Consider the following 56837-nt stretch of genomic DNA (forward strand, 5'->3'; position numbering starts at 1 on the left):
CTGGGCCAGCTTGGCCATATCCGGCATGTCCAGCAATTCTTCCCTGATATTGGGCAAGTCGGGGATGGCCATTACGCACCTGCCTTCCTGGCGGTTTCCGCGAAGTCTCCGGGCGGCACGGTCCCGCCGACCGTGGCATTGGCCGGCGGCGCCGGGTACAGCCAGCAAAACAGGACGGATGCGGCAGCGGCGCCGACCAGTTGCGCCACGATGAAGCCAGGCGCATCGCCTGGCCGGATGCCGGCAAAGGTGTCGGTGGCGGCGCGCGCCAGCGTGACGGCCGGATTGGCGAACGACGTCGACGACGTGAACCAGTACGCGGCCACGATGTAGGCTGCCACGGCGAACGGCGTCACGGCCGGACGGCTGCGCGATGTGCCGATGATGACAGCGATCAGGCCGAACGTGGCCACGCATTCGCTCCACCACTGGGCAGCACCGGTGCGCACGTGCTGCGATGCGAAGAACAGCGGCTCGCCGAACATGCCATGCGCGGCGGCCACGCCGGCAAAGGCGCCGATCACTTGTACCGCGATATACGGCAGCACTTCGCGGCCCGGCACATTGCCCTGCCACGCTTCCGACAACGTCACGACCGGGTTGAAATGCGCGCCCGAGATGGTGCCAAACATCAAAATCAATGCGATCAACCCCGCGCCGGTGGCAATCGCGTTGGCCAGCAGCGCGATGGCGACATTGCCGCCCGCCAGCCGCTCGGCCATGATGCCGGAACCGACCACGACGGCCAGCAGCAGCGCCGTGCCCAGGCCTTCGGAGACGATGCGTCGCGCCAAGGTCATGCCAGGCCTCCGATGCGGTCCAGTTCCGCCTTCATGCGGGCGCGGTCGTTTTTCAGCTCATCCAGCGGCAGCGCCAGGAACGCTTCGATACGGTTGCGCAGGATACGGTAAGCCGTCATGAAGGCCGCATCGATTTCCTCGTCGGTGCCGGTGGCATGGGCCGGGTCTTCCACGCCCCAGTGTGCACGCAGAACCGGGCCCAGGTAAGCGGGGCAGGTTTCGCCGGCGGCATTGCCGCAGACGCTGATGACGATGTCCGGCGTCGCCGGCAAGTTCTCCCACGATTTGCTGTAGTAGCCTGCCGTGGCAATGCCTTCGCGCTGCAGCAGCGCGATCGAACGGGGGTGCACATAGCCGGCCGGCTTGCTGCCGGCGCTGATGGCGCGCCAGCCGTCCGGCGCCAGGTGGTTGAAGGTGGCTTCGGCCAGGATCGAGCGGCACGAATTGCCGGTGCAGAGCATCAATACGTTCATGAGGTTTTCCTTGGTATGGGTGGTGATCAGGCGCAGCCCTGGCCGGACGGTGCGCAGGCCGTTGGCACGGCGCACGGGACGCCGCCGCAGCAGTTGTCGGTAAGAAAAGCAAGCACGCCATTCATCGTGTCGAAATTGGCGCTGTAGATGATGAAGCGGCCATCCTGCCGGGCAGTGATCAGGCCGGCATGGGTGAGTTCCTTCAGGTGGAACGACAGCGACGACGGCGCCACGTCGAGCTGCTCGGCGATCTTGCTGGCCGCCAGCCCTCCCGGCCCGGTCTGCACCAGCAGGCGGAACGTGGCCAGGCGCGATTCCTGCGCGAGCGCGGCCAGCGCGGCGATGACTTGTTTGGTTTCCATGATCAGGGGCTTCAAGTTGGCGTAGGCTAGATATTACGACATTTCGAATAATATCGAAATATATTGACAGGACGATGACAGAGGTTTTAAGCTTCATTCGTTAAGTGACGAATACATACCATGACCAGCTGCTGCACTGTGGGAACCGGCGACAACGCCGTCGAAGTGAACGCCGAAGAAATTGCCATGCTGTGCAAGGCGCTCGCACATCCGGCCCGCGTGCAACTGCTGAAGTACCTGGCCGCCTATGGCGCCTGCTACTTCGGCAATCTCGCAGACGTGTTGCCGCTGGCGCCGTCGACGATTTCGCAGCACGTCACGATACTGAAGCAGGCCGGGCTGATCCTGGGCTCGTCGGACGAGCAGCGCGTCTGCTATTGCGTGAATCCGGAACGCATCGCCCAGCTGAAAGCCCTGGTAGCCGCCTTGTAGGAAAAAATTTTTGCCCATCAATTCGTAATTCGACGAATAACAAACAGGAGAACGATATGACTGCCGCACCCGTACTGTCCATCCGTCCCGCCACGTCCGCCGACTGGAACGCGATTGCCGCCTTGCTGGCGGCGGCAAACCTGCCGCTCGATGGCGCGCAAGAGCACCTGGCGCATTTCATCGTGGGCGAGCACGATGGCCGCATCGTCGCGGTTGCCGGATTGGAGGTATACGGCGACGCCGCGCTGCTGCGCTCCGTGGTGGTCGACAGCGCGCTGCGCGGGCATGGCTATGGCGACCAATTGCAGGCGACGCTTGCGCAGCGCGCGGCGGCGCAAGGCATCCACCGCCTGATCCTGCTGACCACCACGGCGGCCGCATTCTTTGCGAAGCGGGGCTTCCGCACCATGACGCGCAGTGACGCGCCTTCCGCCATGCAGGCGTCGCGTGAATTCCAGGGAGCGTGCCCCGCATCGGCGACCGTGATGCAGAAAGACTTGCTGCCGGTCGCCGTGCTGGGCGCGGGCCCGGTGGGACTGGCGGCCGCCGCGCATTTGATCGAACGCGGCATGACACCCTTGATCTTCGAAGCGGGGAATACGATCGCCGCCAACCTGGCCAGCTACAGCCACGTGCGCCTGTTCTCGCCGTGGCAATACAACGTCGACCGGGCCGCCAAAGCGCTGCTGGAGCAAGCCGGCTGGCAGCCACCGCCAGCGGATGCGTTACCGACCGCCGGCGAACTGGTGCAGCAATATCTGCAACCGCTGGCCGCCCTGCCGGCCATGGCCGCCGCCCTGAAACTGCGTCACCGCGTAACGGCCATCACCCGCCAGGGCACGGACAAGGTCAAGACCCGTGGCCGCGGCCATGCGCCATTCGTGATCCGCGCCATGACGCCGGACGGTGAACGCGCCTTCCTGGCCAGCGCCGTGATCGACGCCACCGGCACGTGGAACCAGCCCAATCCGCTGGGCGCGGACGGCTTGCCCGCGCTGGGCGAGCAAGCGGCCCGCGAACAGGTCATCTACGGTATGCCGGACGTGCTGGGCGCGGCCCGGGCCCGTTACGCCGGCCGCCACGTGCTGGTCGTGGGCGCCGGCCATTCCGCCGCCGGGACGTTGCTGGCGCTGGCGCAACTGGCGGCGCAAGCGCCGCAAACCCGCATCGCATGGGCCATTCGCGGTACCGGTTTCGAACGCATCTTTGGCGGCGGCGCCAATGACGGCCTGCAGGCGCGGGGCGAACTGGGCACCCGCCTGAAAGCGCTGAAGGAATCCGGCCGGCTGGAACTGCACACGGGCTTGCGCATCCAGGCGATCGAGCCGCACCAGGGCAAGCTGCGCATTATCGGCCAGGCAGGCAGCGCAGCCATCGACGGCATCGATGAAATCATCGCCGCCACCGGCGCCCGCCCGGACCTGTCGCTGGCGCGCGAACTGCGCGTGCGGCACGACCCGTGGCTGGAAAGCACGGATGCGCTGGCGCCGCTGATCGACCCGAACGAACACAGTTGCGGCACGGTGCGCCCGCACGGCCACGCGGAGCTGGCGCACCCGGAACCGCGCTATTACGCGGTGGGCGCCAAGAGCTACGGCCGCGCGCCGAACTTCCTGATGACCACCGGCTACGAGCAGGTGCGCTCGGTAGTGGCGGCGCTGGCGGGCGATGTCGCGGCGGCCGACGACGTGCAGCTGGCATTGCCGGAGACCGGCGTCTGCAATACCCGTTTTGTGACGGGCGAACCGGCGGGAGCATCGTGCGGTATCAAACCAGCCACCGCAGTGGCATCCGGCTGCTGCGGCGGCCCCGCTCCCGCTGAAACGGACGCCTGTTGCGCGCTGGACGTCGCCGCCAAAGCCGAAGGACAGGCCGGCTGCGGCTGCGCGTAACACGGAACCGGGAAAGGATGCCATGCAACACGTCATTTCACGGTGGTTTTTCCCGGGGGCGCTGCTGGCCAGCTGCGTATCGTTTGTCGCGGCGCGCGCCACCGGCGGCAACCTTGAACTGGCGGTGGCGATTCCCGCTGCCGTCACGCTGGTCCTGGCCATGGTGCTGGAACGCGTGGCGCCATTCCGCCCGGAGTGGAACCGCGACGACAGCGATACCGGCACGGACTGGTTCAGCATGGCGGCACTGCTGGCGGTAATCGACCCGGTGCTGAAATGGGCCGGACCGATGCTGGTCATCGTCATGTATGGCCGCCTGGATGTGGCAAATAACCTGTTCCCGGCCGGCCTGCCGTTCGTACTGCAAGTGGCGGTTGCCGCCCTGATCGCGGAGTTCGGCTATTACTGGGCGCACCGGCTGCACCACAGCCGGCCGGCGTTATGGTGGCTGCATGCGCTGCACCACGGCAGCGGCCGTCTGTACACGGTGAACAATTTCCGCCTGCATCCGCTCAATTACGCCGTCAACTATGCATGCGGCATGCTGCCGCTGCTGGCGATCGGCACGCCCGCCGACGTGTTGTACGGCTACCTGGCGCTGACCTACCCGGTGCTGATGCTGCAGCACGCCAACCTGCCACTGCGCAGCGGCTGGCTGAATTACGTCTTCAGTACCAATGAAGTACATCGCTGGCACCATTCGGCGGTAAGCGGCGAAGGTGACACCAACTTCGGGCGGTCACTGGTGTTCTGGGACATCATATTCGGCACTTTCCGCTACCAGCCGCAGGGCGCCAACCTGCCGCACGCCATCGGCCTATATGCCGGCAGCGCATACCCGGCCCGCGCTCCGTACTGGCGCCAGGTACTGTCCATGTTCTTGCCGGGCTGCTGCAAAGCCGCCGTATAAAGGGTGACACCATGTCCAATGCACGTCGCCTGATCGGCATCCTCGCATGCACACAAATTGCATCCTGGGGCTCAGTGTATTACGCGTTCAGCATCGTCGCCCCGGCAATTGCGCGCGACCTCGCTCTCGGCAATGAACTGGTTTATGGCGCCTTCTCATGGAGCCTGCTGGTGGCCGGCGTGGCGTCCGCGCCGGCCGGCATGCTGCTTGACCGGTTCGGTGGTCGGCCGGTGATGTCAGCCGGGTCCGTCGTGTGCGGCGCCGGGCTGCTCTGGCTGAGCAGTTGTGGCAGTGTGGTCTCTTACTATGGCGCCTGGACCATGCTTGGACTGGCGATGACGCTGACCTTGTACGAAGCGGCATTTGCCACCATCAACCGGCAATTGACGACAGGCGGACGCCAGGCCATTTCGACCGTGACGCTGTTCGGCGGCTTCGCCAGCACGATCTTCTGGCCGCTGACCTGGTACCTGAGCACGGCTGCCGGATGGCGCGGCGCCTACCTGTGGTTTGGCGTCATCCAGCTGGCTATCTGCCTGCCGCTGCACTTGCTGCTGGGCCCCAACGCACGGGCGACGGCCGCCGGCGATCGCAGCGGCGGTCGCAGTCACACGCTGGGCGAAGCACTGCGTCATGGCGCATTCTGGAAGCTGGCGATGGCCTTTGCCGCCAACACCTTCACTTTCGCTGCGCTGTCCGTTCACCTGCTGCCTTTGTTAACGGAGTACGGGCACCCGGAAAAATTCGCCGTGCTGCTTTTGACGCTGATCGGTCCCATGCAAGTGGCCGGGCGCGTGCTGGAGCGCACAGTCGCCCGCGACGTGGCGCCGCAGACGATAGGGAAACTGGTTTTTACCGCGCTGCCCGCATCGCTGCTGGCCTTGATGCTGTTCGGCGAACACGGCTGGGCCGCGGCGCTGTTCTGTTGCCTGTATGGGCTGAGCAACGGCGTCCTGACGATCGTGCGCGGCACGATACCGCAAGAACTGTTCGGACGTGAAAACTATGGCGCCATTTCCGGTGCGATGGCCGGGCCTTCGCTGGTATCGAAGGCGGCCGGCCCGCTGGCGGCAGCCATGCTCATGCAGTCGGCGCCAACGCCATCCGCGCTGGTGTTGCTGTTGCTGGGCTGCGCGTTGATGTCGCTGGCATTTTACTTTGCCGCCATCAAAGTTCAATTCAATACCGCGGCCTGCTAGTTCAGGCCGCAGCCAGTTGCTGCCGCACCGGCAACGTCACCCGGAACGTACTGCCCTCCCCCAGTGCCGTCCGGACCTCGATCCGTCCCTGGTGCCGCTGCACGATACCGTAGGACAGCGACAACCCCAGCCCGGTCCCTTTGCCGATGGCCTTGGTGGTAAAAAACGGATCGAAGATGCGGGGCAACACGTCGGCGGGGATGCCGCAGCCGGCATCCTCCACCTCAAACCAGGCTTCGCCATCGGCCGCGCCGGTGCGGACCACGATGCGGCCACGTCCCGGGCCCGCCGCGTGCACGGCATTGACCAGCAAGTTCATCACCACCTGGTTCAGTTGCGATGGCACGCATTCCACCAGCGGCAAGTCGCCATACTCGCGCACCAGGTCGGCCGACTTGCGGATATCGCTGGCAATGATATTCATGGTCGATTCGATACCACGATGCAGGTCGGCCCATTCCCATTTTTGCTCCGTGTCGGCGCGCGAAAAATCCTTCAGCGATTGCACGATCTTGCCGACCCGCTCCATGCCTTCCCTGGATTCCGCGATCAGCACCGGGATGTCTTCACGCAGGAAGGCCAGTTTCGATTGTTCCCGCGTGCAGCGGATCAACGTGGCGGCCGATTCCGCCATCCCCGGTTCCGCCGATTCGTAGACGCTCAGGATATCGAATACGCTTTGCAGGTATTCTTCCAGCATGCCGAAGTTGGACGACAAGAAACCCAACGGGTTATTGATTTCATGCGCCACCCCGGCCGCCAGTTGGCCGATGGACGCCAGCTTTTCCGTCTGCACCATGCGGCTTTCCAGCTGTTTTCGTTCCTCCATTTCTGCTTGCAGCCGCAAGTTGGCTTGCGACAGTTCTTCCGTGCGGGAACGCACCGCGGCCTCCAGCGTCTCCATTTTCCACGCCGCCTGGCGCATCAGGTTCCATTTGTCCACCAACGTATTGGCCATCTGCCGCACTTCGATGGCGTCGAACGGCTTTTTCAGCACCAGCAGGCGCTCATGGCCATCGAGCCGGTCCAGCACTTCTTCCCACGAATAATCCGAATACGCGGTGCACAGCACGACTTGCAGCGCGCTGTCGGTCTGCCACAGCCGCTCGATGGTCTGCACGCCATCCCACCCAGGCGGCATGCGCATGTCGACAAAGGCAACCGCATACGGGCGTTGCGCCTCGGCCGCCGCGCCTGCCATGGCGACACCCTGCGCGCCCTGCAGCGCGCAATCCAGTTCAAATCCGGAAACCTGCATGCGCGGCTCCGTGCCGAACAGGCGCGACTCCAGCTGGTCCAGCCTGTCCTGCGCCGCTTGCGGCGCCAGGATCTTGCGGAAGTCGTCATGGATCGACACCATGTCATCGATGAGCAAAATACGGCGGTTATGCGGCGAGTGCATGGCGTTCCTCCTGCCGGGTTGGTAATTCCAGGGTAAATGTCGCACCGCGTCCTGCGCCGTCGCTGTGGACGCGCAAACCGCCGCCCATTTCGCGCGCCGCCAGGATACAGCTGTGCAAGCCGAATCCATGGCCATCCTTGTGGGTGGTGAATCCGTGCGAAAAGATGCGCGCCAGGTTTTCCGGCAAAATGCCCTCGCCGTTGTCGACTACGTCGATACGCAGCATCTCCCCATCAACGGCGCGCAAGCGTAGCACGATGCGGGGCGTGCGTTCCGGCACCCTCTCCGTGGCGCGCCGCGCATTGCTGATCAGGTTGACGAGGATTTGCAGCACGCGATGGCGGTCCATCGATACCGGCGGCAACGCGGCAACATCCTGGATGATGGTGATGCCATGCCGCGCCAGCGACACGGCGCTCATGCTGACCGCCTGCTCGAGCACCTCATCCACCGAACACTGTTCGAACATGCAAGCCGAACCGGCATGCGCCTGCTGGGCGGCTACGATTTCCTTCACATGGTCCACGCAGCCATTCAATTGGGCCACTTCGGCCGTCATGGTTTCCCGCTCGGTGCGCAGCACCAGCGCCAGCCCCTCCAGATAACCGGGCAGGCAGCGCCCCCGCTCGTCGTCATCCAGGAATCGTCCCAGCCCGTCTCCATGTTCGCGCATCAGCGCCACCGCCATATCGAGGCCGCCGCCGCGCGACGCCTTGATTTGCTGCTGCAGCAGCGTGGCGGAAACACTCACGCTGTTGAGCACGTTGCCGACGTTATGCAACACATTGGTGGCGATCTCCGCCTTGCCGGCTTCGCGCGCCGCCGCCACCAGTTGCGACTGCGCCTCTTCCAGTTGCTGCGTGCGCTCGCTCACCCGGCGTTCCAGCGTATCGTTGGCCTGCTGCAGGCGGGCGTTGTAGCGGTTGATGATGGCATGGCTGCGTAACAGGCAACCCGCCGCATACAACAGCAAACCGCTCAATGCCACGGACAATGCCAGCAGGTAGATGCGGTGTTGCCGCACCCGGCCCGACGCACGCTGCAATTCGCTGGCGAGCACGGCGTTGATCTGGTCAACCCGCAAGTCTGTCGGCGCAGCGGTGATGTCGGCCAGCAGCCGGTCCACCGCCTTATGCTCGCGCAGCACGATACGCACGTGCGTGTCAAAATTTTCCGCCAGTGCCCGCACGGCCTGGCCCACATCGCTGCGGATTTTTGTCAAATCGGCCAGGCGCAGCTCGAGTTCTTCCAGGTCTTTGTTCTCCCCGAGATCGATATATTCCAGTGTTTCCAGCGATACTTCGCGCATGTCGAGCGCGGCGCGTGCAACGTCCGCTTGCCGCGCGCCGGCATGCTGCACATGCGCTTCCGCTTCATCCGTCATCGCGATCATATATCTCAGTGAATTGCGGAATACCGCATTGCGCGACTTGAATGATTCCACCAGCGCGGCCTTGCCGTCCAGCTCGCGCCGATAGGCATCGACGGCAGGCGCCAGCGCGGCATTGCCCGGGCGCGCGTGCAGCAACGATGGCAAACGGGCCATGTCTTCCAACGGGAGCACCAGCGCATCATAGCCATGCAAAAGGCCCAGCCGCACCTTCATCACATCCAGTTCCCATTGCGCGTCGAGCTGGCGGATTTTCTGCAATTGCGCCACATCTTCGAAATACGCCGGTTCATCGTAATCCGGCGCCTGCAGCAGCACATACACCAGCGCGGCCGCCAGCGCCGCCGCCACGCACACGCCTACTTGCCAGTGGCGGCTCATGGCTGCACCGCCGGTTCCGCATTCAATGTCGCAAGGAATGCGGCTATCAGTTTCCTGTCTTCGCTGGTGCTCTCGCGGCCCAGCTGGTATCGGAACATGGCGTCGATGGCCTGTTCCAGCGTCGCGGCGGAGCCATCATGGAAATAGGGGGCGGTGCGCGCGACGTTGCGCAAGCCCGGCACCTTGAACACTTGTTCGTCCTGCGGGTTGCCGGTGACGAGGAAGCGCCCCAGCCCCGCACCCTGCGCGGAGGGCGCGGGCATGACTGCACCATATTTCTGGAACATGTTGCCTCCCACGTTGACACCCTGGTGACAAGACACGCAGCCATACTGCTTGAAGCGCGCGTAGCCGGCTTTTTCGGCAGCCGTGATGGCGCCGTTATCGCCTTGCAGGTAACGGTCAAACCGCGCTCCCGGCGTCACCAGCGTGCGCTCATAGGTGGCCAGCGCGTTTTCAATATTGGCGCGCGTCACACCATCGCGGTATGCCGCGTTGAAGGCGCGCCGGTAACCGCTGTCGTCCAGCACCTTGCGCACCACGACCGGCCACGACGAGCCCATTTCCACCGGATTTTCCACCACCATGCCGATCTGCTGTTCCAGCGTTGACGCCGCGCCATTCCAGAACTGGCGGAAATTCAGCGCCGCATTGAGTACCGTGGGCGTATTGAGGGCGGTCAGGCGGCCATTGAAACCCAGTGACCGGGCGCGGCCGTCGACACCACCCGCCTGGAGATTGTGGCAACTGGCGCACGACACCACGCCGTTGGCCGACAAGCGCGGGTCGGAGAACAGGCGGCGCCCCAGCGCCACCCGCGCCGGGTCCTGCGGGGCGGCCGCCGGCACCGGGTGGATGGGTTCGTTCTGTAGTGCGTTGCCGGCGAATGCCGGTACGGCCAGCGCAATCACTGGCGCCAGCATGGCGGCGGAGGACTGGCTGCGGGAAGCCATCGCGCATTCCCTTGTTATGCGTATGCGGGCTTGCCCACGGCCGGCGCCAGGCCATGGCGCTGCCAGTAATCGCGGAACGCGTCGCGGATATTGTCCCGCAGCACCTGGTTGCTCCACGGCTTGGTGTAAAAGCGGTACAGCGAACCGCGGTTGATCGATTCCATGATGGTGGCCAGGTCCGTGTAGCCGGACAGGATGATGCGGAACGTATCGGGGTACATATCCTTGACCCGGTCGAGGATTTCCGTGCCGCTCATGCCATCCATGCGCTGGTCGCACATCACCAGCTGGACCGGATGCTGTGCCAGCAGGCTGAAAGCGTCCGCCGCGCATTGCGCCGTGAGAATGCGATAACCGTCCGGACGCAGCAGGCGCTGCAGCGCCGACAAGACATGGGGCTCGTCGTCGATGATCAGCAGCGTGCGCTGCGGTACGCCCGGCGCGGCCTCCGCGGCCATGGCGGACTGGTTGCCGAGCAGGGCGGCGCACTGCGCGGCCGGCAGCGGACGGCTGAAATAATAGCCCTGGATCTGGTCGCAGCGGCGCCGTCCCAGGTACGCCAGCTGTTCGGCGGTTTCCACGCCTTCCGCCACCACGTCCAGCCCCAGGCTGTGCGCCATCGCGATAATCGCGTCCACCAGCGCCGCATCGCCCGGGTTGCGCGTGACTTCGCGGATGAAGGCGATATCGATTTTCAGCGTATCGACCGGCAAGCGCTTCAGGTACGCCAGGCTGGAATAGCCGGTGCCAAAGTCGTCGATGGCCACCTGCACGCCCAGCCGCCGCAAGGCCGCCAGCATGTCGGCGGCGCGCTCGGTATCGGCCATGACCGCACTTTCCGTGACTTCCAGGCTCAGCATGGCGGGCGGGATGTCATGGGCCAGCAGCGCTTGCCGGACGATGTCTTCCAGGTTGCCTTCGGCGAACTGACGGCTGGCGACATTGACGGCAATATGGAATGGCTGGCCAGCCGCCTCTTTCCATAAGGCCGCCTGGCGGCATGCTTCATCGATCACCCACGCGCCCACCGCGACGATCAGCCCGGTTTCCTCCAGCACGGGGATAAATTCTCCCGGCGACACCAGGCCACAGCCCGGGCGGTTCCAGCGCAACAACGCTTCCACGCCTGCCACACGGCCGCTGCCGATATCCAGCTTGGGCTGGTAATACAGTTCAAACTCGCGCTGGCTATGCGCCTTGCGCAGCGCGTTTTCAAACTCGAAGCGCTGCTGCACCTTGGTATTCATGCTCTCGGTGAACCAGCGGCAGGAATTCACACCCGCCATGCGGGCCTGGTGCAGCGCCACGCCGGCGTGGCGCACCAGGGTGGCGGCGTCGCCGGCATCGCCCGGATGCAGCGCTATGCCAACGCTGGCCGTCAGGCACACTTCGCCGCCATCGACGGCAAACGGCTCGGCGCACGCGGTACGGATTTTCTCCGCCACCGCCATGGCCGTGGCCGGCGTGTCGAGCGCCGACACCAGCAGCGCGAATTCGTCATTGCCGATGCGCGCCAGCGATCCGGCCGCCGGCGCGCATTGCTGCAGGCGCCGCGCGGCCTGGCGCAGCACTTCATCGCCGGCAGCCTGCCCCAGCGTGTCATTGACCCTTGAAAAGCCGTCCAGGTCGGCCAGCAGCACGGCGCTCAGGTGTAATACACCTTGCCGTTGTTCCGCCGCCAGCGTGTGCTCCAGCGCGCGCTGGAACAGCGTGCGGTTCGGCAGGCCGGTCAGCGCATCATAGTTCTCCACGCGCTGGCCGTGATGGCACGAGCCTTTATACAGCAGCCGCACCTCCAGCATATTGCGGATCCGGCTCAGCACTTCCGAATGATCGAACGGCTTGGCGACAAAATCACGCGCGCCTTCCGCCAGTGCGCGCAGCTTGTATTCCGGCGCCGCCGTCAGCGCGAGGATGGGAAGATAGGTATCCGCATCGATCTGCTTCAAGTGCTCCATGACCGCAAAACCATCCATGAACGGCATGTTTATATCCAGCAGGATCAGGTCATAGTCATGGGCACGGTGCATGGCGCAGACTTCGCGCGGATCCATGGTGGACGTGACATCCGTATAGCCAGCCATCTGCAGCATGGCGGCCAGCACCGCCACGTTGAATGGATGGTCGTCGACGATCAGGATTTTCGCTCCTGATAATTCAGCTTGACTGATCATGGTATTCCTCCCGCTGTTTCGAATGTGCCCAGCTAGTGCATGCCATGGTGACCGCGTCCAGCAATGCCTTGCTGTCCATGGGTTTGCGCAGGTAAGCCGCCGGCCGCAGCCGCAGCGCACGTGCATAATCTTCCGGATTGTGGCGGCCGGTCACGAAGACCACGCCGGTGCGGGGCGATACTTGCGCCAGCCGTTCCTGCACGTCGAAGCCGGACATGGCCGGCATGTGCACGTCCAGCACTGCGCAGCAAGGCGCGCCGCCCGCCAGGGCGTCGATCAACGATGCGCCGCTGGCAAATGCCTGCGCGGGAATGCCGACCGAACGCAGCAGCCGGACCAGCGCGCGGCGGATCGCCGCTTCGTCATCCACTACCGCCACCCAGGGAAAATTGGTATCCATGGGTACCAAGATAGCCCTGCCGTGGCTGCTTGAATATTGGACCTTGTGCTTACGGAAACGGTTCGGCGGGAGGATTGCGCAAGCGGTCGACCATCCGCACCAGCGCGGATACGGACTTCGCTTGCATTTTTGCCATGACACGGGCACGGTGCACTTTGACGGTTTTCTCCACCGTCCCCAGTTCGGCGGCAATTTGCTTGTTCAGCCAACCTTCCGCCACCAGGTCCATCACTTCACGCTCGCGCGGCGTCAGCGATTCCAGCCGCTGGCGCAGGTCGTCGCGCTCCGCGCTGTCGGCCAGGCTGCGCCGGTTGCGTTCGAAGGCGGCAGCCACGGCCGCCAGCAGGCGCTCGCCATCGACCGGCTTGGTGAGGAAATCCGCCGCGCCCAGTTTCATCGCCTGCACGCCGGTGGCGATATCGCCCTGCCCCGTCAGGAAGATCACCGGCAGGTGGCTGTCACGCTGCGCCAGTTCCTGCTGCAGCGCCATGCCGCCCATTTCCGGCATGGCCAGGTCCAGCACCAGGCAGCCGGGCGTGCCGGCGTCGCCGCTATCGAGAAATTCCCTGGCCGACGTATAACCCTGCACGGTGTAGCCGGCGGATGCCAGCAACCGGCCCAGGGCTTTGAGAATGGCCGGCTGGTCGTCGACGAGGAACACGCGGGGCGTCATGGCTGCTGCGTCTCCTGTAACGGCAAGACCAGGTGGAACGTGGCGCCTTGTCCTGGATTGTTTTCCGCCCGCAGCTCGCCGCCGTGGGCCTTGACGATCGTGCGGCAAATCGACAATCCCAGCCCCATGCCGCGCGCCTTGGTGGTATAAAACGATTCGAAGATCCGTTCCAGCATGGCTTGCGGGACACCGCTGCCGCAATCGCTGACGGCAATGTCCGCGCGGCCCTCCTCGGCCAGCCCGGCGCGCACGGTGACGGTGCGCTCGCCCTGCGTGTCCGCCATGGCATCGCATGCATTCATCAACAAATTGACCAGCACTTGCTGCAACTGCACCGGGTCGGCGCTGACAGCCATGCCGGCCGGCGCCGGCTCCACGATCAGCTTGACGCCATGGTTGATCAAGTCGTTGCGCAGCAGGACTGTCACGCCGCTCACCAGTTCATTCAGTTCGACCGCCTGGCGCGGCATGTCGGCGTTGCTGAACAGCCGCCGCAAGCGCAAGATGATTTCCCCCGCGCGCTGGTCTTCGTCGATGATGTCTTGCAGGATATCGCGCACTTCGTCCAGGTCCGGCTGCGGCAGGCGCATGAAGCGCTGCGCCGCCTGTGCGTTACTGAGTATCGCCGTCAGCGGCTGGTTCAATTCGTGCGCCAGTGCGCCGGACAATTCCCCCAGCATCGCCACGCGCGACAAATGCATCACTTCCTTTTGCTTGTGCTGCGCCTCCAGCTCGGCCTGTTTGCGCTGCGTGATGTCGAACGACACGCCGCGTGCCAGCCTGGCCCTGCCATCGCTGCCGCACTCGATGCTTCCATGCGAACCAACCCAGCGCTGCGTACCGTCAGGCAATTGCACGCGGAATTCGGTCTGGTACCCGCCGCCTGCTTCCTGCGCTTCGTACAGCGTGCGCATCAGGGCGGCGCGGTCGTCCGCATGCACTCGCTCGAGGAACACGCTCATGGTCACCTCCTGCTCCGCTGTGAAGCCCATCAATTCGCGCCACACGTCCGACACCCAGATGCCGCCATGCACCAGGTCGCGCACCCAGATTCCCATGCGCGCGGCATTGACCGCCAGCGCCAGCCGCTGTTCGCTTTCCCGCATGCCAGCCTGCGCATCGCTCACCACGGCCGCCGCATCGTGCAGCGCCAGCGCCACTTCATTGGCTTCGCGTACTTCCAGTTGCGGCAGCGGCGCCATGCCGCCCCCCGCCACCTTGCGCGCCGGCTCCACCAGCGCATGCATCGAGCGCGCAATGCCGCCGCCGATGCGCCAGGCCAGCACGAGTCCCAGCGCCAACGCGGCAACGGTCCCAGCAATCAGCCACACCAGCGAACGATGGAAACCACGCGTCAATTCGTCCACCGGGATGCCGAGCGCCACCGACCAGCCGCTGGCGGATGAGCGGCTGTAGGCTGTCAGCACGGGAATGCCATCGAGCGTATTGGCCTCCAGCACACCCTCGGCCGACGTGCGCAGCCGCTGCAACAGCGCCGGCACCACTTCCTTGCCGACAAACCGTGTGTTGTCGTGGGTGCGCGCCGCGATATGGCCGGTACTGTCGATGATCGCCGCGCGCCATGTATTGGCCAGCTTTTGTTGGGCCAGTACGCCGTGCAGGCGTATCGGCGTCCAGGTGGCATTGAGCGACATGACGATCGCGCCGTCCCGCCGCACCGGTACGCCAACCGTATAGACATACTGGTTGGCAATCGGCCCCATGAACATATCGGAGACACCGGGTTTTCCCGTCTGCAGGATGCGCCGCAACAGCGGTGTGGCGCGCAGGCGCGGCAGCGGCGTGCCATATGGGCGACGCGTCGACAACAGCAACGCGCCGGACGGGTCCACCAGCACAATGCTGTCAGCATGAATCATGTCCAGGACATCGACGGCGCGTTCATGAAATCCCTTCAAGTCGCCGTCATGCAACTGGTGCGATGTCGCCAGCGCCTGCAAGGCGGACGCCGTGCTTTCAAAGCCATGGTCCACCACCGCCATGATGGCGCGCGCACGGCTGACTGTATTTTCCATCAGCACGGCCTGCTCACGTTCGTAAAAGTCGACGATCAGGAAGGCGGCGACAGAAGCCAGCGGCAGCACGCACCCAACCACCAGCACGGCCAGGCTGGCCCTGACACCGGGGATTTTCCTTCGCATCGCGCCGCACCTCCGTGCTGCTGGTCTTGAAACCGATTGTATAAAAATCAGGCAGCGTCGTGGTGGCTAAAAATAAGAAAAAAAGCCCGCGTGCCTTGTGGGCCGCGGGCTGAACATTCAAATGGGAGAGAGATGAACGGTAGCTCGCATCTTGCCAGCCGATTGTTACGCGACGATGACGCGGCACGTCAACTGCGTAGCGACGACGATTCCGCCTTCTCTTCGAAGTAATACCCCACCCCGTACATGGCGTGGATAAAGCCCCGGTCTGGCGCCAGCGATTTGAGCTTGCGGCGCAGGTTTTTCACATGGGTGTCGATGGCGCGGTCGCCGATGTCGCGCATTTCCGCGCTCATCGCATTGATCAGCGCTTCGCGCGTAAAGACGCGACGCGGCGCGGCGGCCATGGTGCGGAACAATCGCTCTTCGATGCGGGTAAACGGCACCGGCTGGCCGTCGAACAGCACGCGTTCATGGGCGCTGCCGATCACGAAGCCGGTATGCACCGGTTTGACTTTCAAGGCGGGATCGGCGCGCCGCAACAGCGCATGCACGCGGGCCACGATTTCACGGGGACTGAACGGCTTGCAAACGTAATCGTCCGCGCCGGAATTGAGGCCATTCAAGCGGTCTTCCTCCGACGACAGCGCCGTCAGCATCAGGATCGGCACAGTGCTGCTGTGGCGCACGGTGCGGCAAACGGCAATGCCATCCATGCCCGGCAACGTGACGTCGAGGATCACGACCGACGGTTCGTCATCGAGAATCATGCGCAGCGCTTCGCGTCCATCGGCAACGCGCTGCACGCCAAAGCCATCCCGAACCAGGTAATCCGACAGGACGCCGGCGATCTGGTCATCGTCTTCCGCGATCAGCACTCGGTAAGTCATGGCGCCTGTTCCTCCGGGGTGTACGGCAACTCGATCCGCACCAGTACGCCGCCCAGTGCGGAACCTGCAACGCCGATGGTGCCATGGTGCGCGTCGACGATTGCGCGGCATATCTTCATGCCCAATCCACTGCCATCGCTGCGGCGGCTGCGCGCCGATTCGGCGCGGAACAGCGGCTCGAACACTTGCGCCAGTTCGTCGCGCGACAGGCCCGGCGCACTGTCTTCAATCACGATGCGGACCCGGTCTTCCAGCGGTGTGGCCCGTAGCTCGACGCGTCCCGGCGCATCCGTATAGGCGATGCTGTTGGATAGCAAATTGATCAGCAATTGGTTGATGCGTGCGCTATCCCATATTGCCGTGGTTTGTTGCGCATCGCAATGGACTTCGAGTTGCAAGCCCTTCTTACGGGCTTCATTGGCGAAATAAGGCGACAGGTCGGCCAGCAATTGACGGTAATCGAGCGGCGCGAACCGGCACCGTAGCGGGCGCAGGTAGCTCATTGCCAGCTCATGCAAATCGTCCACCAGCCGCGTCAGCCGGTCACACGTGCGGTGCAGCGATTCCACGTGCGCCATGTCGATCGGGTGCACGCCATCGAGCATGGCTTCGATTTCGCCCACCAGGCCCGCCAGCGGCGTGCGCAATTCGTGGCTGATTTCCGCGATCCAGTGGCGCCGCGCCCCTTCCAGGCGGGCCAGCGATTCCGCCATCGCATTGACGCTGACCGTCAGCGGCTGCATGGCGGTATCTTCCGGCAGCGCCAGCCGCGCCGTGAATTCGCCGCCCGCCACGCGCTGCGTGACGGCGCCCACTTCCGCGATGAACGCGGCGCGCCGCTCCATGGCGGCCAGCGCATTGGTGCGGTTGACCATTTCCGCTTCCAGGAACGCGTTGCGCTCGGCCAGCGCCCGCTCGTGGTCCCGCTCCAGCTTGCGCTGGCGGTCTTGCATGCGGCGCACGTGGTCATGCTGCGCCACGGCCAGCAACAGCAATTCCGCGAAATAAATGCCCTGGAAATTCACGAAGCCGTCATACGCATACAGCCCGAGGCGGATGCCGGCCAGTCCCACGGCCACCGGCACGGTACTGCACAATTGCGCAAAGAAGAACCAGCGTGCATGGACCATGCCCATGCGCCATGCATGCCATGCCGCCACCGCGGTAATGGACGTCATCGCCATCAGCACCAGCGTCAGTTGCGTGACGGGCGTGAATACGCCGCACAGGCGCAGCGCGATGCCGACGCATGCGGCGGCAATGATGGCCACGAAAATGCGGTCGAAACGGGGCATGCGCGCGCGGGTTTGCAGGAACTGGCGCGCGAACAGGATCAGGAAGATCGTCTGCACCAGCATCAGCATGTGCAGCAGGTTGTTGAACAAATCCGGATCGTCGAATTGCAGGAAGCGCGCGAAGTGGCCGTTGAAGCCGATCCAGGTGGCGATGGTGGCCAGCGCATACAGGCCGTAAGTGGAAAAGCGCCGGTCGCGCGCCACCGCGGCGCCCACCATCGATGAAAACGCCAGCGCCAGCGGCACGCCATACAGGATACCCAGCTGGTTTTCACTGCGCGCCATGTTGGAGACAAACGATGCCAGCGTATCGAGCCGGAACACCATCTGCATTTCCGCCTTATTAATGTTGCTGAGACGGACATACACTTCGGCGCTCTCGCCCGGCGCGGACGTGAATTTAAAGCTGGGCAAATGGGCCGGCAACTGGCGCTCGGCCACCCGGGTGCGGTCGCCCGCCAGTTCGTGCATGCGCACCTGCCCCGTCAGCACCCACGCTTCCACGTAATCCGTAAACGGCAGGCGGTGTTGCAACACCCAGACGATGGGCCGCGGTTCGGGATTGGTCAGCGTAAAGCGCACCCAGTAGGCGGACGCGGTAAAGCCCCTGGTGAAGTTGTCCGGCGTGAGTTCCGTATAACGCTGCGCGGGCAGCGCGCGCGCCTGGTCCAGCGTCATCTGGCCGGACGGATCTTCCACATATTCGAGCTTTCCCTCTAAACGCAGCGGAAAGCCGTCCGGCAATTCCATCACGGTGCGCGTGGCCATGGCGCCGGACGACGCGCCCAGGGCTAGCCAGAGGAAGAACAGGCGGAACAGCCACGAAACGGACGGGGAGCTTGTCATCTTGCGCGCCCTCTAGTTTGCATTATTGAAACAGAAATTGTAACGCAGACATACAACACTCTACACATTCTGGACTGAATGTTCACAATTTCTCCACAACTGTTTTGTATTCTCACCCACCTGCCTGAACGTCACGCCCCAACCCCGCGTGCGGCTGGCTCATAACCACAACAACGCTTTGGGATGACACGACATGCTACAAGCTTCAAAGGCGCCAGCCCCACAATTGCTGGCCAAACTCGTACTGGGCGCCGTCGCGGCCTTGATCCTGCCAATGCAGGGCGCCAGTGCGGGATCCGGCAACTCGCTGGCCGCAAACAACCGCTCGACCTACCAGGAACAGGTGGATTTGCACAACACGGAAGGCTATACGGAATCGGCGCGCCTGTGCACCCTGCGTGCGGCCGGCAGCGGCGAAATCACCGCCATGCTGGTGCGCGCCGGTGACCGCGTGAAAGCGGGCCAGGTACTGGCGCGCGTGGGCCACGCGGACATCACCGCACCGTATGACGGCATGGTATCGGCGGTGCTGGCGAAAGTCGGCGAATCGGCTTCGTCGGGCCGCCACTTGCTGACGGTGTTCGACCCGACCCGCATGCGCGTGGTGGCATCGATCCCCCGCTCCAAACTGCGCGACGTGAAAGTGGACGAACCGGTGGAAATCGAAGTCCCGTCGATCAACCAGCGCATGACGGCACAAAAAGTCATCGTGATCTCGCAGACGGAACGCCCGATGCAGATGGCCAAAGTGTACCTGGAACTGAACGCCACCACGGGCCTGCAACCGGGCCAACTGGCGCGGGCGAATTTCGCGCCGGGCAAGCAGTAAGCCGGCAATCCGCACCGCGGCGGGCGCGGGGGCTTGCGGTACAATCGCCCTTTCGCCCGCTCGTTTCTCCCTCTTATGGAATGCCGCTCCAACTGCGGCGCCTGCTGCACGGCGCCGTCCATCACTTCTCCGATTCCCGGTATGCCAAACGGCAAACCCGCCGGTGTCCGCTGCATCCAGCTGGCCGATGACAACCGCTGCCTGATTTTCGGCAAGCCGGAGCGCCCCGCGTTTTGCGGCGGCTTGCAGCCGTCCGCCGACATGTGCGGCGACAGCCGCGAGTATGCGATTGCCTGGCTGGGCGAGCTGGAGCTGGCGACCCGTCCGCAGTGATGGCGGCGCACGTCGACCCCGGCTTGCTGGCCCGCTGGCTGACAGCACGCTCGGTGGCGCGCGGCTTGCCGCCGCAGGTTGCCGGCCATGGCGGCCTGCGCGCCAATACGTGACGGGACTGCCCACTGAACGCTGCCGCCATGTCTTTGCCGGCCCGGTTCCGGGCATCCGCGCCCTGGCGCCGACGGTGGACGATCCCCTCACGGTCATCAAGATGTGCGGCGCCGGCGGGGCCTGGGTAAAGCGTTGATGGCGACGGAGGATGGCCGGGCTTTGTATCTGGCGCTGGGGTGGACTGTATTGTCGCCGTATGCGACGGTGGGGTTGCAAACCAGCAACCTGTCTGTGCGGTGATTGTCGTGCTTATTCTCCGCAAAATTTGCGGAGAATAGCCAGATGTTGCAATTTATGCACTAGCGTACTGCCGCCACAGCGCCTCAAATTCCTGCGCACTGATTTCCGCACCGTGGCGCCGGGTATCCGCATTGATCTGCGGCAGTTCCGGCACCGGCGCAGGATCGAGTTCCGTGCTGCCGAAAGCAAAGTCGCTTTCCGCGAACCCCACGCCGCGTGTGCGGAAGAATTCCAGCTTGCGCACTTCATAACGCTGCGCATCGAGTTCCGACACAATGCGCACCGGCAGTGCGTCGTCCGTGTGCAGCCACAACACGTCGACGTAGATCACTTTTTCGCTTTCACCGCCAGCGGCCGCACGTACTCCAGCAAACTCACCAGCACCTTGCCCGGTTCTTCCCACGGCATCATGTGCGCCGAGTGTTCGAACATCACCGTGCGTTTATAGGGCGCCTTGACCTTGTCCATCCACTCCACCGTCGGCATGGCCGGCGTGGTGTAATCGTGGCGGCCCAGGAACATCACGACGGGGATCGGGAACTTGCGCACGCCCTTGAAATCCACCGCAACGAATTCCGGCAGGATTTTGCCCAACGTGTACAGGTTGCCTTCATCGATGGCTTTCACATCGGCCTTGTCGTACTCCGGCGACAGCAGCGGCCCGTCGAAGTAGTACAGCGACGTATCGCGGTATGCCGTCATGCCGCCATAGTACTGGGGCCATTTGCGCGCCGTGATGATGCGTTCGCGCGTGATCGGCTGGTCGCCGGGATACGGGGCGATGGACGCCAGTTCCTGCAATGCTTCCTGGTTGCCTTTTTCCCGCGCCTGTTTCACGGCATAGTCATAGAGGATGCGCTCATTGTCGCGCACGTTGATGACCTGTCCCACGCCGACATAGGCGTAAAACAAGTCCGGCCGTTTCAGCGCGGCCTGCATGCCGACGATGGTGCCCCAGCTGTGGCCCAGCAAGATCACCTTGTCCTTGTTGTAGCGCTTGCGCACATGTTCCGCCACTTCGATGGCGTCGTCGACGTAGCGGGGAATGTGGATGGTGTCCGCTATCGATGCCGGATCGGTTTCGCGGAACGTCTTGCCGGCGCCGCGCTGGTCCCAGTGCACGACGGTGAAGTATTCCTCGATGGGGCGCTGGAATTGCCACAAGGTCGGCATCGCGGTGGCCGCGGGGCCGCCGTGCACGAACAGGATGACCGGATTGTTTTTATCCTGGCCGCGCACGTTGAGCCACTGGTCGATGCCGCCGATGCGCGTCTTGTACGACTCCTGGATACCGCCCGGCGCCAGGATGCGGCCCAGGTCCGCCACCACGGCGCGCTCCTTGCAGCCGGCATCGCCGGCGGCGCACTGCTGCGCGTGGGATGCGTGCGCCATCAAGACCATCGTTACCGCCACTGCCAGTTTCTTCATCCTGTGTCTCCGGTGCGATCGAAAAGGGAGCCAGTGTGACACGGACAATATTGCTGTGCAATTAACATGCGAATTGCTACCAGTGGTTGCCTATAATGAAGCCATCAATCAGGAGAACATGATGAGCACAGTGGAACGGGCGCTCGCCATCGCACGCGAAGCGCATCACGGACAAGTCGACAAGGCGGGCGCGCCTTACCTGGGGCACCCGGTGCGGGTCGCCCAGGCCTGCGTCTCGGCCGACGCGAAAATGGTCGCGCTGCTGCACGACGTGGTGGAAGATTGCGACGGCTGGAGTTTCGAGCGCCTGCGCGCGGAAGGGTTCAGCGAGACCGTCATTGCCGGCATCGAGTCCGTCACCAAGCGCGACGGCGAAGCGTATGACGATTTCGTGCGCCGCGCCGCCGGCAATGCGCTGGGGCGGGAAGTCAAACTGGCCGACCTGGCCGACAACATGGACTTGTCGCGCATCGCGCAGCCGACGCAAAAAGATATCGACCGCATCGCAAAATACCGCCGGGCGACCGCATTGCTGCAGTCGCCCGGCTGACAACGTTAATTAAAGCCCGCCACCGCGTGCGGGATATACGCTTCCTCCAGCAGGCGGATTTCTTCTTTGGTCAGCTTGACCTTCAGCGCCGCCACGGCATCGTCGATATGGCTGTTTTTCGCGGCGCCGATGATCGGCGCCGTCACCACCGGGTTTTGCAGCACCCAGGCCAGCGCCACCTGTGCGCGGGGAATGCCGCGCGCTTCGGCCACCTGCTTGACGCGCTCCGCCACCTGGCGGTCGGCCGCTTCCGTCGCCGTATACATTTCCCTGGCAATCAGGTCGGTGTCGGAACGGTGGCTGGTCACGTCCCAGTCGCGCGTCAGTCGGCCGCGCGCCATCGGGCTCCATGGAATCACGCCGATCTGTTCATCCGCGCACAGCGGCAGCATTTCCCGCTCTTCTTCGCGGTTGATCAGGTTCAGCTGGTTTTGCATGCTGACGAAACGGGTCCAGCCATTGCGCTCGGCCACATGGAGCGCCTTGGCGAACTGCCATGCATACATCGACGACGCGCCGATGTAGCGGGCCTTGCCGGCCTTGACGATGTCGTGCAGCGCTTCCAGCGTTTCCTCGATCGGCGTGTGGTAGTCCCAGCGGTGGATCTGGTACAGGTCCACGTAATCCGTGCCCAGGCGGCGCAGGCTGTTGTCGATTTCCGCCATCAGCGCCTTGCGCGACAGGCCGCGCTGGTTCGGGCCCTTGCCCTGCGGGAAAAACACCTTGGTGGCGATCACCACTTCATCGCGGCGCGCGAAATCGCGCAGCGCGCGGCCCGTGATTTCCTCGCTGGTGCCATCCGAATACGAATTCGACGTGTCAAAGAAATTGATGCCCGATTCCAGCGCATGGCGGATGACGGGGCGGCTCTTGTCTTCATCCAGCGTCCATTCGTGGCCGCCGCGGTCCGGCACGCCGAAGGTCATGCAGCCCAGTACCAGGCGGGATACTTTCAGGCCCGTACGGCCGAGGTTGACGTATTCCATCGCGATCTCCGAGTTATGGGAAAGTTAATATAACCTGCTTCCGCCACTGCAACTAGTTGCGTAGCGTGATAAGACTAACAACTGGCAGTTGTAAATCCCGCGCAATCCCCGGGCCAAAGCCCAACACGGCGTCCGGTCCGGCTGAGTAACAGGGTAGAATACCGACCTCTGGCGCACAGTACATCGGACGGTGCGCGCCACATGGTAAGCTTCGACTCCCCGCCGTTTCCTGATTGACAATAAACATGGATATCACACTCGCACTTCAGGCCTTCATCATGGGCCTGGTAGAAGGCTTTACCGAATTTCTGCCCATTTCCTCCACCGGCCACCTGATCCTGGCCGGCAGCCTGCTCAATTTTGTGGGCGAAAAAGTCAAAGTATTTGAAATCGTCATCCAGGCCGGCGCGATTGTCGCCGTCATGTGGGAATACCGCGTACGTATCGCCACCGTGTTGTCCGGCATGTTCAGCGACAGCCGCGCGCAGCGCTTCATTTTCAACCTGGTGATCGGCTTCCTGCCGGCCGCCATCCTCGGCTTCCTGTTCAACAAGGCCATCAAGGCCAAGCTGTTCGCACCCGTGCCGGTGGCGCTGGCGTTCATCGTTGGCGGCTTCGTGATCCTGTGGGTCGAGAAACGCGCCAAGGACAATCCGCACGCGGTACGCGTGCATTCGGTGGACGACATGAGCGCGCTGGACGCCTTCAAGGTCGGCTGCGCGCAGGCGCTGGCGCTGATCCCCGGCACCAGCCGTTCCGGCGCCACCATCATTGGCGGCATGATGTTCGGCCTGTCGCGCAAGGCGGCCACCGAATTCTCGTTCTTCCTGGCGATTCCGCTGCTGCTGATGGCGACCGCTTATTCGCTGTTCAAGGAACGCGCGCTGCTGTCGGCCGCCGATTTGCCGATGTTCGGCGTCGGCCTGCTGTCGGCCTTCATTTCCGCCTTTCTGTGCGTGCGCTGGTTGCTGCGCTATATCAGCTCGCACGACTTTACGATCTTTGCCTGGTACCGTATCGTGTTTGGTCTGGTTGTCATTGCCACCGCCTATTCGGGCATGGTTGTCTGGGCTGATTAATTAAGCTGTCAACAATGAACGATACCGCCGACCGCGCGCTTCACCTGCTGCAAACCGTCTTTGGCTACCCGGAATTCCGCGGTAACCAGGGCGACATCGTCGAACACGTCGGCAACGGCGGCGATGCGCTGGTGCTGATGCCCACGGGCGGCGGCAAATCGCTGTGCTACCAGATTCCCGCGCTGGTGCGCGACGGCGTCGGCGTCGTCGTCTCGCCGCTGATCGCGCTGATGCAGGACCAGGTCGACGCGCTGGAAGAAGTGGGCGTGCGCGCCGCCTTCCTGAACTCGACCCAGACTTTTGAAGAAACCAGCCGCATCGAGCGGCTGGTGCGCACCGGCCAGCTCGACCTCGTGTACGTGGCGCCGGAGCGCCTCATGACGCAGCGCTGCTTCGATTTGTTCCAGGATTCGAAGATCGCGCTGTTCGCGATCGACGAGGCGCACTGCGTCTCGCAATGGGGCCACGACTTCCGGCCCGAATACATCAAGCTGTCGGTACTGCACGAGCACTTCCCCGACGTGCCGCGCATTGCGCTCACGGCCACCGCCGACCAGCAAACCCGCGCGGAAATCGTGCACCGGCTGGCGCTCGACAATGCGCGCCAGTTCGTGTCGTCATTCGACCGCCCCAACATCCGCTACCAGATCGTCGAAAAGGCCAACGGCCGCAAGCAACTGCTGGACTACATCACGGCGGAACACCAGGGCGATTCCGGCATCGTGTATTGCCTGTCACGCAAGAAGGTGGAAGAAACCGCGGAATTCCTGGTCGAACACGGCATCAAGGCGCTGCCGTACCACGCCGGCATGGAGCATGCGAAGCGGGCCAACAACCAGGCCCGCTTCCTGCGCGAAGACAATATCGTCATGGTGGCCACCATCGCCTTCGGCATGGGGATCGACAAGCCGGACGTGCGCTTTGTCTGCCACCTGGACCTCCCGAAAAGCATCGAAGGCTATTACCAGGAAACCGGCCGCGCGGGCCGCGACGGCATGCCCGCCAGCGCGTGGATGGCTTACGGCTTGCAGGACGTGGTCTTGCAGCGCCGGATGATCGATGAATCCGAAGCGGATGAAAATTTCAAGCGCGTGCTGAGCATGAAGCTCGACGCCATGCTGGGCCTGTGCGAAACGCTCAGCTGCCGCCGCATGCGCCTGCTCGAATACTTTGGCGAGCCGGCCACGCCGTGCGGCAATTGCGACACGTGCCTGATTCCGCCCGTCTCGTTTGACGGCACCGTGCAGGTGCAAAAACTGTTGTCAGCGATCTACCGCGTCGACCAGCGCTTTGCCGCCGGCCACGTGGTCGATGTCTTGCGTGGCGTGGACAGCGAACGGGTGCAGACGTGGCACCACAACAAGCTGTCCGTGTTCGGCATCGGCGCCGACATTTCGGAACAGGAATGGCGCGCCATCCTGCGCCAGGTGATCGCGCTGGGCCTGGTGACAGTCGATCACGAACAATACAGTTCGCTGAAGCTGACGGATGCCGCGCGCCCCGTGCTGAAGGGCGAACACAAGGTGCGCCTGCGCCAGTACCAGAAGCCCGTGAAGCACAAGCGCACGTCGGCGTCGTCGGCGCGCGATTACGTGGAAACCGCGCTGTCGTCCGGCGAGCAGGCCATCTTTGAAAAATTGCGCTGGTGGCGCCAGGGCACGGCGCGCGAACACGGCGTGCCGGCGTACACGATCTTCCACGATGCGACCCTGCGAGAAATCGCGAAAATCCAGCCGTCCACATTGGGCGAACTGCGCGGCATCAGCGGCGTCGGCGAGAAAAAACTGGTGTCGTACGGCGACCAGATCATCGCCATCGTGGCAGAAATGGCCTGATCCCGGCGAATAAAGCAGCCCCGGGACCATCGATCTGGTGTCCCGGCGTCTGCGTAGGGCGGGTTCTACGAACCCGCCATGCATGCGTCAACGCGACGCGAGCACGGCGGCTTTGTAAAAGCCTCCCTACGGGTTATGCCGCGCCATACGAATCGGAATCAGGCCAGCGCCAGCCGGTATTTGCCCGGCGGCGCGCCCACCGCGGCCTTGAAGCGGTGGCTGAAATGGCTCAAGTCCGCATAGCCGCACAAATCCGCCACCTGTTGCAGCGGCATCGACGTTTCCTTCAGCAGCGCCCGGGCACGGTCCAGGCGGCGCTGCGCCACCCACGCTGACGGCGGCATGCCGAACGATACGCGGAACATGCGCGCCAGGTGGAATTCCGACAAACACGCGATGTGCGCCAGTTCACCGAGGGTGATGGGCCGCGCCAGGTTGGCGTCGATGTAATCGGCCAGCCGGCGCCGCACGGCGGGCGACAAGCCGCCCCGCAAGCGCGCGCCGGGATCCGTCATCGCCTGCGACTGCAGCAATTCCGACAACGCCGCATGGGTGACTTCATTGACGCGCAACAGCGCATCCGCGCCCTGCCACGGTGTCGCCACCAGTTGCTCGCACAGCGCCAGCAGGCGCGGATGTTCAAAGTACGTGCGGTCCGCCAGCGTCAGTTCACGCGGCTCACGGTCCAGTTCCAGCACGGCGCGGCTGGTGAAGTGTTCCGGCATGAAGTACACGTGCAACAGGCGCAGGTTCCCCCGCACCATCCACGACGATTCATGCCAGTCAGGCAATGTGCACAGCCGGTTCGGGCCGCCGTACAAGCCCGGCGTTCCATTGCGCTCGGTACGGTACCCGCCGCCCAGGTAACAGGAAAACGTGTGGTGGCCCGGCTGCGTATAAACGGTTTCCGCTTCGACCGTCTCGCGCTGCCAGATCGCCGCCGCCAGGCCATCGCCCAGCCATGCGAAGCGCTCCAGGGTCGCGTCCGTATTGCACATGGTGTTGAACACCGCGTGTGAAATCACGTCCGCACCCGGCGCGAAGGAAGCGGCAGCAGAGGGGGAAAAAGTGGCCATGCAGCCAGTCTAGCATCCGCCGGACGCGCTTGCCGACGACGGCGAAAAAGTGCGCAAGATCAGACAATCGGTCCCGTTCAGACCACATAACAGGCTGCATTTGCGCAATCCCAGACAACTCCAACCGCCCCGGTCCGGGCACGATGTCACCATCGAACCAAGGAGCTTCATCATGAACGCCTTTCTCTACCTGCTGACTGTCCTGATCTGGGGCACCACCTGGATAGCCATCAAATTCCAGCTGGGCGCCGTGCCGGCCCCCGTCTCCATCGCCTACCGCTTCTGGCTGGCCGCGGCCGTGCTGCTGATCGTCCTGAACCTGCTGCGCAAGCCCCTGTGGCCGCCGCGCGCCGCGTGGCGCTACTTGCTGGCGCAGGGCCTGGCGCTGTTTTGCTGCAATTTCCTGTGCTTTTATTACGCCAGCCAATGGGTGCCCAGCGGCCTGGTGGCCGTGGTGTTTTCCACCGCGCCCATCCTGAACGCATTGAATGGCCGCCTGTTCCTGGGCCGCGCCATCAAGTCGCAAGTGGTGGCGGGCGCGCTGCTGGGTTTATCCGGCATCGCACTGCTGTTCCTGCCGCAAATGCAGGGCCACTGGAATGACAGCGGCATGCTGGCCGGCCTGGCGCTGGCGCTCTTGGGCACCCTGTGCTTTTCTACGGGGAATTTGCTGTCGAGCCGCATGCAGGCGCTGGGCCTGACGCCGTGGATGACCAACAGCTGGGCCATGCTGATCGGCGCGTCCATCCTCACGTGCGGGTCGCTGGTGCTGGGCATGCCGTTCACGTTCGAGCCGACGCCCCGCTACGTGGGATCGCTGCTGTACCTGGCCATCCCCGGTTCCGTGATCGCGTTCACCGCCTACCTGTTGCTGGTGGGCCGCATCGGGCCGGACCGCGCGGCCTATTCCACAGTATTATTCCCCATCGTGGCGCTGACCGTGTCCACGGTATTCGAAGGCTACCACTGGAGCGCCGCCGCATTCGGCGGGCTGGCGCTGGTCCTGGCAGGCAACCTGCTGGCCTTCATGCCAGGCCTGCGCTGGCCCCTCAACAAACCCGCACTGGAATAAAGACATGCACATGACCGCCGGCAGGACTTTCGCCTTCATCGCTTCTCTCCTGCCGGCCGTGCTGTCGGCGGCGCCCGTCGCCGATACCGTGTACCGCAACGGCTATGTCTACACCATCGACGCCCAGGACAGCGTGCACCAGGCGCTGGCCGTGCGCGCCGGCCGCATTGCCTATGTCGGCGACGACGACGGCGTGCAGGAACTCATCGGCAGCCGCACCCGCGTGATCGACCTGCAGGGCCGCATGCTGATGCCGGGCCTGGTCGATGGCCACATGCATCCGCAATCGGGCGGCTCCCGGCTGCTCAATTGCAGCCTCGATTACCAGCGCCTGACGGTGCCGCAATTCCAGGCCCGCATCCAGGCTTGCCTGGACCAGGAAAAGGACGACCCGAAACGGTGGCTGATCGTCGTCAACTGGTTCCAGCAGGGGATGCAGCCGGAAAATGTGGACATGACCCGCGCCGCGCTCGATGCTTTGAAAACCACGCGCCCCATCGTCGTACGCTCATCGTTTGGCCACTCGGTCCTGCTCAACTCCAAAGGCATGCAGCTGGCCAAAGTCACGCGCGACGCCAAGGCGCCGCCCGGCGGCAAGATTGCACGCGATGCGCAGGGCGAACCCACCGGCATCCTGGAAGATGCTGCGCAGGACATGGCGATGGATTTGCTGCCGCCGTTGACGCCGAAAGAAAACCTCGCCGCCACCAGGGCCGCGCTGGACGCCATGCGGCGCCAGGGCGTCACCACCTTCCTCGATGCGTTTACCGATCCGGAAACCCTGACCGCGTACCGGCAAGTGCAGCGCGCCGGCAAACTGACGGCGCGCGCGCATTTCGCCGTGCTGATCGACCACGACAAGGACGCGCCGGGCAAACGGGTGGCGGCGGCCGTGAAGCTGGCCAGACAATTCGACCAGGGAGATATCCGCCCCGCGCCGTCGATGCAGGTGCGCCATGCCAAGCTGTTCATGGATGGCGTGATTTCCGCCCCGGCCTTCACGGGTACGATGCTGGAACCGTACTGGATCAACCGCGGCACGGCCGAACAGCCGGACTGGGGGCCGGGCAGCGACAAGGGGCCGGACAGTTACTTCAGCCCCGCGCTGCTGCGCGCCACACTGCATGCGCTGGCCAGGGCCAAACTCGATCCGCACATCCATACCGACGGCGACCGCGCCGTGCGCGACACGCTCGACGCGTTGCAGGACGTGCGTGCGACAAAGGCGGGCAAGGCGCTGCGTCCCGCGCTGGCGCACGGTGAAATCATCGATCCGGCCGACTATCCCCGTTTCGCCCAGCTCGACGCGACGCCCGTGCTGTCATTCCAGTGGGCCAAGCCGGCACCGGACACGGTGGGGGCGCTGAAGGATTACATGGGTCCGAAACGCTATGCGACGGTCGAACCGCAAGCGGTGTTGCAGGCGGCGGGCGCGCGGGTGGCGTTCGGCAGCGACTGGCCCGTCGATCCGCTGGACCAGTGGTTTGCGCTGAAAGTCGCCGTCACCCGCATGGCGGCGCCGGATGCAGGGGCGGAATATGCCGGCCGTTTGACGCAGCAGCCCGGCATGTCCGTGGCGGATGCCTTGCGCGCCATGACCATCAACGCCGCCTATACGCTGCGCATGGAAAAACAGGTTGGGTCGCTGGAAGTGGGCAAGCTGGCCGACATGATCGTGCTGGACCGGAACGTGTTCGACATTCCGGCCGACGAGCTGGCCAATGTGAAGGTGGAACAGACGGTGGTGGGAGGACGCACCGTCTGGCCGTAAGGCTTACTTCTTGGTGAACACCAGATCCCACACGCCGTGGCCCAGCTTCAGGCCGCGGTTTTCAAACTTGGTCAGCGGGCGATAGGCAGGTTGCGGCGCGTAGCCGTCCGCCGTGTTTTGCAAGCCTGGCTCAAGCCCCAGCACTTCCAGCATTTGCACGGCATAGTCTTCCCAGTCCGTCGCGCAATGGATGTAGCCGCCCGGCGCCAGCTTTTGCACCAGGTGCTTGACGAACGGCGCCTGGATCAGGCGGCGCTTGTTGTGGCGCGCCTTGTGCCACGGGTCCGGGAAGAAGATGTGTACGCCGGCCAGCGAATTATCGGCAATCATGAAGTTCAGCACTTCGACCGCGTCATGCTGGATGATGCGCAGGTTGGACAGGTTCTGTTCGCCGATCAGTTTCAGCAGGCTGCCCACGCCGGGCGTGTGCACTTCGACGCCGATGAAATCCTTGTCCGGCATGGCGGCGGCGATGTGCGCCGTGGTGCCGCCCATGCCAAAACCGATTTCCAGGATCACCGGCGCCTTGCGGCCGAATACCTGCTCGTAATCCAGCGGCGCTTTTTCATAATTGACAAGGAATTGCGGTCCCTGCTCTTCCAGCGCACGCGCCTGTCCGGTCGACAGGCGGCCGGCGCGCGTGACGAAACTGCGGATGCGGTGCTCGGTCGGGTCATACAGCATGCCGCGCACGGGGCTGGTGTTCGGCTTGTTATCAGGCGTATCAGAAGACATGGATGTGCATAAAAATCGGAGACAATCCACAATTATACGTCCGTTGCCACGTAGTTAGTCTCCCGCTCCGCCGGCCTGCGATAATAGCGGCCTCGTTATCACCACCGCACTCCCTATGATCGATGCACTGTTGCTGGCCGCGATGGCCCTGTCGCTGGCCGCCATGGCCTGGCTGCTGAAAGGCGGCTTCCGCCCGCCCGCGCCGCCGCCATCCGCGCTGAAAGATACGCGCACCTATACCCCGCCGGCGCCGCCTGAACCGGCTGCGCACTGGTCGGACAATGGCCGCATGCAGACGGAAGTCGTGGCCGAATCCCGCTATGCTGAAACCGTGCGCGAACTGGCCGGCCCGCATGGTGACGATGGCGCCGATACCCGCCTGCGGGCCGTGCTGATGGTCGATCACGCCAATCCCTATGACGACAAGCCGGTCGCCGTATTTATCGGCGGGCGCATGGTGGGCTACCTGGCGCCGAAGGATGCGCAGGGATTCCGCGAGCAGCAGGTACGCCAGGACATCGCGGGACAGGCCGTGTCGTGCGACGCCGCCATCCGCGGCGGCAAATCGTGGAACGGCAAGCGCCTGGCCTATGCCGTGTGGCTCGACATCGAGCCGCAGCGCTGATTATCGTTGCACTGGATTGTCATCCTGACCTTCAGTTCGTTCACGGCCCGCCGATAAGGACAGCAGGCGGGCCGATTCGTATAATGTCCAAATCCCCGTAAGCTGCATGGACGTGCCATGACGGCGCCGTTTTCATGGAGCGAGTATGACCACCGTCGCAATCAACTTTTCCCAGGCGACCATCGATGCACTGGCGGCGCAGCGCGCCGGCCTTCCCACCGCGCCCACCCTGGGCAAGGTGTTCGACCAGGTGATCCAGGCCGGCTACAAATTCTCCGCCGATCACTATTACTACAGCGATATCCTGCTGGAGGCGCCGGAAAGCTGGGTGACGTATCCGGACGGCGCCTACCAGTACCTGTATGGCGTGACGAAGACGGGCAGCACCGCCGGTACGATTACCGCCACCAAGCTGGAAGATTACGTACCGGACGCGTACAAGCTGGTCTACGAAGGCCAGGTCAAGTTCGGATTCACGAATACCCCCGGCAGCGGCATTGTGCTCAGCAACGACGGCGGCGCCATCAACCGCGTCACGCTGGAATCGCACCTGCCTGCCGATAATGCGCAATATGACAAGGTGTTCGGCAACACCACGATCGTGCTACAAGGCGCCCTGTCGAGCGACAATGCCGTCCAGTTCAACAGTACCGTCACCGCCGTCAACATCAGCGCGGAAAACGTGCTGGCGTCGACCGCCATCGCGGGAACGATCAACGTGTCAGGCAATACCGTCGATGTCGGCCTGGGCACGTCCAGCGCCACCCTGAGCGGCACCGTGACGTCGCTGAAGCAAACCTATGCCGACGGCAGCACCTTCACCATCAGCAGCCCGCTGGCTGCCGCCAGTGCGATGGCGCTGGACGACCGCATTCTGTCGGACAGCACGTATTTCACGGGCAACGACACCATCAGTGTCACCATGCCGGCAACCTTGTCCAGCGCCTATGCCGTCAACGGCGGCGACGGCGACGACCGTATCACCCTTACCGGCGGCGGCGGCATGCTGTCCGCCAATGGCGGCAATGGCAACGACACCATCGTGCTGGGCGACCATGGCCATACGGTGAAGGGTGGCGCGGGCATGGACAGCGCGGTATTCAGCGGCGCGCGGGCAACGTACAAGGTGACGGCCAGCACCACGGCCACCGGCGACAGCACCGTTGCCGCCATCGGCGGCGCGGCCGATACGCTGTCCGGCATCGAGCGCATCCAGTTTGACAACGCCAACGTGGCGCTGGACATCACCGGCAATGCCGGCCAGGCATACCGTCTGTACCAGGCCGCGTTCAACCGCACACCCGACCTGGGCGGCCTCGGTTACTGGATCAAGCAGATGGACAACGGCATGAGCATCCTGGACATGGCGGCCAACTTCACGCATGCGCCGGAATTCGCCACGCTGTATGGCGCCAATCCGTCGAACGCGGAACTGGTCAACAACTTCTACCACAATGCACTGCACCGCGACGCGGAACCGGCCGGCTTTGCCTACTGGCTCGATGTACTGGACCGCAAACTGGTGACGGCGGTGGAAATGCTGGCCATGTTCAGCGAAAGCGCGGAAAACCAGGCGTCCGTGCAGCCGGTGATCATCGCCGGCATCGCGTATACGCCCTATGGCTGATGCCGGCGACTGTGGCGTGGCCGCCATCCTGCCCCATTAACGCCTTGTAAAGAGTAACTTTACGATAGTAATATCAAAGCGAAAGATTTATTAATCCGGCGCAAGTAAGCAACGCGCTTTGGCCGGATGACCACTTCGTGCGCTCTGAAGGAGAATCTCATGGCTGGTAATGGGAATAGTCCAAAGTCTTGCAAGCGCACCGATCAGCGGACGGAAGCCATCGTCCAGCATGCGATCGCGCTGATGTCCGTCGCCGGCGTGCAGGAAGCGGCGCGCTACCTGAGGCGCTTCAACGTCGCGCCGGAAACCATACAACGGATCGTGGGGAATGGAAGGCGACGTTTGGTGCCGCTGCGGGGCGGCGCGCGCTGAAGAAAACTGGAGCGGGTGAAGGGAATCGAACCCTCGTATGAAGCTTGGGAAGCTGCCGTTCTACCATTGAACTACACCCGCATGCCACGCATTCTACGCGGCTTTGCACGCTGTTGACAAGATCACAAACCGGGTAGTGTGATGGGAAATGCGATGGCCGATTTCACCGGAGTGTGATGGCTATAACGCATCTTATGCCGTTTGAGTCAGTACATTTATCCGCATCGCGACATGCCAGCGACGAACGTCGAAATAATCCCTCCTAGCAATTAATATGTTCCGTTAGCAAGATACCTCTTGTCACGATGCCCTTGTTACCGCACAATGATTTTTTTGATAAAGGTCACGGGTACGGCATGCGTAATTCAATGAATGTTAATCTTTACAAAATCATAAAGCTGCCAGGTACGCCAGACTTAGAGGTCTTGCTGGGTCATATCATCGGACTGAACTTGGAAGATCGGATCAAGCGTATCGGAAACTCAGACATCAGGTTGGACCAAATCGCGCCTCCGGGGACTCCCGGAAATACATCATCTTTTTGGATGCTCGACTTCATCAAGATGCGCTTCGACCATGGTCCTGGCAAAGTAGGCCGCACAACTGCAATCGAAGGGTTTGACTTAGAAGACGATCAAGGATTTGGCGAAGAGACCGCCGCATTGTTTGATCCTGCGACAGGTTACCTTTGTGTTCAGTACAATCACCACGGCGTCCGCGCATCTGCTATGCAGGACTACTTCAACCAAATGTTGGTTAATCCGGACAATGTGACCGCATACGAGTTGCGTGTGAAGCTAGACTCTTCGGCAGACGTGAAACTGGCACAAAAGCAGTTTATCACTAAAATTTCATATAAGATCGCTCCCACAGATCTTAGCCCTGCTTTGCGAAATGCCAATGTTGGGTTGGCAAGCGCTCTTAGTATGAACGAACAACAAGGCGGAAACACGCTTGAAATGACGATTAGTGCTGCTCGCGGAGAGAATCTTCTTACAAAGGCGGCGCGCCCGTTGATTGAAGCATTGCGTAATATTCGCTCGAGTGATGTACAAAATCAAACTCATGCACTTACGCACTTTGAGGTTTCAGGAAGGGTAGATGAGTTTTCTCGAATGGATGCCATTGACATGCTATCCCCTAAGTTACAGGTAACTATCGGCGAGCTTTCCCTTGGAAGTGATCGCAGATATACGATGAACTCTCGCTGGATTGGACTTCAGCGGGCGATTCGAGGCTGGAACGCAGTTCTGACCTGACTATGAGATATGAACTTAAAGATTGAACGATACTATCCACATGTCATCGCACTCGGGTGTGGTTTCATATGGTATCGCCTTGGGCTGAAGCTTCCTGCAGACGAGAAAGAATTCTTGGCTGCTGCGCTAAGCTTAGGCGCCGTATTTACTGGATTTATCGCAACAGCACAGGCAATATTAATGGCATTGCCTAGCGATAGCGTGATGGCGCAAATGAGAACAGCTGGTTACATTCCAGATCTGGTTCGGTATATCTCATCGGCTCTAACAGGCGGTATTTTATTTTGCATGTCAGGATTAATCGGTTTCTTTTTGCTATCAGAATCCGCTTTGGTAAAATTATATTTTAGTACAATCTGGCTAGTAATTGCTGTTTTTAGCGTTCTCACATTCCACAGAGTGACTCATATCCTGCTCCGTATCATGCGGAGGGGTTAGTCCAATAATCGCCATAGCACTAGAAGTTAAACATTCTCATAATCATAGTTTTTTCAACAACTCTTGCATTCGTTTAGCGCGTTCAATAGCATTAGTGTAATTCTCAACAAGCATCTTCATTTGAAAACCTGTAGAAATTGGTTGCTTGTGAGAAGCCAAATGCAGGCCACTAAAAGCTGGAACTTTCTTTGTTATATAGATTGACATACCAAAGTCAAGACTCTTTGAGAAGCTTTCTTCATTAGCCAAAATCTCTTTGAGCCGTTCGTATTCAGAAAAATTTTTCTGCAATGATGAAATATATCTTTCAATCATTAAACCGTTGACAGTGTAGACCGTTGGCTTATACCGCTTATCAGGTCCTTCTATATAATACGTTATATTCCAATCATTTAAAGTAACTCTTAATATCCCGCCGCAAGGAAGTTCCTCAGTTAGTGCAAGCATAATTCCTCCATGAGATTGAGAGCACAATCTCAAAATCTCGTGCATTCACAAAGCCTTCCGCTCTGGACGCTATTAACAAGATCACAAACTGACTAGCGTGATGGGAAATGCCATGGCCGATTTCACCGAGGCTTGATAGCCATGCTAACTGCTTCGTTGGCTCGTTTACCAAGCTGCTATTTTTCATCTTCCCATTCAGAGACCTTTTGTCCTGTCCGAACTCCCATTGGAATGCTTGGACCACGATAGCCACTACGGACATTTCCAAGATGCATCGCTTGTCGCGGTGCAGGTCGTTCACCAGTTAGTTCAATACCATTTGCAGCAGCCTGCATACGTGCAAAACCACGTAACATCTTCTCCCTATAAGAGTACCAACCTGCGCGACCTTCTTCCTGCTGCAATACCGCACCATACTTGACGTCTTTTAATTTACGTACTTGTGTAGCAAATTTCGCCCGATCTATAGAAGCTCGGCCATCCCTACGCTTACCAATGATAACTTTATACGAGTCAAACATATCATTAAGTGAACGAAGCAAATCATCATGATCGGCAGTTGCCCAAACGACATCTTCAAACTCCTGTTCCCTGTGTAGAACGGCTTTCTCATACGGCCTTTTCAACTCAGGGGCTGTAGAGATAATGGCATCGGCAAGCCCTTGCCGAAAATGGTCAAAACCAATATCAACGACCATTTCGTCGGCGGAGTAAGCCGCCCACAATATCTTTTCCGTTACCAAATGAATATAGTACGGAAAACCATCACTCACCATCGCTATTTTCCAATTAACATCGTCATTCAATCCAACCCCACAGGATTCGACAGCCGACTTAACAATTTCTCGCCTTGCATCCCAGCCTAAACGCGGCAATTCAACTGCCTCTAGTTGACGATATGCCGATTGGTGAGCTCCGAGCAAATCGTCCAATGATTTTCCTATTCCCGTAAAAATAAATTTTAAATTTACCGCGCGATCCCCCAGCTGTTTTAGTAGAGCGGCAAACTTATTTCGCTCATCGGCATTACTAATAGCATCAAACTCATCAACGACTACAATGGGTTTTTCTGAATGCTTCGCAGCAACTTGCGTAAGTAGCTCAACAGCATCGCCAATTGATCGAATGGCAGATGCTATATCAATTCCGCTCTCTTCATGACCTTCACTATACTTTATCCCCCGCAATTCAACAGACAATGATTCAGTAATCTTGACATTCTCAGTTCTTGACCGATTAATCGCCTGACTGACTATGTTGGCAATAACCGTATTAAATGTATCGTTCGGGGAACCAGACACAAAAATTGGAGAAGCATCAGAACTTTGATATTGTATGGCCGCCGTCTGCCCTAAAGAGCTTTTTCCAACACCTCTATCACCAAATATAAAAACATGCCGACCAGGGGCGTAAAGACTCTTCTTGATTGTATCGAGCTCCTTATCACGGCCTTTTAGATGCTCTATGCTATGTATTGGCGTCGATGCCGACAAAATCTGCCCAAGTTTTACACCAAATTCATCTTCAGTATATCCTTCAATAGTCATATATTCACCTAATTTATTTTAAAAAACGATATGCTTTTCTGACTGCAAATATTTAACGATTAATTTCACATCTTCCCAGATAAACTAACGATCCTTGGCCTGCATTGCGAATTGCTTCAACTGATCATATATTTTTTGCTCATATACTCCAGGGGAAAATGGCACAGAATTAGAAGCGTACATTTTATTGTTAACATCTGATATATAAATTGTAGCCGGGGAAACATTCCCAAGAAATGTACTATACCGCTGACGATCTGCAGATGTCATTGCCTGTACCTCATCGGATTGCAATCGAACAATCTTATAAGAATGTGCAGGTAGTACCCCAAGATCCTGCGAGGATTCATAGCCACTAAGCTTCATTGGTAAGTCGAGATAATTCCCCCCTCCTAGGTTTGCACGGAGAATAGCCTGCGGTTTGATTGCAGTCGCACCTGCTCCTTGATTTCCGAGTGCGCACGTTACCACTAGCCGAGCTTTATTGGGCAACGTTTTTTCCTTATATTCAGCCCATTGCTTCTCTGCATTTGTCTTCTTTAGCAGACTGAGATCAATATATTTTCGTCTTTGTGCAATTTGATTTCGAATGCGAGCTACTCTTGCATCGATCTTTTGCTCGTCATTAAGAGGCTTTCGACTGATTGAATGATCTGGGGCTTCCTCCAATGCAACGATATTTGGAACAAAAATCGTTTCCTCTTCCATCTCAGCAAGAGAAGATGTTTTATCTCCTACAGGGCTGGAAATTATTCCTTCTAATTTTTTTAAAGAATTATCGAGATTCTCGCTATTCGTCTTTACTAAATTTGCGGCAATTTGCATTTGCCGATCAATCTCCTCTACAGGCATTGCTGAGGTAGATAAACCAGAAAATGGTAAAGGCGGTAGCCCTGGCCCTACAGTGATAAAATCCCTCACAGCAGTAAGTTCAGAAACACGCATCAAATCGATAGGTTCAGAACTAGCAGTGGTCACTGAAGTAATTTCCAATGTAACATCTGGTCTTTTTAAATCTACAAAGTTACCAGTAAACCCCACCGCCACAACTACTCCACCAACAAAAAATTTCCAAAATGGCGCAAGGTACTTTACCAAGAAGTCTTTAATAAGCTGAATTTTGGGGCTCATATTTCTTATATGTTAAAGTAATATTTCAGTTGCATTATAGCAATTTTTCATGGGATTCGGTGGAAGTTGGGCTCATATTTTGACTGCTAGCTCGGCAGTGATAATTGGATAGAATTGCAAAGATCTCGTACAATACAATTGCTATCAACCAAAAAAGGAACTTCATGTCCACCTATCAAGAATACGCCGCCAAGATCGCTGAGCTGCAGCAGCTTGCCGAAGCTGCCCGTAAGAACGAGATCGCCGATGCAAAAGCAAGGATCGCTGAAATCATGAATCAGTATGGCTTGACCTTGGCAGATCTGGCAGGTGCGACCAAGGTTAAAAGCGTTAAAGAACGCGTTGCCGTGGCAGCCAAGTACCGCAATGATGCAACTGGTGAGACCTGGACTGGTCGTGGCCGGTCACCGAAGTGGCTGGAAGGTAAAGACAAGGATCAGTTTCTGATCAAGTAAGAAAAACGGCGACGAGAAGTCGCCGTTTTTTTATGTACGGTGAAATCGGCATCATCATAATTTAAGATGCTTGAGTAAATCCATCAATTCACATCTTCATAAGGTAGCAATGGGAAAGAAATACGTAGATGCGGCAAAAAAAATCAAGACTGAGCTTTCACGTTATTCGAAAAACTCCATCCTGTGGCTTTCACTACAAGCACTAGAGGGAAGTGGGACTGATCCCATAAACCGGGCTAAAGCGATGCCCAATATATTATTTTTACTAGTGAAATGGTCAATGCAGACGCACGGCGCGCTGGGACGCGACATTACAAAAAAAGAGTTCAATGCAATTGCTAATGACATTTACCAGCTACAACCTCTTGCCGCTGTACTTGATGATACCAACCCTTTCACGCTCAAAATTCGTTCGCTACTAATGCAGCAGGTTGCCTGTCAGACCGATGACGTCTCGGACATGTTAGCATTGGCACGTCAGCGAATGTGGTTTTGCGACGATTCCACTGGGTATTACCGAGAAAAATTCCTCCTAGCCGCAGGCATTTCTCTGGATAATTTTTTTGCAATTGCTTTCTACTTCGTCAGTCTTGCGTTTGGTGAGAAGCCAGGGCAGTTGTGTAAGGTAAGCCAAGCCAATGTATTGATTCAGCTTACCCCATCGATATCCGTTGACGACCTAGCTTCATTCTTAAAACTAACCGCCACACGTTCTTCCAAATTGCCCGAGTTCTTCAGCACGTTCCGGGAGGATGAGTGTCCCACGTGGGAATATTTCTCAGAAACCCCATTTGTGACAAAACCTCTTATCCTAGAGGGGAAAAATGTCATAGTCAGCAACAGAAAAGTTCTGCTTCGCTCGATGGGGTCTTTTGTATCTAATTTTCTGAAAACGGCTTTTCGCGAAGATTTCAAGAAAAAATTTGGTGAAACAATGGAGCGTTATGTCGAGACGCTTTTGATACGTAATCAGGTCAATCATATCAACGAAGACAAGATTGCGGTGATTTATACGCGAGAAAAGAAGAAAGGTAAATTAGTCGATTTTCTTATTGAAGATGCAGGCAGGATTTTTCTAGACGCCAAAGCTATTGAACCCAACGACTACACCAGTACTTGCGTAGATCCCACTGCGCTACGTGAACGATTGACCTCAAGCTATATTAAGGCCATTTGGCAAGGCCAAGAATGCAGTCACAATCTTTCCGGGCTTGCCGACTTTCCTAAAAAATCAACCTTTATGCTTGTTGTAGTTCACCAAGATCATTTCATCTCAACTGGACAAAAAGTCGAGACTGAACTATTTCCAGAGCTGACCAAAGAAATAGTTGCGAAATACGGCGCTTTGCACATACCACTTCAACATATTTACTACGTTACAATACATGATTTGGAGTGCTTGTTGGCTTTCTGTCGAGTCAACGGAAAAGATATTTCTGAATTCCTGACGGACTCGGCACGGTTAGATGCAGATGCATTAACAGCAAAAATGGTTTTTCATATGCATCTTCCCAAACCCGATACTGGACACTACGATGACAGTTTGGCAGATCTTTCTGAAATTTATTTAGACCAGCTTTCTTCTGTGATTCAAGCTAATGCAAAATATTGGAACGGAAAAGTAGGTGAGTACTATGCGATATGGAACCATTTTAGTCAACTTATTTAAGCCTATGAGAAAGCTGGTTTGTTCCGAAAGGCGAATGCTGGCGACTATCTGCAGGCAAGCGGTTGTAAAAATGCAAGTTATTTTTATAACGATTTTAAAACGCCGAGAATCGATTTAATTTTTTCGGCGCGTCGATACATCTCTACTGCGCTCCACGCGTTAGAAGCGTTTCTAATCGATTTAAACGCGTGGAACGAAACGCGAACTAACGCCTTGCAGGAAATTATACAAGTCGTATCGCCTTGCACATCCGCCCGCTGTCCGGACATATCTCCTTCGTCGCGGCTAACTTGCCAGTCTCAACTAGCGCGTCAATCACATAGTTGTCCGCAAGCTTCGTGTCCTGCATTTTCGGGAAGCGCTTACGCAGCCACACATCGAGGGAATTGGGATTGGTGTGTTTTGCGAGCGTTTTGATGCGCTGGCCCTGAACCACATAGCTTTTGCCAGTCGCGCTGATGAAGTCAATCAGTTCTTGCTCGTCGAAGGCCATATCAGGGTACTTCAGCTTGATCATAGAATTCGTCCGCGTGTCGTGTTGCTACGAGTCAATATTGCGAACGATGATAGCAGAACAGCTAAGATGCTGAACTGCAACCAAGCTAATTTAGTTACCCGCAAACGCTATGTTTCTCACGTTTGCTCATCAAGCACACATCGAATGATCTTTTCTGCCAGTTGCCTGTTGGCTGGGGAGAGCTGAGCAAGCATCCCCGCGATACGTAGGACTGCGACATCAGGCTGTGCCGTAGAGGGAGCTTCGGTGTGCATGGCCCGGTTACGCAACGCGGCGGAATGAACTGTTACGGCTGGGCGCTCCTGTTCAGATTTCGTAGGCAGCGGTTTCTTCTTCGTCATGCGGGGCTTTCGTTCGTTGATGGTACTGCTACCCTCAATCCGAACGATGAGAACCTCAACGCACAGTGGCACGTTTTCGAAGGGGGCATTTCCCGTTTTAACCCGGCACTGTATCTGTGCACTTTCAGCACGCTAACTTTTCCGGTTTTTTGCGCTGTTTCCCCTGTATCTATCAGGGCTACTTCAAAACACGCAACAGCAACAGTTTAGTTGTCTTCGTCCTGGCTGGCGAGAACGCACCGAACCATGTTTTCAACCAGTCGAACGTTTTTGGGCGACAGCTTCGCTAGAAGCTCCACAACAGGAACAACCGCGTCCTGATTCTTGCCCACCACAACGACACCGAATTCGGCCTGTACCCCACCAGCGTTATCCACCTTGGATGATCGACGCCGGCCAGTGCCGAAACGAAGCCACTGCTCAGAAACACCGAGCCACTCAGCCAATGCAAGTAACTTTGCTTGCGTGGGAATGGCTTCTGCAAACAACCACTTCCGTACTGTCTGCGCGGCGATCTTGTTTCGTGGGTACTTGGCGCTGAATTCAGCAGCGATGCGGGTTGGACTTGAGAGAGGTAGTCCCATGCGTTCAAGTTCTTTCTTCAAGCGAAGGCTGAACTCCTGCCGCAGTTTTTCGTTGGTAGTTTCCATGGATGAGGAACCTACCTACTGAAGAAGTAACTCTATAGATCTATCATTTTCACACAGTAACATAGAGTTACTGTAAGCTATTCCCCAGATGCAACTTCCCGATGAAACCAAGAATGAAATCTGTGTCAGCGGTACTTCTAGCTGCGGCGCTCGCTGCGCCGACCTCTTCTATGGGGCAGGCGCAGAAGGCGTCAGCCACGATCTTACGATTCGTTGAGATTGTCGAAGTTCAGCCCCAGTACGTACGCGTGCCATGCGATAAGTGCGGCCCCCTGCCTGACCTTCGCTTTACAGGAACAAAGTTCACGTACCGCTGCGATGGTGATTTGTACGAAAACTGGACCGCATCGCCGCTTCAAGTCGGCTTAAAGGTTCAAGTTGCCGGATGTGGAAATCTCGTGGTCACGAAAGATCGTAAAGCAGTAGTCGAAGGTCGAGAAAACACTGATAGTAAGCAGTGAATATTTACTTCAAGCCAAATGGGATGAAAGATCAATGAATACACATCAAATGTTACCGGAGCATATCCGCGCAAGTCTGTCCAGTTACAGCGAACATAAGCAATGCACTTGTCTTCAATGCGGATATGGAGGAATGATGGGTGTCCGACGCAAGGTGAGAAAGCATAATCGTACCAAAACAACCTTAACAGGTATCGCAGTTTTTGGGGCTCTGCTTGCAGTGGAGTTGAGCAACCAGATGAAGGGAGCACCTGGCTTCCTTCCATGGTGGGTGTACGGCCTTTTAGGAGCCGGGTTTGCAGCATACGATTCTGTAAATCACTTATTTCTTGAATGCCCTAATTGCAACACGGAGCTCTCTTTGAATTAAACAAATGCCGATGGTTTCTTTGAAAAGAGGATAAAACCATGAAATGCCCAATGTGCCGCTCCGATATATCTATATCAGCTCAGGTGTGCCCATTCTGCCGTAGCAATCTCAGCGAGTACTATACCGAACATGGCGCCGACGTATCCGGACTTGAGCCATTTTTTGGTTTCATCGTAAAATGGTTCGCTTATACGCTCGTGTTCTTCATCTCTACGGCCCTTGTTATTCAACTGCTAATTGGACCAAGCTCAGAAACATGGATATTGTACGACCTTCTCGGATGTGCTATCGCTGCGGCCGTATATCATAAAAAGCTACCAGAATTTTAGAACTGAAAGCCTTAGGGTGAGTGGAATGAAAGAGCGATTCGCGTAAATCTCGAATCATCATCAGGGCCAATGAGAAATTTCGTCAGCCTCTTATAATCTTCATCATTGGAGTGGCATTCGACGTCGACAAAAATCTCACCTTGATACGAGGAGTAGCCAGAAATACTAGGATCGTCGCCGCACTCTTGAAATGGAATGCCCGCCAGTTCTAACCAAGAGAGAAGGTATTTTCTGACTGGGTTTTTTGAGTATTTTGATCCAGCTCCGGGGAACGACAAAAGCAAAACTCGTCTCTTTTTCTCTTGAGCTATTTCATCAATAGTAGGTAACAGAGTTGGCATAGTTAATCCTCATAAAAATGTATTTATCAGAATAACCAATGCCCCTCTAAGCAAAATCTATTGCTGCACGGTGTTGCGTCAGCAATGTGAAATAGCTGCCTCCCCTTATGATATTTCGTATAACACCCCGTACCTACAGGTGTTATACGATCTTCTCAGTTATCTATTTACGAGCGAATCAGCCTGCAAAGAATCGATCAAGCTTACAGCTTTCCTACTTGCATCATTAGGTGCCAAATGCGCATAACGCTGTGTCATCTTTGAGTCGCTGTGGCCAAGTAACACCGAGACTTCAAACAAGCTGATTCCATTTTTCACCAGCTTACTTGCATACGAATGTCGCAGCGTGTGCATAGTGACCTTTCCACCCTTGTCACGAACCACGTTCTCATCATTTAAGCCAGCACGATCCATAGCTTTCTTGATCGCCTGGGCCGCGTAACCCCGTGCCTTCCCTACCTTGTTCTCGAAAACATATCTGGCATCTGGTAGTCTCTCGGCAAATCGACGAGTCATCACTTCGCGCAGACGATTTGTCATGTACAACACATCTTCATTGTTCACCTTGCTGCGGTAGATACTGAGAGTTCCGGCTTCCAAGTCAATGCAAGACCAAGGGATGTTCGCAGCTTCAGAATAGCGGCAACCCGTATCTAGCAGCATGATTACAAGGTCATAATTGTCCTGAACATTTCGCTGCATCTCAGGTGTGCGCTCCTCAACAGACTTTAGACCGCTCCTAATGATTTTTGGATCCAACTCCCGCAGCAATGCAGCCTCATCATTTGAATCAAGGTAGCGCAGACGATAGGACGTCTTCAATTGAGGAAACACTACATCGCGTGCAGTCTTATAGCCGAGCTTTTGCATTTCACGTAGTGTTGACCTTATCAATCCTATTTCATGCTTGATCGTGGCAGGTTTATCGCCTTCCGCTCTACGTTTCGCGACTAATCGCTCAACGTGTTTAGTTTGAATCTCATGTAAAAGTAGATTTGTAGGTAATCCATAGCACGGATAGTCCTTTTTTGATTTCGAATCTCGTTTGCTGCCAAACATCTTGCGAGAAATCGACTCCATGCCACGATAGTAAGAAAACTGTTTACGGGGCTCCAGGTAGCGTAATACAGCGTCACGCAACGAAACCTCTTCCGCTTCGCCTAGAAAAGTCTCGCTGTGAATTTTGTTTCGCATTTCGCGCTCAACTTGCAGCGCTTTAGTCTTGTTAGCCGTTCCCGTGCTACCCACATATTTCTTGTTTTTTACCTGAAAAGCATAATACCAATTAGAGCTATTATCTCTCTTGTGCAAACCCACAATCTTCTCCGTCGAATCAATATAAACAGCTACATCATCAGCTATTTATATTCCTAGTTCAACGGAGGTATTTCACCCACAATTCAAATAATACTTCATAGATCTTCATAAGAAATTAAAACTCTACGGGGGATTCAATATTGTCAAATAAACCACTCTCCAGATTGGCCCAGATGAAGTTACAACGAGGCTGGCCATACCCATGGAGCTTTAAACTTTGTATGGTCACCATAAGCCTGTAATCGCGTCTGCCTAGAATGCGCCATCAAAAACAAAAAAATAATTGCTTTTAAAGCATCAAATCAAGCAATTTCTACACCATTTTAATATTAATATGACAACTTAATTGTTAAAAAACAATCAAGATGAACGCTGGCGAGACCATTGCCCCTATATTGGCCCATACCACTTATCCAGTGTCCCTAGCGCAATGAAGGCTTCCAGTGGCTATGACATACGCTGGCCGTAAAAGGGTGAGAGACTCATACGATTTCAAATACGTTGCTCACGGAATTTGCAATTTGCATCCGCGCTTTCTTCAACCTTTGGCTAACCAGCGTTGTCATCTTTCTCCGTTTTTCCTCGCCAAGTTTATCTTGCTCCTTCGAGTTTGTAACGTTGCGAAGACCAGATTTGAAAAATCCATCTAATGCAAGTTGTTCACCAATCTTCCACAAAGGCCAATCGGGATGCTTCTGGCGCATATCGTAGATGCGTAATCGTTCTTCCAATTTATCAAGCTGCGGATAGCCATTGAATCTGTACTTCGCTTCGCTAACATATTGTGGCCGTCCTCCGATGTTTCCCGGAAATCGAGCATCTAAAAGCAGAGAGAATTGATAAATTATTTCCTGCTTTGATAAATTTCTTTTTCCTAATCGGATCGGGACGGCTACGACCATGGTATCGCTCAAGTTAATTTTCTCCAACTGGGCCGCATCTCGTATTTCACCCAGATCGTCCTGAACATGTGGTTCTCGGAAGAGAGCATCGCCGTGTTGAAAAAACCATTCCTCGAAGTCATCCGTCCGAACGTCTCCCCAATCCAGATACAGAGCAGCGTACTCCCCCTCACCACCACGCTCGCAGCAAGCCTTGTAACCAGCATGACGCTTTAAATGCTGGAACCACCAGTAGTACGGACTCGTTTTGGGTTGCGGGTTGTCTCCGTAAACGTCTGGGTAGCCGTACAGATATGGCGACGGACCTTCGTTCAGTTCGCGGTCAACGTCATTGAATGGTTCTGCTAACACTTTAACTACTCCAGATAAGTTGTAGATTTTCTCGCAGCGTCGTCGCTGGCACAGTAGATGGGTCAAGACAATATGCACACGTCGTGGAAATCGGCCGGTTTTCACAACAAAAAAGTACTAGATGATGCCGCTCAATGTCGATGCGGCGCAACTCCAAACTTTCTGCGCATTGCAGAAAATGAAAGATTACAAATGACTGACTTCGCAACCCAAGACACCGCTGTTATCGCTGCCACTGTTGCTCCTACCGTGGACGCTAACACCATCGAACCAACTGTAAAAACTCATGTACCAAGTATACAAATCGTCGACGCTATCGCCGCACCGCCCCAGCTCGAAAACCAGCCCCGGCAGCCACTCAGCGATGTAGTGAAATCCAAGCAGGAGGAACGCCGTGACCTGTTCGCGTTGGTGGATACTATCCGCTGCTTCGTCGAATCGCACTGTGCGGAAGCAGCTAACAAAAGCTACAGCGAAATATACAACGGTACGTTTGACGTGCGCTTCGATAGCCCGGACGAAGTGACACCCAAGACCATCAATGCGTTGCTATCGAAGGGCGTTGTGTTCTTCTTCCCCTGCAATATCAATCAGTATCCGTGGCTGAAGAAATACTGCAAGCAAGACGGGGGCATCAACTTGTCCGCGCTGTGCACGCGCAAAAACCGCCCGGCAAACATCAACGACACAGACTGGACTTCACTCATGAGCATGTGGGCGGCGGTTTCTACCGTGCTGCATGTGAAAGGGATCGATCCGATCTACGCGGTGTTCACTGAAGCACTGCGGTCGTTCGGACACGGCGGCCCAAAGATTAACCGGAAGCTCGGCGGTGACCTGGCAGCCATGCAAGGCAATCAAGCACCGATGCAGGACGTGTTGAAAAAATTGATTTCATTGCTGGAAGTCCTTCCTAACGACTAATAAAAATCGGCGTTGATTCGTCTTCGAAGCAACGCCATCAAAAATGGGGGATTTTATGAAGATCGCAATCCACACGAAAATCGATTTCAAACCGAAGAGCGATGACAAAGCTTCATTCATTTCATTAGCGAATGATTTCAAAAACTACGACCTTAGTATCGAAGAAATTGCCTACCATATCGGATTGGGTCACGCTTTTTGCTCACAACATAATGGCCGCAGATGTGAAGCTAACTTCATCGCATCCAGCGTTATCGGAGTAGACATCGATGGCGGAATGCGAATAGAAGATGCATTAGAGCATCCCTTCGTAAAAAAGTATGGAGGGATCATCTATCACACGTGGAGTAGCACTGAGGAAGAAAATCGTTTTCGCATCGTTTTCTTCTGCATGAATCCAATTACGAACGCGCAAACCATGCGGCATGCATTAGTAGGGGCAATTCGTCTTTTAGGTGGTGATGGAGCTTGCAAAGATGCATGCCGAATGTTTTATGGCAACAAAAAAACAGTGCCTATCGTGCTGGGCAACGTACTCTCCGAAGATGCGCTAAATGAAATTATCGCACTAGGAAAAGATAAAAGTGATCGCCCAGAGAAAATCCACAACGACTTTAAAAAGGCACCTCCCTTTGTTTCCCATCCTCCGAGCGAGTTTGAAACAGTTCAGCTATTCAAGACGGCATCTGGACAGCTAGGTAATCTATCCGAACTAATAAAAGGTACTCGCCTCTTTTGCCCTGCTCACGAAGATAATAATGCAAGCGCATTTGTAACTGAGTCAAGGCATGGGGTAAAAGGAATTCACTGCAGCACATGCGTAAAAACATTTTGGACAAAAACTGAAAATCTCAAATTCTTAAGCGAATATGACTTCAATGCCATTGATCATGATTTAAATTATATAGAATTCGAAGAAAGCCAGGATAACCAGTTCTACGCAACAAAACATGCAGAGTTCTTCAATAATGATGAGCGGGTAGTTCAACCTCGAAGAAATAGTCGTTTGGGAAGCATCAAGCTTGAAGAAGGTATTCTGCTGGTACGTAGCCCTATGGGCACAGGAAAAACTCACGAAATTAAGAGTCTTGTCCATGAGTGCAAACAAGAAAATTTATCCGTCTTGCTGCTCTCTCATCGACGCACATTGATCTTTTCATCAGCAAAACGAATTGGTCTTGATTCCTATCTTGATGAAGCTGGAAACAAAGTAGTACCCTCACGGTATTACGCAATTTGTGTGGATAGCATCCCTCGTCTCATCAATTTAAGAACGCATCATTATGATGTAGTTCTCATTGACGAATCCGAGCAGGTTTTTTCGCACATCACCTCAGATACGTTAGGACGCAACCGCCGCAATGCGTTTCTGATGATGCAACGGCTCATTGAAAAGGCCAGTACTATTATCGCATGTGATGCTGATCTTGGTTATCTTACACTTTCCTCGTTAGGAAATGCACGTGGAGGAGAAATGCCAAGGAAGTTCTATATCAATCGTTATCAGCACCCGAGTCGATCAATCGAAATCTACGAAAATGAAAATCACCTGCTTAGCGATCTTATCAAATCAATTAAAAGAGGTGGGAAATACTATGTATGCAGCAATTCAAAAGACAAGGCCGAAGAATTAGCTCAAGCAATTTTAAATTCTGTAGGCCCCGAGTGCAAAATCAAGGTGATCACTTCTGACACCACAAAAAACTCAGAAACAAGGGAATTTGTTGACAATATTGTGGAGGAAATTCTTCACTATGACGTAACTATTTCATCGCCATCTCTCGGAACAGGCATCGACGTTAGTTTTCCTAACGACGAACAAATTATTGACGGCGTATATGGTTTCTTTTATGCAAATATTACGACTCACTTTGATATTGATCAGCAATTGGGCCGTGTCAGGAATCCGAAATATGTAAAAGCATGGGTGTCTCCGCAGAGATTCAATTTTGAAACGGAACCTGATGTCATTAAGCGAACGATAGTAGAGAACGGAGAATTTTCTGATATCACGATTAGTTATGACAATAACGATTTCATGACATTTGATATGAATGACGATCTACTGTGTCATTTTGCCGAAGTGCGCTCACTTCAAAACGCATCAAAAAATAACTTGAAAGAAAATTTCATTAAGCATAAAACTTACAACGGATGGGAAGTGCGCAACGTGTACAAAGATGAGGCCGCTGCGGAATGCGGAGGCGCCTTACGAAAGATAGCGAAAGTCGACATCAAGAAATTACGCAGTAGGGACATTCTAGACGCAGAAAAGATCGATCATTCGGAAGCGATACGTATCGAAAATTTCAAATCCAATGATCCGTCAGAGAGGGCAAAACTTGAAAAATTTTTCCTGGAGAAATTTTATGGTGAAGCGGCAACAGAAAAACTGATCGCCTTGGATGACTTCGGCAAATACCGCCCAAAAATCGAATTGCTTTCCAATTACATCCAGCATGTTAAAAATTTCTCGGCGCCGAATGAGAATACCATGAACCTTGATGATGAAAAATTGACGTTGATTTTCAAATTGTTGAATACTGCGAAGCTGGTTGATGATTCTGGAAATTTCATTGATGGGAAAATCATTGATAACCGTGATTTGAATGATTTCAAGACAGTGGTGCTTTCCGCAAACCAGCGCATAAAAGAACTTCTAGGGATTTCTGTCCGCAAGGATTTCGATACTAAACCCATGAAATTACTCGGCGACATCTTAAAAGAGATGGGATTAGGCTGGAATAACACCTTCAAGAAAGTGATCAATTCTCGGGCTGTGACATTTTATGCAGTTGACTATGGTCATTATCAATGGGCAAGGCAGATAGCTGACAACAGGATTAAACAACGGCAATCGTGGGGAGAAAGCTTTATTTCAAGCTCATAGAATTAGCCAAGAAACAATAAGTTCTTTTAGTAAAAGAAGAGGTTCGGACAACAGATGGAAGTAGTTTTATTAAGTGATAGGAAGCATTTGTTGTCCGCGTACATTTAAATTCAACATTAAGAAGGTCATAGGCATGCCAAAAGCAATAGCAAAAAAATTGAAAGAGATGAAAGATCCGAATTATCTGAGCGGCCGGGAAGATGTAGGGGAAAGTTTTGATGAATTTCGCAAGAGATTTCTCCCGCCAGAGGACGATTCCAATGAGCCAGTTAAGATAATGGTTAGGTTTTCTTCCATGGAATCGCACTTGCAGAAAAAACTTCTCTCGCTGATGCAGAGTATTCTTGATATTGGTAGGGCAGCAGAAAAGATTTATGAACAGGGTGAATCTATAGCTTTCAAAACATATTTTTGTGCGATTTTGAGCCCTACTGATCTTGTTCAAACGTTATCTAGCTTTCAATTCGTATACTATTCAGACCAGGAAGTTCCTATCGGTGCAAGCTTGTTCTGGCCAGGAAGTGGAACAGTGTTGTCCGAGACCCACTTTACGGCTACCGGGACTATCAATCACTGCTTGCATAACGACATGGAGACGGTTAGTGAAGCTTGGGAAGAGCTTACAAAGCTTATCCGAATTTCTCTCTCAACGTGGACAGATGAAAGTGTGCAAGGACAACACGACGCAAAAACGTCTCAAGATTATTGTCTCTGGCGGGCAGATTATTCAAAAGAAATTAATGTTTTGAATAGTAAAATTGATCATGTTATTGCTGCGATGCCACAGATTGCTGAGAAAATTAATGCATGGGCAGACGCACGGAGAGAATTGTTCATTGAACGCCAGAATTATGAAGATAATATGTATGCTACATCGGAAGACTTCGATTATCCATAGGAATCACCAATCTCCGTAATACCAATTAATCCGGACAACAGAAAAACACCTTTGGTGTAAGTGATAGGAGGCATCTGTTGTCCGGATACCTGCATGCTCCCACTAGGTTATGAGTCCTCAAACCTTCTAACCTACCCGCTGTAGCCCAGCGTCTATGCGGGTTTGCGACGGGCTGCCAACATGGTGTAGGTGGAAATGCGATAGTCTGGCCGAGCAAATTCCGTCCCCCCGCCGAAGGGACGTCATGAAGCCTTCTAACCTACGAGCCGAAGACGAGCAATCATGCTGAGGTTACAGGCTCCATTATCAAAGATATGATGGGAAATGATGTGTTGCCTAATAAGAAACCAAATGCGAGTGCTAGACGTCTCTTACCACACTGCCTGAATTAGTTTCTTTGCTTCAAAGCTAAGATAATCCTTTAAGATACTCTGCGCATCCAAAAGAGACTGCCCATGCCATTCGCCATATTTCTGTGCATTATTTTTACGGTGTTCAAAGTCAAGGAGTGCAACGCACCAATCAGATTCCCTATTTCGCCCCTCAAGCACAGAACCAGGATAGATCTGACCTTCTTTCAATTTATAGAAAGTTTCGTTGTCTAGCGAGCACCCGCGAAATGCAATTCTATTTTTCAGCATATGAACGAAAAATAGACAAAGATCTTCCATCTGAGAGCGGCCAGTTCCACCTACGTGTGAACTTACATTCCAAGTGCCGTTGATTGTTACATAGCGCCAGGATTTAAGTCGAACTACAATAGCGCACTCCCCATAAACCGAATCAGATCTTATAATGAAAATGTCCTCGTGGCCATTTCTCTCAATGAATGAAATAGCATCAACAGGTGTGAAGGCCATCGGATCGCCACAGTAGAAGGCTTCATCTTCGCCATGAATAAGCCAATCTGCATTAACACCGAACTCCGCTGCGAAGTCGTGCATGAAGCGAATGGTAGGTTCTTCCTTACCTTCAAAATACTTTGCCACATCAGATATTCGTTCCGACTGTAAAGCTTCAGCGACTCGCGATACCGTTAGCATGTTATATATTGCACGATTCTCGTTCAGCAGTTTCAATGCATACGCTAGTCGATGTGCGTACAGGTCTTCGTTGCCAATGGCAGATCCCACTGCTTCCGTGAATGGAGGCTGGTCATCCAAGAACGAGAAGAAACGTGTAGCCACGCTACGATGCTCGTCAAGCATATCCGTCAGTTCGTTCCAACTTACAATGTGAACAGCAAATAGACCAGCTGCACACCTCCTTTCGGAGAGTTGCCGAATCTTAGTTTGCATGGAACCGTCGCGATCAGCAGTCGTGGCGATAATGAAATGTTGAATTCGTGGCAAAAAACCCTCAGCCTTCTCAATTTCGCTTTCGATCTCTGGGAAGGTTATTCTCTTAGAGCGAACTTTGCATTGCACGCCATAGGCCTTGCCGCTGGTAACGTCATGCCCAAAAATATCAACACCGTTCTGACGCTGGCCGTTTACACCATTTAGCTGCGCGTTTGGATCACACCATATTTTCCGATAAAGTGCTAAACAGATAGCCTCAAACTCTTGCGGTAAAGTAGGCTTCGGAAGTGTGCAATTTCTATAGGTCATGTGTCGTCAGTATCTCTGCTAAGAACATCGGTGGCTATTTTTCTATTACAGAATATCCTAATGCCACATCGTTATCTGATCAAATATTTGCTAAGCATCCATCGTTGCTTGCAGCAGAGAAGCCTTTAGCTTCTATAGCCTCAGTCTCAGCGCCTAGTGAACGCGTGGGGTTATCACCTATCAGTATCAGACTTTGGGTACAAATGAGATCGGTTGACGCAGCGCCTGATCAATGCTAGATCAAGAGTAAGGGCGTGCCCTACATGTCTGTGAAAAACCAATAGCTATGCGAAATTGCTGCAATTGAGCAATTATTAGTCAGAACATGTATGATGGTTGACATTGATGGTGCTGCACAGGGATTAGATCACCAGTGGAGCAAAAGTAGGTTGATTGCGACGGTTAAGACACGATCACGTATAGTTGTCCTTAAAAAAATCACCATCCGACCGTAGTTGAAATATATTGCATATTTTGCAGCAAGATCAAATATTCATTGTTATGCAGTTTTACTTTTAACGTTAAGATTACGCATTGTAATATACATTACTGATCACCAATATTTATGTCCATTGCAGCTGCCCCAATCTCCGCTGATGCCCTTTACGATATTATTAACATATTCGAAATCCAGCCATGGACAAAGCAACTACACGAGGAATTAGCCGAACTATGGAGTTTATGCTCTTCCAGATCACAGCAGCTTTTATTGCGTGACCTTATCGAGAAATTCTGCCTCTTCGATGCTATTCACGAAGAGGCTGCATGCAAAGCATTTAATGCGCAAATACAAGAATGGAATCTAAAACCAAAAGAAACCTGGATCGTAGCCGTTGCGAATGCAGAAGAAATTGATGGTTCGACAGCTGGCTTGCAAAAACTCAAAAACAAAGTAATGCCATACGAAGATTGGCATTCTCGTTTTTTATCGAATATTCCATCAGCCTCAAAGAAAATAAAAAATGGTCAAAACATCGTTCTATTTGATGATTTCGTGGGCTCAGGCAAGAAAATGCTTAAGAAGATTGCTTGGATAAAAAAGAATCTTGGCGATAATGGAGTTACTAAATTTAATTTATTTTGCACTTGTTTTAGTGGAATGAAGTTTGGCCTAAAACATCTTAGCGATGAGTCCAAGGTTCCGGTTTTTTCGCATATTTATTTAAACCGCGGAATCAGTGAAAATTATGACGATGACAAGGCAAAGGAAGCGCTCGGATTGATGACTGAGATAGAGGAAAAGCTTGCCACCACTTATAAGGGAAAGCACATGAAGGATTTCTCACTTGGTTATGAAAAAAGTGAAGCACTTTACTGTGCCGTAAATGAAAATTGTCCGAATAATGTTTTTCCAGTATTCTGGTGGCGTATCAAGAAAGATGGGAAGCCGTTTAAAACACTTTTGCGACGTGCTGGGTAATTCATGAGCACAAATAATGTGGTTTTTGAATTTTTACGAGTATTATTCGATAAAGAATGGCATGAACTCTATGAGATGCATACCCGTTTTCGACTGAATGCCGTTGAAATTCACGATGCCCTTACTGTTCTTCATAAGCTTGAGATTATTGAACGACGTGATATGGAGGTACGAATTTCAGCAAACCTAACTGAGCAGCATTTTTCAATTATTAACAAATTATCAAAAACAACACGCCCAGTGAAACTTGCTGAAGTTCCTCCGGAATTGTTGACCAGAAGAAAAAAACGTGTATGATATCACTGTCGGCTTGAGCATTAGCAATCTGAGGTGTTATCGCCTCTCTCGTTAAGGCTGCTTTTAGCCACTGAATGGATCATACTCTGCTTCGACAAGTCGAAGCAGAGTACAATTCATTCACTGACGTGAATAAATTGTGTGAAAAAGTACGGTTCGTAATGCTCAAGCTCGACACTTTTTTTAAATGGATATTTTAGAGTCGTTTTCCAAAGAATTAAATCTATTTTCCCTGGACGGGTTTTCAGTCCAACTGCTTGCAGGTGCCATTGCCGATTCATCTAAGTTTTATCGCTCGTTTAAAATTCCAAAACGGCGCGGCGGAAATCGGGAGATTTCTGCGCCGTTCCCATTTTTAGCTAATATCCAGAAGGCAATCGCCAATAAATTGCGGGATCGTATTCCAAGTAGTGATAATGCATTTGCGTACCGGGAGGGTCGGAATGCAATAATGCATGCATCTACGCATCTTGGGAATCGAGAGCTTTTGACCGTTGATATTAGAGACTTCTTTGGCTCGATTACACGCCAGCAAATACATCAGAGCCTTCTCGAATGCAACTTTGACGGTAATTTTAGCCACATCTCTTCTTTGCTCTCTACACTTCACGGCACTCTTCCCCAAGGCGGGTGCGCCAGTCCAATACTAAGCAATCTTGTCTTTTATTCCTTAGATATTCGCCTTGCTCGATTAGCCTCGGCTTTGGATATTACCTATTCTCGCTATGCAGATGACTTAGCTTTTTCAGGAGATTACATCCCTAGAAATTTACCGAGAATGGTCGAGAAGATTATTAAGGAAAAGGGATTTGCTCTTAACAACGAAAAAACAAAATTAAAGATATTCGGAGCGAGGAAAATTATCACCGGAGTTTCCATTAGTTCAGGGAAGCCCAAGGCCCCCCGCCAATTCGTTCGCGCTCTGCGAGCAGAAGTCCACGCTTTGGAAAACAATAAAAATAGGCTTCATTCGTTGACTGTCTTTGATCCATTACGGTATGAACGTGTACTTGGGAAGTTGAATTATTGGCTCCAGATAGAGCCCAATAATTCATACGCAATCGAGAAAAGGATTGGCATTAGTATAGCGCATCAGAAATTTTTGGGCCTCAGTGCCAATTTTAAACTCGAAGATTATATTCAACTTGTAGCCTAATATTGTCGCTATAACGTTTAACGTTACTCGCTATATTTTATATTTCGCAAATTTTTACTCTTCGATGTTGGCGATGAGTTTCTGCAGTTCTTTATAAAAGAGCTGTTTTTCCATGAAAATGGGAATTGGAAGCAACTTACGTTGGTTTGAGTACCTGTCCTTGATGCTAGGCTTCTGTGTGGCCTTATTATTTGGCCAGTCTAGTCGTAATGACTTTTTAACATTCATTGTTCCTATCGCCAAGGCGTTTGCAACTTCCAACCTACTTGCAGCGGCCTAGCGCCCAAGCATATTTGCGCTAGATGCCGGATGGTCGATCCAGTGTAATGTGAAATATGATGGTTCGGTTGCTCGCCAAACGCAGCAACGATAACAAGCACCACTACCTTGCAGGGACACTCTCCATGGTCCCAACAATATCGAGCGCGTATGGCCCGATCCTTGCCGGGTCATACTGAATCCTGATCTGACACCCCAGATTGTCGATCAGATGCTGAGTTATCTCTTCGCGCACGGCTGGCGTAGCGCTTGCGAGCGCTTCGATCACTTCTTTCTCAAGCGTTACAGCAACATGAGTTCCCACGTGCGCAGGATTGTTCGGAATCGGGATAGGGCCACGGAAGCACAACATGCCATATGCATCTTCCATCGCCTCAATCTCAGCCGAAAAAAAAGGCCGCATTACCTCTGCAAAGCGTTTATTAAATTCATTCAAATTCGTAGTTAAATTCATTTCTTATATATTCTAAAAATTTCAAATTCCCAATTGGCTGCATAAATTCTCATACCGTTCGTGCGCAGCCTTATTTTTATCGAAAACGTACCCTAGGAATTCTTCCATGTAATCTTCAGTAGGTGTATTCTTCTCAGCTTCCAATTGTATATCATATCTAAATGAATTATAGTAGGGATGTAAAGTTAGCAAACCTACTCCAAACCTACTGCATACAGCTGTAATTTCTTCAAGCCCAACCACAGGCTCATTTTTCGCCCACTCAAGTACAACATACGCTTCATGCGCAAAACGTCTATGAGATGCAGCCTCAAAGACAGAATCAATATTCCAGCGTTTCCATTGCTTTACTTCGAAGGTGGTGATTTGTATTTTATGAATCTTGAGGATATCAAATTTTCTCAAGGAGATTTTGGAAATATCTGGATTTGACCATTTTCCACTTTTCCGCAGCGCACTAGTATCTATGATTAGCGCAGGCTCTTCATTCTCCTCCGACTCAGATTCCAATACTTTCACCAACGGAACATACAGAGCCTTCTCATTTTCAACAGATGAACATGAATTAGGTAATGTTTTTACCTTAAGGCCGGCGTTGGTTAATTGAACTCCACCACCTTGTCCAGTTACTTTTTCGATTACTCCATCGTCAAGCAGCTCTTGACGTATTTTTGCATACCGCTCATCAGAGAGTGCAAGTGTAGATCGGACATTTCTATTGGATGATCGCCCTTGCTCCTGAAGGAACCAGATTAAACGATCCTTATCGCTAGACTTAGCCAAAGTATTTCCTTGTTTTATGATTAGTAAATTCCAAAATGTTTCTTGACAATAGGAATCAACTCATTAACCAACTCCAATGGAGAAAACTCTTCGTTAACTCTTATATATTTTTTCATCTGAAGGAATAACGGCAAGTTTTCATGAGGGACGTTTGAGCTAACTACAGTCAGCATTAAAATATTATGGCCCGAACCAAATCTCGACAAGAACCCTTCCATCTCCGAATTGCACCATGAAGACTTTAAAAAATGCTCTGTGACGAAAAATATAACTGCCCCAGACGATAAAATTCCCT

At 55.6% G+C, this 56837-nt stretch carries 55 protein-coding genes and 1 tRNA gene (2 of these 56 running past the window's edge); 24 read left to right on the top strand and 32 right to left on the bottom strand.

The window, feature by feature from the left end:
* The 4 genes in view from arsH to GJ700_RS17530 are tightly spaced (at most 26 nt apart) and all read right to left on the bottom strand, a layout consistent with a single transcriptional unit that may run on beyond the window.
* Positions 1 to 72, bottom strand: partial view of an arsenical resistance protein ArsH gene (gene arsH / locus GJ700_RS17515; protein ID WP_154376139.1) — the beginning only. It extends 642 nt beyond the left edge of the window; only the first 72 of its 714 coding nucleotides appear in the window; the start codon lies at positions 70 to 72; its stop codon lies beyond the left edge, outside the window.
* Positions 72 to 800: an aquaporin gene (locus GJ700_RS17520; protein WP_154376141.1), complete on the bottom strand. Its 729-nt coding sequence runs from the start codon at positions 798 to 800 to the stop codon at positions 72 to 74. Before GJ700_RS17520 ends, arsH begins: the two co-directional genes overlap by 1 nt.
* Positions 797 to 1273, bottom strand: coding sequence for an arsenate reductase ArsC (locus GJ700_RS17525; RefSeq protein WP_154376143.1), 477 nt, complete (start codon positions 1271 to 1273; stop codon positions 797 to 799). Before GJ700_RS17525 ends, GJ700_RS17520 begins: the two co-directional genes overlap by 4 nt.
* Positions 1274 to 1299: 26 nt before the next feature.
* Positions 1300 to 1635, bottom strand: coding sequence for an ArsR/SmtB family transcription factor (locus GJ700_RS17530; protein ID WP_154376145.1), 336 nt, complete (start codon positions 1633 to 1635; stop codon positions 1300 to 1302).
* 120 nt (positions 1636 to 1755) lie between these two features.
* On the opposite strand from GJ700_RS17530, the gene GJ700_RS17535 reads away from it, so the two are divergent.
* From GJ700_RS17535 to GJ700_RS17550, 4 genes are read left to right on the top strand one after another with little or no spacing between them, the layout of a single operon-like run.
* Entirely contained in the window at positions 1756 to 2067 is a 312-nt protein-coding gene (locus GJ700_RS17535) for an ArsR/SmtB family transcription factor (protein WP_154376147.1), read from the top strand.
* Positions 2068 to 2123: 56 nt separating this feature from the next.
* Positions 2124 to 3959: an arsenic resistance N-acetyltransferase ArsN2 gene (arsN2, locus tag GJ700_RS17540; RefSeq protein WP_154376149.1), complete on the top strand. Its 1836-nt coding sequence runs from the start codon at positions 2124 to 2126 to the stop codon at positions 3957 to 3959.
* A gap of 22 nt (positions 3960 to 3981) precedes the next feature.
* The gene (locus tag GJ700_RS17545) at positions 3982 to 4869 is read left to right on the top strand and encodes a sterol desaturase family protein (protein ID WP_154376152.1); all 888 of its coding nucleotides are present in this window, start codon (positions 3982 to 3984) and stop codon (positions 4867 to 4869) included.
* 11 nt (positions 4870 to 4880) lie between these two features.
* A complete protein-coding gene (locus tag GJ700_RS17550; RefSeq protein ID WP_154376154.1) occupies positions 4881 to 6068 on the top strand; it encodes an MFS transporter in 1188 nt (395 codons plus the stop codon).
* A gap of 1 nt (position 6069) precedes the next feature.
* On the opposite strand, the gene GJ700_RS17555 is transcribed toward GJ700_RS17550, so the two are convergent.
* The 9 genes from GJ700_RS17555 to GJ700_RS17595 form a co-directional block, all read right to left on the bottom strand.
* On the bottom strand, positions 6070 to 7470 hold the full coding sequence (locus GJ700_RS17555) for an ATP-binding protein (RefSeq protein WP_154376155.1): 1401 nt from the start codon (positions 7468 to 7470) through the stop codon (positions 6070 to 6072).
* The gene (locus GJ700_RS17560; protein ID WP_154376157.1) at positions 7454 to 9241 is read right to left on the bottom strand and encodes a DAHL domain-containing sensor histidine kinase; all 1788 of its coding nucleotides are present in this window, start codon (positions 9239 to 9241) and stop codon (positions 7454 to 7456) included. Before GJ700_RS17560 ends, GJ700_RS17555 begins: the two co-directional genes overlap by 17 nt.
* The gene (locus GJ700_RS17565; RefSeq protein ID WP_154376159.1) at positions 9238 to 10194 is read right to left on the bottom strand and encodes a cytochrome-c peroxidase; all 957 of its coding nucleotides are present in this window, start codon (positions 10192 to 10194) and stop codon (positions 9238 to 9240) included. The genes GJ700_RS17560 and GJ700_RS17565 overlap by 4 nt, the downstream gene beginning before the upstream one ends.
* A gap of 14 nt (positions 10195 to 10208) precedes the next feature.
* Positions 10209 to 12368 carry an EAL domain-containing protein gene (locus tag GJ700_RS17570; RefSeq protein WP_154376161.1) on the bottom strand — a complete coding sequence of 720 codons (2160 nt, stop codon included), beginning with the start codon at positions 12366 to 12368 and terminating at the stop codon, positions 10209 to 10211.
* Complete coding sequence (locus tag GJ700_RS17575) at positions 12352 to 12768, bottom strand: response regulator transcription factor (protein WP_154376163.1); 417 nt, start codon at positions 12766 to 12768, stop codon at positions 12352 to 12354. Before GJ700_RS17575 ends, GJ700_RS17570 begins: the two co-directional genes overlap by 17 nt.
* A 49-nt stretch (positions 12769 to 12817) precedes the next feature.
* Positions 12818 to 13441, bottom strand: coding sequence for a response regulator transcription factor (locus GJ700_RS17580; RefSeq protein WP_154376165.1), 624 nt, complete (start codon positions 13439 to 13441; stop codon positions 12818 to 12820).
* The gene (locus tag GJ700_RS17585; RefSeq protein ID WP_154376167.1) at positions 13438 to 15603 is read right to left on the bottom strand and encodes a sensor histidine kinase; all 2166 of its coding nucleotides are present in this window, start codon (positions 15601 to 15603) and stop codon (positions 13438 to 13440) included. The genes GJ700_RS17580 and GJ700_RS17585 overlap by 4 nt, the downstream gene beginning before the upstream one ends.
* A gap of 188 nt (positions 15604 to 15791) precedes the next feature.
* Positions 15792 to 16493 carry a response regulator gene (locus GJ700_RS17590; protein ID WP_195763922.1) on the bottom strand — a complete coding sequence of 234 codons (702 nt, stop codon included), beginning with the start codon at positions 16491 to 16493 and terminating at the stop codon, positions 15792 to 15794.
* Positions 16490 to 18634 carry a 7TM-DISM domain-containing protein gene (locus tag GJ700_RS17595; protein WP_154376171.1) on the bottom strand — a complete coding sequence of 715 codons (2145 nt, stop codon included), beginning with the start codon at positions 18632 to 18634 and terminating at the stop codon, positions 16490 to 16492. Before GJ700_RS17595 ends, GJ700_RS17590 begins: the two co-directional genes overlap by 4 nt.
* 193 nt (positions 18635 to 18827) lie before the next feature.
* On the opposite strand from GJ700_RS17595, the gene GJ700_RS17600 reads away from it, so the two are divergent.
* Together GJ700_RS17600 and GJ700_RS17605 are read left to right on the top strand one after the other, a co-directional pair.
* On the top strand, positions 18828 to 19463 hold the full coding sequence (locus GJ700_RS17600) for a biotin/lipoyl-containing protein (RefSeq protein ID WP_154376173.1): 636 nt from the start codon (positions 18828 to 18830) through the stop codon (positions 19461 to 19463).
* Positions 19464 to 19538: 75 nt separating this feature from the next.
* On the top strand, positions 19539 to 19796 hold the full coding sequence (locus GJ700_RS17605) for a YkgJ family cysteine cluster protein (protein ID WP_154376175.1): 258 nt from the start codon (positions 19539 to 19541) through the stop codon (positions 19794 to 19796).
* A gap of 406 nt (positions 19797 to 20202) precedes the next feature.
* Here GJ700_RS17605 and GJ700_RS17610 read toward each other — a convergent pair whose 3' ends face one another.
* The gene (locus tag GJ700_RS17610) at positions 20203 to 20481 is read right to left on the bottom strand and encodes a DUF6881 domain-containing protein (RefSeq protein WP_371868009.1); all 279 of its coding nucleotides are present in this window, start codon (positions 20479 to 20481) and stop codon (positions 20203 to 20205) included.
* Positions 20478 to 21578, bottom strand: coding sequence for an alpha/beta hydrolase (locus GJ700_RS17615; protein WP_154376177.1), 1101 nt, complete (start codon positions 21576 to 21578; stop codon positions 20478 to 20480). The genes GJ700_RS17610 and GJ700_RS17615 overlap by 4 nt, the downstream gene beginning before the upstream one ends.
* A gap of 118 nt (positions 21579 to 21696) precedes the next feature.
* On the opposite strand from GJ700_RS17615, the gene GJ700_RS17620 reads away from it, so the two are divergent.
* A complete protein-coding gene (locus GJ700_RS17620) occupies positions 21697 to 22128 on the top strand; it encodes an HD domain-containing protein (RefSeq protein ID WP_154376178.1) in 432 nt (143 codons plus the stop codon).
* A gap of 5 nt (positions 22129 to 22133) precedes the next feature.
* On the opposite strand, the gene GJ700_RS17625 is transcribed toward GJ700_RS17620, so the two are convergent.
* On the bottom strand, positions 22134 to 23114 hold the full coding sequence (locus tag GJ700_RS17625; protein WP_154376180.1) for an aldo/keto reductase: 981 nt from the start codon (positions 23112 to 23114) through the stop codon (positions 22134 to 22136).
* A gap of 245 nt (positions 23115 to 23359) precedes the next feature.
* On the opposite strand from GJ700_RS17625, the gene GJ700_RS17630 reads away from it, so the two are divergent.
* Positions 23360 to 24193 carry an undecaprenyl-diphosphate phosphatase gene (locus GJ700_RS17630; protein ID WP_154376182.1) on the top strand — a complete coding sequence of 278 codons (834 nt, stop codon included), beginning with the start codon at positions 23360 to 23362 and terminating at the stop codon, positions 24191 to 24193.
* Between the two features lie 14 nt (positions 24194 to 24207).
* Entirely contained in the window at positions 24208 to 26028 is a 1821-nt protein-coding gene (recQ, locus tag GJ700_RS17635) for a DNA helicase RecQ (RefSeq protein ID WP_154376185.1), read from the top strand.
* A 158-nt stretch (positions 26029 to 26186) separates the two neighbouring features.
* On the opposite strand, the gene GJ700_RS17640 is transcribed toward recQ, so the two are convergent.
* Complete coding sequence (locus GJ700_RS17640; RefSeq protein ID WP_154376187.1) at positions 26187 to 27104, bottom strand: helix-turn-helix domain-containing protein; 918 nt, start codon at positions 27102 to 27104, stop codon at positions 26187 to 26189.
* 172 nt (positions 27105 to 27276) lie between these two features.
* On the opposite strand from GJ700_RS17640, the gene GJ700_RS17645 reads away from it, so the two are divergent.
* Both GJ700_RS17645 and GJ700_RS17650 read left to right on the top strand, forming a co-directional pair.
* Positions 27277 to 28176 carry a DMT family transporter gene (locus tag GJ700_RS17645; protein WP_154376189.1) on the top strand — a complete coding sequence of 300 codons (900 nt, stop codon included), beginning with the start codon at positions 27277 to 27279 and terminating at the stop codon, positions 28174 to 28176.
* A 4-nt stretch (positions 28177 to 28180) separates the two neighbouring features.
* Positions 28181 to 29947 carry an amidohydrolase gene (locus tag GJ700_RS17650; RefSeq protein WP_229507065.1) on the top strand — a complete coding sequence of 589 codons (1767 nt, stop codon included), beginning with the start codon at positions 28181 to 28183 and terminating at the stop codon, positions 29945 to 29947.
* 3 nt (positions 29948 to 29950) lie between these two features.
* Here the strand turns inward: GJ700_RS17650 and trmB are convergent, their stop codons facing one another.
* Positions 29951 to 30631, bottom strand: a complete 681-nt coding sequence (gene trmB / locus GJ700_RS17655) for a tRNA (guanosine(46)-N7)-methyltransferase TrmB (protein ID WP_154376299.1) — start codon at positions 30629 to 30631, stop codon at positions 29951 to 29953.
* 166 nt (positions 30632 to 30797) lie between these two features.
* Here trmB and GJ700_RS17660 point away from each other — a divergent pair, with 166 nt between their 5' ends.
* From GJ700_RS17660 to GJ700_RS17670, 3 genes are all read left to right on the top strand, one after another.
* Positions 30798 to 31307, top strand: coding sequence for a hypothetical protein (locus tag GJ700_RS17660; protein ID WP_154376191.1), 510 nt, complete (start codon positions 30798 to 30800; stop codon positions 31305 to 31307).
* Positions 31308 to 31452: 145 nt separating this feature from the next.
* On the top strand, positions 31453 to 32934 hold the full coding sequence (locus tag GJ700_RS17665; protein WP_154376193.1) for a DUF4214 domain-containing protein: 1482 nt from the start codon (positions 31453 to 31455) through the stop codon (positions 32932 to 32934).
* Between the two features lie 159 nt (positions 32935 to 33093).
* Positions 33094 to 33306 (top strand): hypothetical protein, encoded by a 213-nt coding sequence (locus GJ700_RS17670; protein ID WP_154376195.1) that lies wholly within the window; start codon positions 33094 to 33096, stop codon positions 33304 to 33306.
* A 7-nt stretch (positions 33307 to 33313) separates the two neighbouring features.
* Here GJ700_RS17670 and GJ700_RS17675 read toward each other — a convergent pair.
* Positions 33314 to 33387 (bottom strand) — tRNA-Gly (locus GJ700_RS17675).
* Positions 33388 to 33617: 230 nt separating this feature from the next.
* Here GJ700_RS17675 and GJ700_RS17680 point away from each other — a divergent pair.
* Positions 33618 to 34565, top strand: a complete 948-nt coding sequence (locus tag GJ700_RS17680; RefSeq protein ID WP_154376197.1) for a DUF6731 family protein — start codon at positions 33618 to 33620, stop codon at positions 34563 to 34565.
* 9 nt (positions 34566 to 34574) lie between these two features.
* The gene (locus tag GJ700_RS17685; RefSeq protein ID WP_154376199.1) at positions 34575 to 35003 is read left to right on the top strand and encodes a hypothetical protein; all 429 of its coding nucleotides are present in this window, start codon (positions 34575 to 34577) and stop codon (positions 35001 to 35003) included.
* A 42-nt stretch (positions 35004 to 35045) separates the two neighbouring features.
* On the opposite strand, the gene GJ700_RS17690 is transcribed toward GJ700_RS17685, so the two are convergent.
* The 3 genes from GJ700_RS17690 to GJ700_RS17700 all read right to left on the bottom strand — a co-directional run bounded on the left by GJ700_RS17690 (position 35046) and on the right by GJ700_RS17700 (position 38128).
* Positions 35046 to 35450: a hypothetical protein gene (locus GJ700_RS17690; RefSeq protein ID WP_154376201.1), complete on the bottom strand. Its 405-nt coding sequence runs from the start codon at positions 35448 to 35450 to the stop codon at positions 35046 to 35048.
* A gap of 176 nt (positions 35451 to 35626) precedes the next feature.
* Positions 35627 to 36997, bottom strand: coding sequence for an AAA family ATPase (locus tag GJ700_RS17695; protein WP_154376203.1), 1371 nt, complete (start codon positions 36995 to 36997; stop codon positions 35627 to 35629).
* An 84-nt stretch (positions 36998 to 37081) separates the two neighbouring features.
* A complete protein-coding gene (locus GJ700_RS17700; protein ID WP_154376205.1) occupies positions 37082 to 38128 on the bottom strand; it encodes a hypothetical protein in 1047 nt (348 codons plus the stop codon).
* A gap of 164 nt (positions 38129 to 38292) precedes the next feature.
* On the opposite strand from GJ700_RS17700, the gene GJ700_RS17705 reads away from it, so the two are divergent.
* On the top strand, positions 38293 to 38583 hold the full coding sequence (locus GJ700_RS17705; protein WP_154376207.1) for an H-NS histone family protein: 291 nt from the start codon (positions 38293 to 38295) through the stop codon (positions 38581 to 38583).
* Between the two features lie 109 nt (positions 38584 to 38692).
* A complete protein-coding gene (gapS1, locus tag GJ700_RS17710) occupies positions 38693 to 40252 on the top strand; it encodes a GapS1 family protein (protein ID WP_154376209.1) in 1560 nt (519 codons plus the stop codon).
* 223 nt (positions 40253 to 40475) lie between these two features.
* Here gapS1 and GJ700_RS17715 read toward each other — a convergent pair whose 3' ends face one another.
* The 6 genes from GJ700_RS17715 to GJ700_RS17740 all read right to left on the bottom strand — a co-directional run bounded on the left by GJ700_RS17715 (position 40476) and on the right by GJ700_RS17740 (position 45831).
* Positions 40476 to 40769 (bottom strand): hypothetical protein, encoded by a 294-nt coding sequence (locus GJ700_RS17715; RefSeq protein ID WP_154376211.1) that lies wholly within the window; start codon positions 40767 to 40769, stop codon positions 40476 to 40478.
* A gap of 116 nt (positions 40770 to 40885) precedes the next feature.
* On the bottom strand, positions 40886 to 41110 hold the full coding sequence (locus GJ700_RS17720; RefSeq protein ID WP_154376213.1) for a hypothetical protein: 225 nt from the start codon (positions 41108 to 41110) through the stop codon (positions 40886 to 40888).
* Positions 41111 to 41316: 206 nt separating this feature from the next.
* Positions 41317 to 41760 carry a hypothetical protein gene (locus GJ700_RS17725; protein WP_154376215.1) on the bottom strand — a complete coding sequence of 148 codons (444 nt, stop codon included), beginning with the start codon at positions 41758 to 41760 and terminating at the stop codon, positions 41317 to 41319.
* 1171 nt (positions 41761 to 42931) lie between these two features.
* Positions 42932 to 43261 (bottom strand): hypothetical protein, encoded by a 330-nt coding sequence (locus GJ700_RS17730; RefSeq protein ID WP_154376217.1) that lies wholly within the window; start codon positions 43259 to 43261, stop codon positions 42932 to 42934.
* A 159-nt stretch (positions 43262 to 43420) separates the two neighbouring features.
* Positions 43421 to 44578, bottom strand: a complete 1158-nt coding sequence (locus tag GJ700_RS17735; RefSeq protein WP_371868010.1) for a tyrosine-type recombinase/integrase — start codon at positions 44576 to 44578, stop codon at positions 43421 to 43423.
* Positions 44579 to 45060: 482 nt separating this feature from the next.
* Positions 45061 to 45831 (bottom strand): hypothetical protein, encoded by a 771-nt coding sequence (locus GJ700_RS17740; protein WP_154376219.1) that lies wholly within the window; start codon positions 45829 to 45831, stop codon positions 45061 to 45063.
* Between the two features lie 57 nt (positions 45832 to 45888).
* On the opposite strand from GJ700_RS17740, the gene GJ700_RS17745 reads away from it, so the two are divergent.
* The 3 genes from GJ700_RS17745 (at position 45889) to GJ700_RS17755 (ending at position 50543) form a co-directional block, all read left to right on the top strand.
* The gene (locus tag GJ700_RS17745; RefSeq protein WP_154376221.1) at positions 45889 to 46755 is read left to right on the top strand and encodes a hypothetical protein; all 867 of its coding nucleotides are present in this window, start codon (positions 45889 to 45891) and stop codon (positions 46753 to 46755) included.
* A gap of 55 nt (positions 46756 to 46810) precedes the next feature.
* Entirely contained in the window at positions 46811 to 49645 is a 2835-nt protein-coding gene (locus GJ700_RS17750) for a plasmid replication protein, CyRepA1 family (protein WP_195763923.1), read from the top strand.
* A 133-nt stretch (positions 49646 to 49778) separates the two neighbouring features.
* Complete coding sequence (locus GJ700_RS17755) at positions 49779 to 50543, top strand: hypothetical protein (RefSeq protein ID WP_154376225.1); 765 nt, start codon at positions 49779 to 49781, stop codon at positions 50541 to 50543.
* 371 nt (positions 50544 to 50914) lie between these two features.
* Here GJ700_RS17755 and GJ700_RS17760 read toward each other — a convergent pair whose 3' ends face one another.
* Positions 50915 to 52153 (bottom strand): helix-turn-helix domain-containing protein, encoded by a 1239-nt coding sequence (locus GJ700_RS17760; RefSeq protein WP_154376226.1) that lies wholly within the window; start codon positions 52151 to 52153, stop codon positions 50915 to 50917.
* Positions 52154 to 52718: 565 nt separating this feature from the next.
* Between GJ700_RS17760 and GJ700_RS17765 the strand changes: the two genes are divergently transcribed.
* From GJ700_RS17765 to GJ700_RS17775, 3 genes are all read left to right on the top strand, one after another.
* Entirely contained in the window at positions 52719 to 53573 is an 855-nt protein-coding gene (locus GJ700_RS17765; RefSeq protein WP_154376228.1) for a phosphoribosyltransferase-like protein, read from the top strand.
* A gap of 3 nt (positions 53574 to 53576) precedes the next feature.
* A complete protein-coding gene (locus GJ700_RS17770) occupies positions 53577 to 53870 on the top strand; it encodes a hypothetical protein (protein ID WP_154376230.1) in 294 nt (97 codons plus the stop codon).
* A gap of 187 nt (positions 53871 to 54057) precedes the next feature.
* On the top strand, positions 54058 to 55026 hold the full coding sequence (locus GJ700_RS17775) for a reverse transcriptase family protein (protein WP_154376232.1): 969 nt from the start codon (positions 54058 to 54060) through the stop codon (positions 55024 to 55026).
* A 382-nt stretch (positions 55027 to 55408) separates the two neighbouring features.
* On the opposite strand, the gene GJ700_RS17780 is transcribed toward GJ700_RS17775, so the two are convergent.
* The 3 genes in view from GJ700_RS17780 to GJ700_RS17790 are tightly spaced (at most 21 nt apart) and all read right to left on the bottom strand, a layout consistent with a single transcriptional unit that may run on beyond the window.
* Entirely contained in the window at positions 55409 to 55759 is a 351-nt protein-coding gene (locus GJ700_RS17780) for a hypothetical protein (RefSeq protein WP_154376234.1), read from the bottom strand.
* Positions 55760 to 55780: 21 nt separating this feature from the next.
* A complete protein-coding gene (locus tag GJ700_RS17785; RefSeq protein ID WP_154376236.1) occupies positions 55781 to 56542 on the bottom strand; it encodes a hypothetical protein in 762 nt (253 codons plus the stop codon).
* A gap of 20 nt (positions 56543 to 56562) precedes the next feature.
* Positions 56563 to 56837, bottom strand: the 3' end of a protein-coding gene (locus GJ700_RS17790; protein WP_154376238.1) for a toll/interleukin-1 receptor domain-containing protein. 550 nt of this gene lie beyond the right edge of the window; the window shows 275 of its 825 coding nt (coding positions 551–825); the start codon falls outside the window, past its right edge — the gene reads right to left on this strand; it ends in the stop codon at positions 56563 to 56565.

The organism is Pseudoduganella rivuli (assembly GCF_009674485.1).
GTDB lineage: Bacteria > Pseudomonadota > Gammaproteobacteria > Burkholderiales > Burkholderiaceae_D > Rugamonas > Rugamonas rivuli_B.

Coding starts and splice junctions, on each gene's coding strand:
- GJ700_RS17630 (WP_154376182.1), top strand. CDS start 23,360: ATGGATATCACACTCGCACTTCAGGCCTTCATCATGGGCCTGGTAGAA.
- trmB (WP_154376299.1), bottom strand. CDS start 30,631: ATGCTGTATGACCCGACCGAGCACCGCATCCGCAGTTTCGTCACGCGC.
- GJ700_RS17560 (WP_154376157.1), bottom strand. CDS start 9,241: ATGAGCCGCCACTGGCAAGTAGGCGTGTGCGTGGCGGCGGCGCTGGCG.
- GJ700_RS17705 (WP_154376207.1), top strand. CDS start 38,293: ATGTCCACCTATCAAGAATACGCCGCCAAGATCGCTGAGCTGCAGCAG.
- GJ700_RS17650 (WP_229507065.1), top strand. CDS start 28,181: ATGCACATGACCGCCGGCAGGACTTTCGCCTTCATCGCTTCTCTCCTG.
- GJ700_RS17765 (WP_154376228.1), top strand. CDS start 52,719: ATGTCCATTGCAGCTGCCCCAATCTCCGCTGATGCCCTTTACGATATT.
- GJ700_RS17580 (WP_154376165.1), bottom strand. CDS start 13,441: ATGACGCCCCGCGTGTTCCTCGTCGACGACCAGCCGGCCATTCTCAAA.
- arsN2 (WP_154376149.1), top strand. CDS start 2,124: ATGACTGCCGCACCCGTACTGTCCATCCGTCCCGCCACGTCCGCCGAC.
- GJ700_RS17550 (WP_154376154.1), top strand. CDS start 4,881: ATGTCCAATGCACGTCGCCTGATCGGCATCCTCGCATGCACACAAATT.
- GJ700_RS17665 (WP_154376193.1), top strand. CDS start 31,453: ATGACCACCGTCGCAATCAACTTTTCCCAGGCGACCATCGATGCACTG.
- GJ700_RS17720 (WP_154376213.1), bottom strand. CDS start 41,110: ATGACGAAGAAGAAACCGCTGCCTACGAAATCTGAACAGGAGCGCCCA.
- GJ700_RS17660 (WP_154376191.1), top strand. CDS start 30,798: ATGATCGATGCACTGTTGCTGGCCGCGATGGCCCTGTCGCTGGCCGCC.
- GJ700_RS17730 (WP_154376217.1), bottom strand. CDS start 43,261: ATGCCAACTCTGTTACCTACTATTGATGAAATAGCTCAAGAGAAAAAG.
- recQ (WP_154376185.1), top strand. CDS start 24,208: ATGAACGATACCGCCGACCGCGCGCTTCACCTGCTGCAAACCGTCTTT.
- GJ700_RS17555 (WP_154376155.1), bottom strand. CDS start 7,470: ATGCACTCGCCGCATAACCGCCGTATTTTGCTCATCGATGACATGGTG.
- GJ700_RS17695 (WP_154376203.1), bottom strand. CDS start 36,997: ATGACTATTGAAGGATATACTGAAGATGAATTTGGTGTAAAACTTGGG.
- GJ700_RS17770 (WP_154376230.1), top strand. CDS start 53,577: ATGAGCACAAATAATGTGGTTTTTGAATTTTTACGAGTATTATTCGAT.
- GJ700_RS17620 (WP_154376178.1), top strand. CDS start 21,697: ATGATGAGCACAGTGGAACGGGCGCTCGCCATCGCACGCGAAGCGCAT.
- GJ700_RS17545 (WP_154376152.1), top strand. CDS start 3,982: ATGCAACACGTCATTTCACGGTGGTTTTTCCCGGGGGCGCTGCTGGCC.
- GJ700_RS17690 (WP_154376201.1), bottom strand. CDS start 35,450: ATGCTTGCACTAACTGAGGAACTTCCTTGCGGCGGGATATTAAGAGTT.
- GJ700_RS17645 (WP_154376189.1), top strand. CDS start 27,277: ATGAACGCCTTTCTCTACCTGCTGACTGTCCTGATCTGGGGCACCACC.
- GJ700_RS17725 (WP_154376215.1), bottom strand. CDS start 41,760: ATGGAAACTACCAACGAAAAACTGCGGCAGGAGTTCAGCCTTCGCTTG.
- GJ700_RS17760 (WP_154376226.1), bottom strand. CDS start 52,153: ATGACCTATAGAAATTGCACACTTCCGAAGCCTACTTTACCGCAAGAG.
- GJ700_RS17575 (WP_154376163.1), bottom strand. CDS start 12,768: ATGGATACCAATTTTCCCTGGGTGGCGGTAGTGGATGACGAAGCGGCG.
- GJ700_RS17525 (WP_154376143.1), bottom strand. CDS start 1,273: ATGAACGTATTGATGCTCTGCACCGGCAATTCGTGCCGCTCGATCCTG.
- gapS1 (WP_154376209.1), top strand. CDS start 38,693: ATGGGAAAGAAATACGTAGATGCGGCAAAAAAAATCAAGACTGAGCTT.
- GJ700_RS17585 (WP_154376167.1), bottom strand. CDS start 15,603: ATGCGAAGGAAAATCCCCGGTGTCAGGGCCAGCCTGGCCGTGCTGGTG.
- GJ700_RS17605 (WP_154376175.1), top strand. CDS start 19,539: ATGGAATGCCGCTCCAACTGCGGCGCCTGCTGCACGGCGCCGTCCATC.
- GJ700_RS17520 (WP_154376141.1), bottom strand. CDS start 800: ATGACCTTGGCGCGACGCATCGTCTCCGAAGGCCTGGGCACGGCGCTG.
- GJ700_RS17530 (WP_154376145.1), bottom strand. CDS start 1,635: ATGGAAACCAAACAAGTCATCGCCGCGCTGGCCGCGCTCGCGCAGGAA.
- GJ700_RS17535 (WP_154376147.1), top strand. CDS start 1,756: ATGACCAGCTGCTGCACTGTGGGAACCGGCGACAACGCCGTCGAAGTG.
- GJ700_RS17775 (WP_154376232.1), top strand. CDS start 54,058: ATGGATATTTTAGAGTCGTTTTCCAAAGAATTAAATCTATTTTCCCTG.
- GJ700_RS17595 (WP_154376171.1), bottom strand. CDS start 18,634: ATGACAAGCTCCCCGTCCGTTTCGTGGCTGTTCCGCCTGTTCTTCCTC.
- GJ700_RS17590 (WP_195763922.1), bottom strand. CDS start 16,493: ATGACTTACCGAGTGCTGATCGCGGAAGACGATGACCAGATCGCCGGC.
- GJ700_RS17745 (WP_154376221.1), top strand. CDS start 45,889: ATGGGTCAAGACAATATGCACACGTCGTGGAAATCGGCCGGTTTTCAC.
- GJ700_RS17570 (WP_154376161.1), bottom strand. CDS start 12,368: ATGATCAGTCAAGCTGAATTATCAGGAGCGAAAATCCTGATCGTCGAC.
- GJ700_RS17565 (WP_154376159.1), bottom strand. CDS start 10,194: ATGGCTTCCCGCAGCCAGTCCTCCGCCGCCATGCTGGCGCCAGTGATT.
- GJ700_RS17670 (WP_154376195.1), top strand. CDS start 33,094: ATGGCTGGTAATGGGAATAGTCCAAAGTCTTGCAAGCGCACCGATCAG.
- GJ700_RS17780 (WP_154376234.1), bottom strand. CDS start 55,759: ATGAATTTAACTACGAATTTGAATGAATTTAATAAACGCTTTGCAGAG.
- GJ700_RS17715 (WP_154376211.1), bottom strand. CDS start 40,769: ATGATCAAGCTGAAGTACCCTGATATGGCCTTCGACGAGCAAGAACTG.
- GJ700_RS17750 (WP_195763923.1), top strand. CDS start 46,811: ATGAAGATCGCAATCCACACGAAAATCGATTTCAAACCGAAGAGCGAT.
- GJ700_RS17600 (WP_154376173.1), top strand. CDS start 18,828: ATGCTACAAGCTTCAAAGGCGCCAGCCCCACAATTGCTGGCCAAACTC.
- GJ700_RS17755 (WP_154376225.1), top strand. CDS start 49,779: ATGCCAAAAGCAATAGCAAAAAAATTGAAAGAGATGAAAGATCCGAAT.
- GJ700_RS17615 (WP_154376177.1), bottom strand. CDS start 21,578: ATGAAGAAACTGGCAGTGGCGGTAACGATGGTCTTGATGGCGCACGCA.
- GJ700_RS17640 (WP_154376187.1), bottom strand. CDS start 27,104: ATGGCCACTTTTTCCCCCTCTGCTGCCGCTTCCTTCGCGCCGGGTGCG.
- GJ700_RS17685 (WP_154376199.1), top strand. CDS start 34,575: ATGAACTTAAAGATTGAACGATACTATCCACATGTCATCGCACTCGGG.
- GJ700_RS17625 (WP_154376180.1), bottom strand. CDS start 23,114: ATGGAATACGTCAACCTCGGCCGTACGGGCCTGAAAGTATCCCGCCTG.
- GJ700_RS17700 (WP_154376205.1), bottom strand. CDS start 38,128: ATGAGCCCCAAAATTCAGCTTATTAAAGACTTCTTGGTAAAGTACCTT.